This window comes from Halobacterium sp. KA-4 (genome assembly GCF_021028995.1).
GTDB lineage: Archaea > Halobacteriota > Halobacteria > Halobacteriales > Halobacteriaceae > Halobacterium.
The window spans coordinates 217,918-270,380 of sequence record NZ_JAJJZG010000001.1; the positions used below are offsets into that span (position 1 = coordinate 217,918).

Here is a 52,463-nt window from a genome sequence, read left to right on the forward strand (position 1 = left end):
TGCGCGCGCCGTGGAGCACGCCCTCAGTCCCCGTCGAGAGGCTCGCGGAGTTCGGCGCGTACCCTTCCGCTTTGTCCACGCCGAGGCTGGAGCCGCCCGCTTCGACGGCGAGCAGGTCCACGTCCGGCGCGGGCTCCTGGGACCCCTCCGGTGCCCCGGCCAGCCGGGCGCTGCCGACAAACGAGGCGAACGCGCCCATCGTGTTCGACCCGCCGCCCGCGCACGCGACGACGGCTTCAGGGAGTTGGCCGAGCTGGTCCCGAGACTGCTCGCGCATCTCCTCGCTGATGACCGACTGGAAGTCCCGGACCATCGCCGGGAACGGGTGCGGTCCCACCACGGAACCGATGACGTAGTGGGTGTCCTCGACGTTCGTCGCCCAGTCGCGCATCGTCTCGTTGATGGCTTCTTTGAGGGTTCCGGAGCCGACGTCGACGGGGTTGACCTCGGCGTCGTGGATGCGCATCCGGAAGACGTTCGGGCGCTGGCGGTTGACGTCCGTGCGGCCCATGTAAATCTCGCAGGGCATGTCGAGGTACGCACACGCCATCGCGGTCGCGGTGCCGTGCTGGCCCGCGCCGGTCTCGGCGACGATGCGCTCTTTGCCCATGTACTTCGCGAGCAACACCTGCCCGAGTGCGTTGTTGAGTTTGTGCGCGCCGCCGTGCAGGAGGTCCTCGCGCTTGAGGTAGACGTCGAAGCCGTAGCGCTCCGAGAGGTTCTCGGCGTGCGAGAGGGGCGTCGGCCGCCCGCCGAACTCACGGATGCGCTGGCGGAAGTCGTCCACGAAGCCGTCCTCGTTGTCGAGGACGTAGCGCTCGTAGGCGTCCGCGAGTTCCTCGACCGCCGGCATCAGGACCTCGGGGACGTACTGGCCGCCGTACTCCCCGAACTTCCCGGCCCGCGTCTCCGACTGTGCGCCCGTCGTTCGCTTGGATTCCTCGCTCATGCGTTCACTAGCGTCTCTGTGTTCTCGGTTACGTCGCCGTCCATGATGGCGCTTCCGACGAGCAGGCCGTCGGCGCCCGCCTCGCGCATCCGCCGGACGTCCGCGGGCGAACTCACGCCGCTCTCCGCAATCAGCGTCACGTCCTCGGGGGCGTGGGGCGCGACCGTCTCGAACGTCGAGAGGTCGACCTCTAGTTTCGCGAGGTCGCGGTTGTTCACGCCGATAATGTCCGCGCCCGCTGCGACTGCGCGGTCGAGTTCGTCGCGGTCGTGGACCTCCACGAGCACCTGGAAGCCGCGCTCGCGGGCCGCCGCCAGCATCGGTTCGAGGTCGTCGCCGAGGAAGCGCGCGATGAGCAGGACGACGTCGGCTTCGACGGCGTCCAGTTGCGCCTCCCGCAGCAGGAAGTCCTTCCGGAGCACGGGCACGTCGACGGCGTCCCGAATCGCGCGCAGGTTCTCGGGGCTGCCGCCGAAGTGCTCGGGTTCGGTGAGCACGGAGAGGGCGGCCGCGCCGCCGGCGACCATCTGCTCGGCGAGGTCGACGGGGTCGTCGTGGCGCTCGCCCTCCGTGGTGGGGCTGGTCGGTTTCACTTCCGCAATCGTGGGCACGCGCCCGTCCGCCTCGGCGGCCGCGAACGCGTCCGGGAGCGACCGCGGGGACACCGACACCCGCCCGCCGTCCGGTTCGCGCTCGCGGGCCGCGTCCAGGATGGACTGCACCGCCGGCGCGAGCCCGTCACTCTCGTCCATTATTGTGCATTAATGCACTAGTTTGTACATAAGTCTTGCGTCAGTGCGCACGTCGAATCTGCCCGACTCACCGGTGGGCGAACGTACAAGGCCGTGTCGCCCGTGGACGCACACATGGCTGCGGCCGGTATCTACGCACGCGAGTCGTCGTATCTCGACAAAGCCGTCCAACTCGGCGTCGCGGGCGACTGCGTCATCAGCGTCTCCTTCCCCGAGAGCGCGCCCGCGGACGCCGACCCCGAGCACCCGCTGCTCGACCGCGTCGAGGCGTACTTCGAGGGGAGCGAGGACGACTTCGACGACGTCGAGGTCGGCCTGACCGTCCCGACGAAACACCGCGAAGTCCTCGAAGCCGTCCGGAACATCCCGTACGGCGAGCGCGTCACAGTCAAGCGCGTGCTCTCGATGGTTCCCGACACGGACCACGAGGACAACGACGCCCGCGAGACCGCGCGCGCCGCGCTCGCGAGCAATCCCGTCCCGCTGTTCGTCCCCGACCACCGCGTCCGCGACGGCCCGAGCGGCGCGCCGCCCGAGGTCGCGGACCGGCTCCGCGCGCTCGAATCCTGACTACCGCGCGTGCGCCGCGAACTCCGCGGCGTTCACGACGTAGTGCGCGACGAACACCGCGAGCAGGCTGCCGGTGAGGACGTAGGCGGCAGCGAGCGCGAACCCCAGTAGCGTCGTGACGACGACGCCAGTCGCGCCCTGCGCAGTGTGCGCCGTCCCGAACGCGACGCTGGATGCGGCCGCGAGCACCCACGGAGATACACCGAACCCCGTCGCGAACGCGCCGACGAGAATCCCGCGGAACAACAGTTCCTCGAAGCCCGCGACGACGGGCAGTGCGACGCAGAACAGAATCAGCCAGCCACCGCGCGACTCGGGCGTCAGCGTCTCCCGGAGTTCCTCGTCGTAGCCTAGCCTGGCCGAGTCGAGCACGTGCATCGCGGCCTCGTTCCCGAGCGCGAGCACGAGCCCCGCGGCAACGCCGATTGCGACGAGGTCGGCGGAGACGGCGACGCCGAGTGCGTCGAGAGGAATCCGCGTGAGCCACACCGCGACCACGAGCAGCGCGCCGACGACCGCCTGCGAGAGCGTCGTCTGCAGCAGCAACTCGCCGGCCGTGAAGTCCTCGGTTCCCTCGCCGACGACGCCCGCGGACGCTCGCGTGAGCGCGACGAGTCCAGCGGTCACCAGCAGCGCGAACGCCGCGAACGCGAACCAGTACGCCATCACGTCGGCGCACGCGGGACGCGCGTAGAAAAGTGGCGGTCAGCAGTGGTCGCGGAGGCGGTAACGGAGAGCACCAAGAACACCCATCGCGAGCGAACGGAGTGAGCGAGCGGGCCAACGAACCCCCGAAAGGGGGTGAGGCCGGCTTTTTAGCGTAGCTTTTTGCCAGCGAGTGGGGGCGCGTTAGCGCCCGAACGAGTGCAGCAAAAAGGTACTATTGCGGACTCGGCGAGCCGCTCGTCGTACCGGACTCCGTCTGGCCTTCGAGGGCCTTGCCGGTGATGGACTTCAGACGGTCGACCAGCGAGTCCTTCTCGGGTTCGCCGACGAGCGCAACGTCGAGGACTTCGCTGATGTGCGAGACCGGGATGATCTCGATCTGGTCCTTGTACTCGTCCTCGATCATCACGTCCTGTTCGTTCGCCTTCGGGATGATGACGCGCTTGCAGCCCGCCTTCGCGGCGGCCTCGATTTTGTGCGTGACGCCACCGACCGGCAGCACGTCCCCGCGGACGGAGAGGCTGCCGGTCATCGCGAGGTCCTGCGCGATGGGGATGTCCTCCAGCGCGCTGATGACCGCGGTCGCGACGGTGATGGAGGCGGAGTCGCCGTCGACGCCGCCCTCGCCAGCCTGGACGAACTGGATGTGCACGTCCTTCTCGGACATGTTCTCGTCGCTGAACTTCTTGATGATGGCGGAGACGTTCTCGACTGCCTCCTCTGCCATCTCCTTGAGCTGGCCGGTCGCGTAGATGCGACCCTCCTCCTGGCTCTGCGCGGGCGTGATTTCCGCCATCACGGGCAGCATGATGCCGGAGTCGCCGCCCATGACCGCGAGGCCGTTCACGCGGCCGACGGCCTCCTCCTGGGAGGTGCCGAGCTCGTAGTCCTTGCGGCGCTCGATGTAGTTGTCCACGAACTGCTGTTCGATGGACCGCGAGCGCTTCTTCGCCTGGAGCACGTCGTCGCGCGTGGTGAGTTCGTGGTCCTTCGAACTCGCGATGTCGCCGGCGACCCGCACGAGCCCACCGAGGTCACGCAGTTCGAGCGTGAGGTGGTCCTTGCGACCGGCGCGGCGCTTCGCTTCGAGGATAATCTCCCGGACTGCGTCGTCGTCGAAGTGCGGGAGCTGGCCGTCGCGTTCGACCTCCTGAGCGACGAAGCGCGCGAACTTCCGGCGCATCTCCGGGGTGTCCTCGATGGTGTCGTCCATGTACACCTCGTACCCGTACCCGCGAACGCGGGAACGGAGCGCGGGGTGCATGTTCTCCATCGCGTCCATGTTCCCGGACGCGACCATGATGAAGTCACACGGGACGGGTTCGGTCTGGACCATCGCACCGGAGCTGCGTTCGGACTGCCCGGTGATGGAGAACTCGCCCTCCTGAATCGCCGTCATCAGCTTCTGCTGGCTGCGGACGTCGAGCGTGTTGATTTCGTCGATGAACAGCACGCCCTTGTGCGCCTTCTGGATGGCGCCGGCCTCGACGCGCTCGTGGCTCGGCGTCCCCATGCCGCCGGACTGGAACGGGTCGTGGCGGACGTCGCCGAGCAGCGCGCCGGCGTGGGCACCGGTCGCGTCCTCGAACGGCGCGGTCTGGCTGTCGGCGTTGTTGATGAGGAGCTTGGGCACCATCGCGTCGCCGCCGCGGTCGGTGTAGCGGAACGCCAGATAGATGACGCCGGCCGCGAGCACGCCCAGCAGCGGCTGGTGGGCGATGAGGAGCGCGTACCCCACGACGAGCAGGATGATGATCCACATGAGGAACGACCGCATCTGGTTGCGTTTGCGGGCTTCCTCCTGATGGGCTTCGACAATCTGTTCGCCCTTCCCGGCGGGGACGGTCCGAACCTTCGGCTCGTTGGAGTCGTCCGGGTTGTTGTAGACGAGAACGTCCTGTAGACTCTCCTTCGGGAGGAGGTGGCTCATCGCCTTCGCGAGCATCGACTTCCCCGTCCCCGGGGAGCCGATCATCATCACGTGGCGGTGCTGTTTGGCCGCGCGCAGGATGATGTCGCGGGCCTCGGACTGGCCGATGACCTGGTCGACCAGCCGTTCGGGCACCTCGATGGCCGAGGTGTCCGGGATTTCGAGGCCGCCAAGCAGGTCGTCCTCGGCGTTGTCCTCGTTGATAGAGACGTCGCCTTCCACGCCGACCTCGCTGCCGAGGTCCTCGAGGTCGTCGAGGGGTTCGGCAGGCTCGGGCGTCGACTCCTCGCCCTCTTCGGGGGCGTCGGGGGCGTCGACGTCGGGGTCCTCGTGGTGGGGCTCGTCTTCGGTCGATTCGTTGCTCATAGAAGTGGTTTCGACACGTGAAACCAAGGACGGGCGACTGATATACTTTCTCCCTCGAAAGAACGCGTAACCGGCCGTATTCCCCGGTTTCGAGCCTTCAGGCGCCCGAACAGGATTTCGCCGACCGGCACTAGCGGGGCCGAACCGTCGGTTGCGGCGAACTCGCCATTCTTATAGGCGCTGACGGGGTGTTTCGAGGTGAGGAAATGACCCGCGGGTTCTACATCGGTCGCTTCCAGCCGTACCACAACGGCCACCACCGCGTCGTCGAGCAGATTGCCACCGAGGTCGACGAACTCGTCGTCGGCATCGGGAGCGCCGGCGACTCCCACACCACGCGGAACCCGTTCACCGCGGGCGAGCGCATCATGATGATTACGAAGTCCCTCGTGGACTTCGACCTCGTGACGTACGCGGTCCCCATCGAGGACCTCGACCGGAACGCGGTCTGGGTGAGCCACGTCCAGTCGATGAGTCCGAACTTCGACGTGGCGTACTCGAACAACCCGCTCGTCATCCGGCTGTTCGACGAGGCCGGCATCGAAGTCCGGCAGTCCCCGATGTTCGAGCGCGACGTACTCGAAGGCACCGAGATTCGCCGCCGGATGGCGGAGGGCGGCGACTGGCGCGAACTCGTCCCGAAGCCGGTCGCTGACGTCATCGACGAAATCGACGGCATCGACCGCATTCGGAAGGTCAGCGACACGGACGCGGGCGACAGCCCCGCCGAGTAGTTTTCAACGACGGCGCCGTAACCGCGACGTATGATAACGCTGAGTTCCGACTTCGGCTCGCCGTACCCGGCGGCGATGAAGGGTGTCGTCCTCCAGTCGACGGACGCGCGCCTCGTCGACGTCGCACACGACTTTCCGCGGCAGAACGTGCGCGCGACGGCGTTCTGGCTGCGCGAGGTGCTGCCCTACTTCCCGCCGGCAGTCCACCTGGTCGTCGTCGACCCGGGCGTCGGCACGGACCGGGAGGCCGTGGCCGTCCGCGCGGGCCGCCACGCCATCGTCGCGCCGGACAACGGCGTCGCGATTCCCGCGACGCGACGGCTCGACGAGGACGTAGAGGTGTTCGAAATCGCGGTCGAGGACCCCGCGAGTTCGACGTTTCACGGTCGGGACGTGTTCGCACCCGCTGCCGCGGACGTCCACGAGCGCGGCGTCGAGGCGTTCGACGACTACCCCGGATACGAGCGCCTCGACGACTACGAGACAGTCGCGTTCCCCGACCCGGACCTCACGGGCGACGTGCTCCGCGGCGAGGTACTCGTCGTGGACGGCTTCGGGAACGCCATCACGAACCTCCCGGGGCGCGTCGTCACCGACCGAATCAGTGGCTCGGTGCGCGTGAACCGCGACCGCGTGCGCGTCGAGCCCTCCTACGCGCACGTCGAACCCGGCGAGCGCGTCGTGACGGTCGGCAGCCACGGGAACGTCGAACTCGCCGTGAACCGCGGGCGCGGCGACGATGCGTTCGGCGTCGAACCCGGCAGCCCCGTGGAGCTCTCCCTGTAGGGTGGGCACCGTCACACCGAAATACCCGGCCGGCAACCTACGCGTATGCTCGAACTGGAGCACGGGTTCCGGATTGTGGACCTGCACGCGCGGCTCCACGCCGGCCCGGGGCGCCCAGTCCGGGGCCGCACCATCGACGGCGAGGACCTCGAACGCGAGATGCACCAGGCCGGGGTCGTCCGCTCGGTCGTCTTCCCCGGACCACGCAAGGGCGAACAGGGCTACCTCCGCGCGAACAACGCGGTCGCCCGGCAGGCCGTCCAGCGCCCGTTCATCGCGTTCGCGCGCATCGACGGCCCGCGCGACCCCGGCGACGGCGCGACCTCCCGCCTGAAGAACCTCCGGTCGAATCGGTCGGACTGGCAGACCTCCCCCGAGGACGTCGAGCAGTACGCCTACGACGACCGCTTCCACGGCTTCAAACTCGACCCGACCCGCGACGGCCTCCCCGAACCCGACGTCCTCGACGTGCTCGACGACGTCGGCCTCCCGGTGCTCGTCCACGGCGGCGAGGGCTTCCCGCCGAGCGCGCTCGAAGCCACGCTGCTCGACCGCGAGTTTCCCGTCGTGCTCGCGCACTTCGGCGGCCACCCGCTCGACCGCGACTTGATGCACGAAGCCGTCTCGCTGCTCGGCTCCTACGAGGACCTCTACCTGGACACCGCAGCAGTTCGCTACCGCGAACTCCTCGAACACGCCATCGTCGAACACCCCGACCGCGTCGTCTTCGGGAGCGGCGCGCCCGACACCCACCCGAACGTCGCGGTCATGGAGATTCTCACCCTCGACGTCACCGAGGACGCGATGCGGAAGGTGCTCGGGAAGAACCCGGTCCGTGTCGTCCCGGGTCTCGACCGGGAGTGACAGGGCTCGCAAATACTTCGCTGGCCGGCCCGACACTAGATTTATGCCAGTCGTTCGTGTAGGACGATTGAACTATGTCCGACGGCGAGTTGACTGACTTCCTCATCCTGCGCGAACTGGACGAACCGATTACCGAAGCGGAACTCGCGGCGGCCGGCGAGCAGTCCGGAGACGCGCTCGAAGCGCTCCGGGACGAAGGCGTCGGCATCAGGTGGGTCGACTCGGAAGTGATGACGAACGAAGCGGGCGACGTCACGGGCACGTTCTGCCACTACCAGGCCGAAGACGAGGCGGCCGTCCGGGAGCACGGCGAGCGCGCCGGCCTCCCGGTCACGCGGGTCGACCGACGTGGGGACCCACTCGACGGCGAGTAATCAGTAACGGCGGCGAGGACCGCGAACAGGTCGCCGCTCAGCAGTCGTGGCGGACCATCGTGCGGTCCATGCGCGCGGAGACGCCGTTGGGGTTGCGCCGGGGGGTGCGGTCCGCCATCCGCGCGGACATCCCGTCCTGGCTGCCCGTCCAGACGTTCGGGACGACGGCGCTGCCGGCGGCCGCCCACTCCGTGAGTTTCGCGTCGCCGCGGAGCACGTCGCCACCGACCGAGAACGCGTCCCCGACCGCGTACTTCACGATGCGGGCGGCGATGCGCGCACCGAACCCGTAGTTCTTCACGAGCCGGTACGCCAGCGAGCGGTACTTCAACCCCCACGCGGTCTCCTCGGCGTCCTCCGGGAGCCGGTGGCGGATGTCGTCTTTCTCCTCGCGGAGCACGACCGCGTCCGCGCCCCAGACGACCTCGCGGTCCATACCCGCGAGCCGGTGGGCGGCGTCCCGCGCGGCCCCGGTCTGGAGGTACTCGTCGAACCCGTCGAGGGCGTCGATGGCGTCGCGGATGAACGCGACGTTCCCGCCGTCGAAGTACGTGACGTGACGGCCCGCGACGGTCGCGGTTTCGACGGATTCGGTGGTGACGCCGCCCTCGACGCGGTGGTGGACGGGGCCGGTGACCGCGTCGGCGCCGCCGTCGAGCGCGTCCTCGACGGCCTCCACCCAGCCCTCCCGAATCTGGGAGTCCTGGCCGACGAACGCGACGACATCGCCGTCTGCGGCGGCGATACCGGCGTTCCGGGAGGCGTTGAGGTTCCGCTCGGAGACTTCCAGCAAGAGGTCGGCTGCGTCGTGGTCGCGCACCATCCCGGACGTGCCGTCCACGGATGGGCCGTTGACGACCACGACCTCGGCGTCGGGTGCGTGGGCCGCGAGCGCGTCCAGCGACGCAGCGAGCACGTCGCGGCCGTTGAGGGTGGGCACCACTACCGAGAGGTCCATAGCGTACACGAGTCTGCGCGGTGGTAAAAACGTCCCGGGTCGAAACACGCCGAAATCGTCCGCGAGCTCACACGAACCGCCGGTTTCGTCAGACGCTCGTGTGCCAGTAGGAGACCGACGCGAGCGAGCGGCCGACCGGCGTCTCGCCGATGGCCGTGTCCGCGCGCCGAATCGGGCCGGCAATCCAGTCCGGGACTTTGCGGTAGAACCCGTACGGGACGACGAAGTCGTGTTCGTCCCGCACGAGGTCCAGACCGGCTTCGTCGACGAGCCCGCGGACCTCGCTGTCGCCGTACAGCCGCGACCCCATCGGGAGCAGCCAGTTGTACAGCGAGCGCGTGCTGAACCGATTGAACGTGTCGAAGAACACGGTGTCTTTGGAGACGCGAGCCATCTCCGTGAGGAACTTCGCCGGCGTGTCCGCAAGGTGGAAGAATCGCATCGCGAACACGGTGTCGAAGTGGTCGTCCGGGAACGGGAGTCGGCCGGCGTCGCCGCGCATGAAGTCGATGGTGTCGGTGACGTCCGCGCGCTGGGCCTTCTCGCGGCCCTTCTGGAGCATCGGCCCGGAGATGTCCAGCCCCGTGATGTCCGCGCCGCGCTCGGCGAGCATCACGGTGAAGCGGCCGGTACCACACGCGATTTCGAGGACCCGCTGGTCCTCGACCGGCCCCACCGCGTTGAGGACGGCCTGTTTCTCCCGTCGGTCGATGAGCCGGCCGCCACGGGAGAATCGCTTCTCGTCGTACTCCTCCGCGACCTCCGTGGCCTGGTACCACTCCTGTCCCTTCACGCTTCTCGATTGCACTTCGGAGACGGGTGGTTAAAACCGTACTGGAAAACACGCGACGAACACCGGTACCACGACGTGAACGCGCGCCGCCCCGAGAGAACGACCCCAGGTGGCCCCGCTCGCAGCGCCATTATACGATATAAGGTGTATAGTCCCACGGGTAGACAACCTTTACCTCCCTCAGTATGTGAGGGATTTCCATGAGCACGTCCGCCACGGAACACGGGTCACTCATTCAGGACGACGAAGAATTCCGCGAGCGCCTCCGCGAGCTCCCGCCGAGCGCGAAACTCGTCGCGAAGGTCCTCGAAATCGACGCGCCGCTCTCGCAGGGCCAGCTCGCCGAGGAGTCCTTGCTCCCGGACCGCACCGTCCGGTACGCGCTCAACCGCCTCGACGACGCGGGCCTCGTCGGCTCCCGCTACAGCTTCCAGGACGCCCGCAAGCAAGTGTACTTCCTCGACGACTAACCGCCGGCTTTTCCTCGCAGGTCTCGTCTCTGCACCCGTGATAGCGCGCTACGCCGTTCCAGTCGAAGCGCCGGTTCCCGGTGGCGCGACGAACGCCTACGTCCTCGGCGACGACGAGCGCTTGCTCGTCGACCCCGCCGCTCGCACGCCCGACCTCGACGACCCCGCCAACGAAGTCGACCACGTCGCCGTTACGCACACGCACCCCGACCACGTCGACGCCGTCGCCGACTACGCGGCCGAATCCGACGCGACCGTCTGGGCGCACGCGACGTTCGCGGAGCGCTTCGCGGACGCGGCCGGCGTCGAACCCGACCGACTGTTCCGCCCCGGCGGCACCATCGCCGACACCGGCGTCTCCGTGATGGCGATGCCCGGCCACGCCCCCGACCACGTCGCGTTCGTCGCGGACGACGAAGCCGTGACCGGCGACCTCGTGTTCGCGGCCGGCAGCGTCTTCGTCGGCACGCCGGACGGCGACGTGCGCACGTACCTCGCGTCCCTGCGCCGCCTGCTCGCCCGCGACTTCGACACCCTCTACCCCGGCCACGGCGACTCCATCGAGAATCCCGACGAGCGCATCCGCGAGACGTACTTCCACCGCCGCGACCGCGAGCGCCGCGTCCGCGCCGCCGTCGAGTCCGGCGCCGAAACCGTCGACGAGATTCTCGACGTCGCCTACGAGAAAGCGCTCGGCGACGCCCGCAGCCTCGCCACGAAGGTCGTCCGCGCACACCTCCAGAAGCTCGCCCTCGAGGGGCACGTCGAGTGGGACGGCGAACGCGCCCGCTCGCCAGCCGACCAGCAGTAGCCAGCGAACCAGCCGGTAGGGTGGAAATGAGAACTAGCCGACAGGGTGGGAAATCCGAAAGGGGCCGACCGGTCGCGGTCGCTCGCGACGCAAGGACCGCAGGCCGGAGGCCGAGGACCGCAGCGAGTGAGCGGCCGCGAGCGGGAGGGGGCTTTCGAGGTGTCGTAGATGGAGCGAGACGCACAGGAGAAAATAGACCAACCGATACCTAGCCCGCGAATCTTTTCCGCACTCGCTGCCAACCCACGGCCATGGAGGAGCTCGAAGTCGAACTCGAACGCGCACGGGACCTCGACGTGTCCGAGTTGGCGGACGCCATCGAGGCCATCGGCTTCGAGTGCACGCGGTGTGGGGCGTGCTGTAAGAGCGAGGACGACGACCCGCACACGGCGACCGTGTTCCCCGACGAAGTCCGGGAGTTAGAGGACGCAACCGACCGGGATTGGCGCGAGATTGCGCGTCCGATGCCGTACGGGCTCGACGAGGACGGCACGGGCGAGACGTTCGAGTGGGCGCTCCAGACCGCTGCCTGCGGGGACTGCACGTTCTACGAGGAGGACGAGGACGGAACAGGAGCGTGCACAGTCCACGACAGCCGGCCGCTCATCTGCGAGACGTACCCGTTCAGCGTCGCGCTCGGCGGGACGAGCCAGCCGATGGGCGAAGCGGTGGACGAGGCGGGAATGGTGCGCGCTCACGAATGCGAGGGACTCGGGCGGGATATCTCCCGCGAGGACGCCGAATCGCTGGCGGCAGCCCTGAAGGAGCGGGCGGTGCGCGACATCGAGGAGGCTATCGCGGTCCGGGACAACTACGAGCCCACGAACCCCGGACCCGACGAGACGGTCGTGCACGACTCCGAGGGCGCGAAACGCCCGGACGGGACGGCCTACGAGGGTTGAGTCGGTGGTCGTCGCGTGGCGGGGCCGTGGCAACGATTAAGTCACGGGGCCGACACGCACGAATGGAGGCCCGTCATGGAAATCTCTGACCAACTCCTCTGTCTGTTCAGTGCGGAAGTGACTGTCAAGGACGACGAGTACGTCGTCGAAATCCCGCGGAGCGAAGTCGAAGCCGGCTCCGTCGAACCCGGCGACGTCTACCGCGTCGCGCTCATCTCGCAGGCCGAAGCCGAGACCGGGACCGAGACCGAGACGACGAGCGAGCCCGCCGAGTCCGAACCCCAGCCCCCCGTCGAGGAGGGTGAGATTCGGTACGTCGAAATCGAGGACATCGGCAAGCAGGGCGACGGCATCGCGCGCGTCGAACGCGGCTACGTCATCATCGTACCCGACGCCGAAATCGGCGAGCGCGTGAAAGTCGAAGTGACCGAAGTGAAGTCGAACTTCGCGGTCGGCGAAATCATCGAAGACGAGTACTGAGCGCCGCTCTGCTCTGCAAACCCTTTATTGCGTGAACTTCGCGAGGTCCGCGTCCTCGACGCTCGGCGCGGAGTCGTGAGGCCGGTCGACGAGCAGGTCGCCGGCCGTCGACTGCCCGATGCCGGGAATCGCCGTGAGTTCGTCCATCGACGCCTCGTTGACGTCCAACGGGTGCGGGACGCCCGTCACCGAGCGGTAGCCGTGGTCGGTGACCGCGACGTCGATGGTCTGCCCGAGTTCGCGCTCGCCGGGAATCCCCACGAGCAACGAGTACGTCCCCAACTGCCGGCCGAACGTCTTCCCGTCCTGGTGGTACTCTAGGTGGACGTCCTTGAGGAGCGTGCCCGGCGGCACCACGCGGTTCAGCATCGCGTTGTCGATGTTCTCCCGCACGTCCTGCTTGTAACGCTTGAACTGCTGTTTGTGGTCCTCGGCGAGCTGGGCGCCTGTCTCCGCCATGTCGGTGCCCTCGAACGCCATCACTTGCCGGATGTTGATTCGGCGCAACATCAGCCCCTCGTCGAGCACGCTCTGGAGGAAGCGCTTGTTGTGCGCGAACGTCTCCTCGCGCTCGCCCGTCAAGCCGTGCACGAGGTTGATGCCGGGCAGAATCTTCGGCAGCCGGTTCGTCGCCTCGTCACCCCAAGTGGGCGCGTCTTCGGGCGACTCGCCGGGCCGCCAGCCGCCGACCTCGTTGACGACGCGGACCGCCTCCAGACACTCCTCGGCGGACACGAGGAGGTTGTTCTCCTCCTGCACCACGGGGTCGGCGCTCTCCAGGCCGAACGCCGCCGTGTCGCCGGCCGTGTTGTGCTCGGCGATGATGCGGATGGCCTCCCGGGACTTCTCGGGGTAGTCCACGATGGTCACCGGGTTCATGTTGTCGAGGTGCAGCGTCTCCAGGTCGGGCGCGACCTCCCGGATGCCGCCGTAGAGCCGCCGGAGCGCGTCCGGGTTCGGCGCTTCGCCGTCCCCACCGAACGCGAGGATGTCGGCCTGCCGGCCGAGCCGGAAGTGGCGCGCGCCGTGGTCGTAGAGGTTCCCGACCTCCCGCACGACGCTCTGTGCACTCCGGAACCCGGGGTCGCCGTACATCGGCTCCGTACAGAACGAACAGCGGTACGCGCAGCCACGCGACGTCTCCATCTCGCAGATGAGGTAGTCGGGGTAGTTCGGGTGCTGCTCGACGACGAACGCGCCCTTCGCGCCCCAGCGGTCGATTTCCTCGTTGTCGCGGTAGCGGTCCTCGAACCCTTCGAGGCCGTTGTCCACGAGGTCGTAGACGGCGGCCTCGACGTCCGCCATCGCGAGGAAGTCGAAGTCGAGATCCGATCGCTCCATCTCCTGGGCGCCCGCGTTCTCCTCGCCGACGCCGAACCGCACGGGCCCGCCCATGATGCTCGTGCCCTCCGCGACCCACGCCATCTCGCGGACTTCGTCGGGTTCGGCGGGCGTCCCACCGACGTACTTCCCGGGAACGGTCATCCCGCCGACGTAGACGAAGAGGTCGGCGTCGGCGACGTCATTGAACTTCGACTTGTCCTCGCGGAGTTCGTCGATTGTGTGGTACGTAATGCGGTCCTCGGGGACGCCGGCATCCACGAGCGCGCCGGCCGCGTACCGCGGATACGTGGAGATGTACGGCGGCACCCCGAAGTGCGCCGGCTCGTCGACGTAGCCGTCGACGAGCGTCACGTCCAACTCCGCGGGGTCAATCATACACCAGCGTTGGGCTTCGACGCGTAAGAACGTAACTACACGTAGATGCGGCCCTCGACGTTGCTCGTACCGTAGTCGAACTCGCCGACGTTTCGATACGCGGCAGCTGCGGCGGCCAGGCTGTCGAGCGCGTCGCCTTCGGCATCCTCGACGATTCGCTCGCGGACTGTGGGGTGAACGGAGAGAGCGGCACGTTCCGTGAGCCCCGCCAAATTCCGTTCGCGACGGCGTTGCTCGCCTGGGTCGTTACCCTTGTATCCCTCTCGGTAGAGTCCGAGCACGTCCAGCGTCGCAGCGGGGTAGACTTCCGCGACGACCGGCCTACTGCCACGCTCGTCGAAGGGAACAACCGTCGTCGCGTCGTGGATTTCCGCGAGTACGTCCGCCATCCCGTGGTACGCCTGCGCGTTCACGAAGAAGTGGTAGGGGGAGAACGCGCCCCACTCAGCGTCGGTCTCGCGCTTCAGGTAGGTGCCGTCGGTGTGCTCGCGCGCCCACTCGGCACACGCCTCGGCGTACGCGTCGGCGTCCGCACAGTCCGCGACGCCGTCGAGGACGCCCTCCCACGTGCCGGCGTCGAACGCGCCGCGCGCAACCCGCTCCGGGACCGAGAACGGGAAGTCGAATCCGGCGACCGACTCGGACGCTCGGGATTCGACGAACGAGACCAGCGCGTCGAGCGTGGCTTCGCGGTTCGTCGTCGGCGTATTGGAGTAGTGCGATTCGAGGGCCTCTACCGCGGGACGACAGCGAACGAGCGTCGGGTTGTCGTCGGTCACGTCTAGCTCCGAGACCCAGATGTTCTCGCCGGCCTCGCGCGCACCGCTGAAGTCCACGCCGTAGACGGTCTCGAAGCCCATACCTCAACACGCTGCGGGTCAAACAAAACCGTTCTCCCGCTCAGTCGCCGCCCGGTGCTGGTACAGCAGGCAGCCCGCGAGCACGAGCCACGCGCCAATCGTCGGCGGGAGCACGAACGAGAACAGGCCAGTCGCTGCGTCCCGGAGGACGCTGGCAGCACCCGAGGGAAGCATGGTTGTCACCGTGACGACGCTCGCCCACGTGACCGGGACCAATAGCAGGAGCGCGCCGGCGAGGAAGAGTCGCCGCGGCCACCCGTCGTCGAGCACGTAGAGCAGCGGGAGCAGCGGAAATAGGACGAGAATAACGTAGAACGGTTCCAGCGGGAGCAACAGGAGCGTGGCGAGCAGCGTACCTTGGAGTGCGACGAGCCGACTTCGAACGTCCGCGACCACGCGGTTCACGCCGACGTAGACGGGCGCGAGGACGAGCGCGCCGACCGGCAGCAGCCACGACGAGGAGAGCCCGGGCGCGAGCACGGCCAACTGCCGGCGAATCGTGACGAACGGAGCATCCGGGTCGGGGCCGCCGGCGAACGACGCGACCGTGGTCTCGCCCGCGAGCGTCTCGGTGACGTACGTGACCGAGGCGTCCGGGCCGAAGACGAGCAGGCCCACGGCGAGGCCAGCGAGCCCCGTCGCGGTCGCGGCGGCGATGGCGCGCCACGCGCGCCGGCGGAGCAGCCAGACGCCCACGAGAGCGGGGAACAGCTTCACGAGCGCGACCAGCCCGAACGCCGCGCCGGCGGCCGCGTCGCGGTCGCGTTCGAGGAGGACGGCGCCGCCCGCGAGGCCGAGCGCGAGCAGCGGGTTCACCTGGCCCATGACGAGGTTGACGCCGACGGGGCCGACGAGGAAGACGGTGGTCGCGAGAAGCACGCGGTCGAATCGGGCCAGCGCGACGCCCTCGCGTTCGACCGTACGAATCACGAGCACGGCGAGCGCCGCGAGCGCGGCGAGGTTCAGGAGCCACTGGAGCGCGTACGCGAGCATCGGATCGCCGAGCGCGGCGTGCGGGACGAACGCGAGCACGACTGCGGGTGGGTACCGGAAGCCGGCCTGCCCGAGTGGGTTGACGGCGTAGAAGTCGGCGCCACGGAGCGCGGCGCGCGCCGAGTAGTAGTAGACGTCCGTCGCGAGCGCGACCTGCTCGGGGTTGCGCAGCGGGAACAGGACGGTGTTCACGAGGCCCGCGAGCACGCTGGCGAGGAGGACGAGTCGGGGCGCGCGGACCGAAGGCATGACTCACGCACCGACGCCGCAGTACTTTCGTCTTGTGGAGGCGGCTGCCAGCAGTCGTTCTCACCGCGGCCCGCCCCTTTTTGCACTCGCCGCTCCAACGACCGCGTATGCCCGCTACTGAGGAACTGAAGTGCACGAGCGACGACTGCGAGTTGGACATGTTCGAGAACCACTACACGTACGACGTCAGCGAGGACCTCACCATCGAGGACCTGCAGTGTCCGCTGTGTGGTGGTACCGACTGCCTGGAGCGCATCGAATTATGAGGGCACGCGAGTTCGCAGAGAGCGTCGGCGACGCCGTCTTCGAGCGGCTGGGCCGCGCGGCCTCCCAGATGCAGGAGGAGTCGCCGCTGCCGGTGGACGTCCTCGAGAGCGACGACGAGTACCTCGTGGTGTTCGACGCGCCGGGCGCGACCGCCAGCGACGTGCAGGTGAACTACGTTGGCGGCGCGGTCGAGGTCCGCGTCGACCGGTTCCGGGAGTTCCGCGACGGCTTCGAGATGGTGTTCCCGGGTCGCGGCCTGAAACTCGACGGCCGCGCCGAACTCCCCGAGGACGCCGTCGTTGACGCCGACGAGGCGCGTGCGGAACTGCGCGACAACGGTGCGCTGTACGTCTTCCTCCCGAAGGGCGAACCCGAGGGCACCGAAGTGGACGTGACGACGCCGGACGACGCGGACGAAGACGAGGAGTAGCGCGCCTCACTCGACGGTCATTCCTTCGACGACCTCGAACACTTCGTCGCCGTCGAAGCGCGTCGGGTCGAACGCGGGGACGCCCTCGCCGCCCAGGATTTCTGCTGCGACTGCTTCGCCGGTCGCTGGCGCGCGCATGAAGCCGTGGCCCTGCCAGCCGGCCGCGACGTAGAGGCCGTCGGCGAGTTCGCCGAGCAGCGGGTCGCGGTCCGGCGTAGCAGTGCAGAGTCCCGCCCACGCACGGCGAACGTCGGACTCGTAGCCCGGAATGCGGTCGGCGAGTCGCTCGCGCATCGCGTCCACGAACCAGTCGTCGCCGTCGCGGTCGTACGTCCCGGGGTCGGCTTCGACCTCCTCGGTGCCGTCGCCAGCGAGCACGCCCTCGGAGTGTGGGCGCGCGTAGTAGCCCTCCGTGGCGTCGTAGAGCGTCGGAATCTCCCCGGAGAAGTCCGCGGTGAGCGCCTGCACGCGGTACGGCTTCAGCGGAATCGAGACGCCGGCGTCAGCGAGCACGCGGGCGGTGTGCGCGCCGGCGGCAACGAGCACGGCGTCGTAGTCAGTCCCGTTCACGCGCGGCGGGTCGAGCGCGATGCTCGCGGCCGCGTGCTCGCGGAGGTCGACACCTTCCGCGACCGCCAATTGTGCGATAGCGTCGGCGTACGCGGCGGTGTCCGCGACCCCGGCGTTGCGCGAGATGGCGGCCTCGACCACGTCCTCGGTACGGAGCGCGGGGAACTCCGCGGCGAGGTCGTCGGGGTGTACGCGTTCGACGCGGCGGTCGTGGCGCTGCATCCCGTCGACTTGCTCGCGGATGGCGTCGGCTTTCCGGCCGGGTTCGGTGACGAACCAGAGGTACGGCGTCTCCCGAAACTCGAAGTCACCCGTGCCCGAGAGCGCGCGGAAGTGCTCGATGGCGCGCGCGGCGATGCGTGCGTCCACGTCCTCGGCGTAGGCGTCGTAGAGAATACCAGCGGCGCGGCCCGTGCTCTCGCCGGCGACCTCGCCGCGCTCGTAGACGGTGACGGATACGCCGCGCGCTGCGAGGTCGTGGGCGGCGGTCAGGCCGACCGCGCCGGCACCGACGACCGCGACGGAGCGGCCCGCGCCGCGGTCGTCCTCGGCGTCGCTGAACTCGTCCATGCGGTCGGATGCACCGCGACCGGCATAACTGCCGCGAACCGGGGAGGCCGGCGCAGTCCGTCAGTTTCACTTTCACCGTGCACGGGTGGGGTTCAAGCAGGTAGCACCGAATTACGGAAGTATGGCACTGCAGCACCGACGCCGCTCGCAGTCGACCGCCGATAGCCCCGAGCGCCGCATCGAAGTCTCGGAGATGACCGCCGCCGGCGTCGCCGCCTACGCCGACACCCACGAGGAGGCGTTCCTCGAGCGCCGCGGCGGGAAGACGTTCCTCGTCACCGTCGAGTAGCCGGCGCGTCAGTCGTCCGGGTCGACTTCGACCACTTCGGGCTCGCGGTCGGGTGGCGTCCACCCGCACGCGAGGTCGAGGAACTGCACGAGAATGCGGCCGGTCGCCCCCCAGACCGTGTAGCCGTCGACGTGGAAGAAGTGGACGATGGCTTCGCCGTACGAGGGGTGGATGCGCTTCTCGACCTCGTAGTTGTCGGGTTCCGTGAGGTCCGCCAGCGAGAGCACGACGACTTCATCGACCTCGCGTTCGTCGGGGACGAACTCGCGGTCCGGGACGCGCGCGACGAACGGCGTCACGGAGTACCCGGTGACGGTGGCGATGTCGTCGAGTTGCCCCTCGTAGGAGAGTTCTTCGGGCAGCAGGCTGATTTCCTCGTACGCTTCGCGGGCCGCCGTCTCCCGGAGGTCGTCGTCGCTCGGTTCGCGGCCGCCGCCCGGGAAGCTCATCTGCCCGGGGTGCTCACCGAGGTGGTCGGCGCGCTTCGTGAACACCAGCGCCGGGCCGTCGTCGCGCTCGACGACGGGGACGAGCACTGCGGCGTCGCGGTCCTCGTCGGTGACCCGTGCCGGCTGGTGGGCGGCGACCCGCGACAGGTCCATACCGGGGGAAGCACCGCGACACTCTTAACTCACGCGCAGTCCCGCTCACTCGGTCAGCGCCTCGCGGACGTCCGAGAGGTCGACGGGTGCCCACGCTTCCGCGTCGTAGGTCACGTCCACGAGGTAGCGTGCACGCTCATCGTCGGCGTCGGAGACGTCCGATTCGAGGCGCGCGCGCACCGCGTCAGCGAGCGTCTCGCGGTCGAGGTCTCGAGATTCGACGTCCAGAATGTGCGGGAGGTCGACCGCGTTCTCGGGGAGTTCGGGGAACGCGACCGGGCCCGGGACGAGCACGCGGTCGCCGTCCTCGCGGTCGACGGCCACGAGGTAGTACTCGCGGAGCGCGTCCATCACGGCCTCGTCGGCGGCGTCGGCGTCGAAGTCGTCGCCGCGCTTGAACGCCAGTTCTTCGAGCGCGTCGTGGAGTTCGTCTCGGGTGAGCGCGCCGAAGAGGTCCACGACGCCCGCGAGTTCGTCGCCGTTCACGGCTCCCCGTCGGTCGCGGAGTCGCTTGAATCTCCCGCTGCCGCGGCGGCCTCCTCGGCGTCCGCGGCGGCCGCCGCAGCCACGTCGTCGGCGTCGAGGCTGGTGTCGGTCCACGCCGGGAGCCGCGCGTCCGCGCCGGGTTCGCCGATGGCGTCGGCGTACGTCCGCGTCTGCGCGCGTTCCTGTTCGCCGTCGTAGTCGAGGTCGTTGAACGCGGCGTCCGCGCCGTACGCTCGCACGAACCGGTCGGCCGCGTCGAGGTAGCGCTCGGCGAGCGCGTCGTAGTCCACGTCCACGCCCGCGTCCTCGACGGCGCGGAACAGCGCCGCGCCGACGCCCTCGCTCATCTCCGAGAGCCCCGTGGGGCCGGAGACCGCGCGGTGGTCGTGCTCGTAGCGCCCCAAATCTACCTGTGCCGCGCCGTCCGCGCCGGCGAGCCGGAACGCCTCGCCGAGCGTGCCGACTTCCAGCCCCCAACGCCGCTGGACGCGCAGGCCGCGAGCCATATCCGCGGTCATCGCGCACTCGCCGGCGAGCGCGTACCGGAACGCCCCGAGGAAGTCCAGCACCTCGTGGTCGTGGCTGTCAGCGAGCGCGTCCACGAGCGGCTCGTAGAACAGGCGAAACAGCCGGCCGTAGAGCCGGTCGTTCTCGACGCGGGCGTAGTAGCCCTTCGCGAAGTCGAAGCCCTCGGCGAGCGGGAAGAGTAGTTTCCGGACGTCGCGGGTCTCGTACGTGGTCGTGTCGGCGTCGTGGACGACGACGTAGTCGTGGCGCGCGGCGACCCCGAGCGCCAGCCAGACGTCCCGGCCCTTCCCGCGCTCGCCTGCGAGTCCCGCGTCGTCGAGCAAGCCTTCGACGCGAGGGCCGTCACACCAGAGCACGGTGAGTGGCACGTCGAATTCGGCGAGCCAGTCGCGGAACTCGGGGACGCGTTCGGCGGGCGCGCGCAGCGGTACGACGACCTCCGCGGGGTCGACGCGTTCGAGTTCGGAGAACACGCGCTCCGGGGCGAGGCCGGCGTACTCGCGGTCGGTCATCGGGACGACGACGGCCGCCCGGCCCGTCGGCGCGTCCGGGTCGGCGTCGCCGTAGTCGTGGAGCGTCGCCACGCGCTCCTGCGTGTAGTCCATACCCTCGCTCGGCGCGCCGGCGGGAACTAACTTGCGCCAGCGGGCAGCCGGCCGCCGCGGTAGAGCACCACGAGGACGACGAGGAGCGCGGCGAGCGCGACGCCCGCGACCTGGAAGACGCCGTCGTAGGCGAAGCCGGCGCCCACCAGCGACCCGATGACGACGCTCCCCATCGCCTGCACGACCATCATCACTGAACTGTAGCCGGCGTACGCGCTCGCGCGGTCGCTGTCCGGCAGGCTGTCGAGGAGGAACGTGTCGATGGCGGGGAAGAGGCTGTGGACCGCGTACCCGAGCACCACGGAGACGGCGGCGACGCCGACCACGCCGTCGACGAGCGTCATCGCGAGCAGCGACGCGATGAAGCCCCCGAGCACCGCGAGCATCAGCGGGACGTGGCGGAACCGGTCGGCGAGCCGGCCGGTGTACCAGAACGCCGGCACGCCCGCCGCGAACACCACCGTGAGGAGGGTTTCTGCAGTGCTGCTCGGGATGTTCTTGGTCTCGGTGAGGTACTTGATGTAGAAGTTGAAGAAGCCGTTCCAGACGAGGCCCGCGACGCCGACGATGACGACGCCGAGCACGACGATACGGTACTGGCGGCGAATCGCGCCGAGCAGGTCGCGGTCGGCGGCGCCCGCCTCCGGGAGGTCCGTACGGCCCGCGAGCACGTAGATGACGACCGTAACGACGACCGCGGCCGCGGACAGTAGATAGAACGGCGCGCGCCACGAGTAGAACGCGAGGAGGACGCGGCCGACGAGCACGGGCGCGAGCGCGGCCGCCAACTGCGAGGCGGTGCCGTGGACGCCGACGACGCGGCCGACGCGCTCGGGGAACAGTTCGCTGATGAGCGGGTTCGCGGCGACGAAGTACACGCCCGACGCGAGGCCGACAAGGAACGCCCCGACCATCACGAATTCGATGGAGGGCGCGAACGTCATCCCCGCGGAGGACACCGCCAGCAACGCGCCCGTGCCGAGGACGACGTGGTGGCGGTCGACACGCGTCAGCAGCCAGCCGGTCGGCAGCCGCGGGAGCGCGCTCCCCAGCCACGCTAGCGTCGCCACCAGCCCGACGGCGGCGTCGGTCGCGAGGAAGTCCGCTTGCAGGGGCGCGACCAGCGGCGCGAACACGACGCGCCCGAAATTCACGAGGAACACGAGCGCGCACAGCGAGCCGAACAGCCGGACGCGGCGCGCGTCACTGGCGGACGTAGTGGACACGGGCGGACTTGACGGGCCCCGAGGTCAATTCTTGTGGTTCTACTCGAAGACCGCGTCGAAGGCGTCCGCACCCAGCGGCTCGAACGTCCCGGCAGCGATGTTCTCGCGGACGTGCTCGGGGCTGGTCGTGCCGGCGAGCGCGGACGTGACGCCGGGCGCGCTGCGCGCGAAGTTCAGGCCCTGCTGGGCGAGCGTGTCGCCGTCGAGTTTCTCCTCGACGTCGTCGGGCAGCCCCTCCAGGACTTGCCCCTGCGCGAGGCTCGCGGACGTGAACACGTTCAATCCGGCCTCGTGAGCGTACCACAGCACGCTCTGGTCGCCCTCCGGCCCCTCTTGGGATTTGACGGTGAACGCGTCCGCCATGAAGACGTTGAACGGCACCTGAATCGCGCGCAGGTGCGTCGCCGTGTTCCCGACGGTCTTGGCTGCCGACCGCGCCCGCGAGATGATTTCGCCGAGGTCGAGGAAGTGGTCGTGGGTGCGCGGCACGCGGAACGCCTCCCACGTCGCCACGCCGTAGTGCTCGATGTCGCCCGCAGCGACGCGCTCCTCCAGGCGCTCGAACGTCGCCTCCAGTTGGTCGTAGACCGCGCCGGAGAGCCGCGCGTCCAGTTGCGTCTCGGGGTTGTGGACGTAGTAGAGGTCGATTTTGTCCACGCCGAGGTTTCGGAGCGAGCGGTCCAACTGGTCCTCGATGAAGCCGGGCGCGATGGCGTGGCTGCCGTGCGCGAGGTCGTCGGCGTCCAGAATCCCGCTGTCGACGTACTCCTCGGCGACGAACCCGCCCGGATTCTCGGGCCGGGACTCGTCGAACGGCACGAACCCGCCCTTCGTCGCGAGGAACACTTCCTCGCGGTCCACGTCGGCGTCGTCGAGCGCGCGCCCGACGACTCGCTCGCTGCGCTGGTGGCGGTAGTTGATGGCCGTGTCCACGACGTTGCAGCCGCCCTCGACGGCCGCCCGAATCGTCTCGTAGTAGGCGTCGTCGACGTCGTCGGTCGGCTCGCCGAGGTACGTGCCGAGCCCGACGCTGGAGACCGCGCGGTCGCGTACGCTCCGGAAGTACGTCCGCGCCTTGTCCTCGCTGAAGCGCTCCTTGTACTGGAACGTCCCGTCAGCAGTAGCCATACCGGGCCTTCGCCGCCGCGTTACTTGTACTCCCCGCGACGGAACGCGTCGACGGCCGCGCGGTATCCCTCGCGGAACGTCGGAAACGCGAAGTCGTAGCCCAACTCGCGGAGCCGGTCGTTCGAGCAGCGCTTGCTCGTACGCAGGCGGCGCTCCGCCGGCTCGGAGAGGTCGCCCGCCTCCAAGCGCTCCTCGACGGTCTGTTTCTCGGGCTGGTCGACGCCGGCTTCGTCGGCGAGCCAGTCCGCGAATTTCCACTTCGAGACCGGTTCGTCGTCCACCGCCAGCAGCACCTCGGCGTCGGCGGCCGCGTCGTCGGTGAGCGCGAACCGCACGACGCCCGCGGCGTCCTCCTGGTGGACCATGTTCAGGTAGCCCTCCGTGACCGGGCCGTCGAGGTATCGGAGCAAGCGGTAGCGGTCCGGGCCGTAGAGCCCAGCGAAGCGCACGACGGTCGCGTCCATCCCGAACTCGAGCGCGCGCTCACGGGTGACCCGCTCGGCTTCCACGAGCACCTTCGTCTTCTCCGTCGTCGGGTCCAGCGGCGTCTCCTCGTCCACCCAGTCGCCGTCGTGGTCGCCGTAGACGCCCGTACTGGACGTGTAGACGAACTGGTCTGGTGAGTGCTCGCGGTCGCCGAAGTGCTCGATTGCCGTCCGCACGCCCTCGACGTACACCTCGCGGGCGGCGTCCGCCCCACGGCCGCCCGAACTCGCTGCGAACACCGCGGCGTCGACATCCGGTACCGCCGCCAGCGAGTCTGCGTCGGTGACGTCCGCCTGCACGGCGTCGAAGCCGGCGTCCCGAATCGCCGCGAGCCCCGCTTCGGAGCGCCGGACCCCGACGGGGTCGTGACCGGCTGCTGCGAGTTGGCGGCCGAGTTCGAGCCCGACGTACCCGCAGCCCAGAATCGCGACGTCCATCAATACGGGTTCTCGGTGGCGACGTAGCGGTAGATGCGGGCGTACTCGTCGAGGGTCATCGGCTGGCGCCCCTCGATTTTCTGTTGAATCTCCTTCGGGTCGAACTCATCGTCGAGCCCGCTGGCGAGCGACTCCACGTCCATCACGGCGGAGCTCATCTGCAACATGAGGTTATCCCGGACTTCCAGCAGGAGGCCTTCGGCGTCCGGCCAGTCGTCGCTGACGGCGAAGACGCCCGCAGCCTCCTCGACGGTGAGTTCGACCGAGTCGCCGTCGACGAGCGCTGCGAGTCGTTCCGCGTCGACGCCCGACGCGGCTGCGACGGCGTCGACGCCCTCCGCTTCGACGACGCGCGCCAGCGCCGCCTCGTACTCCGCGCGAACGTCCCCGGCGGTCACTGCCTCGGCGTCCTGGATTTCGTCGGCTAGCACGCTTCCCAGTACGTGCTCGGCGTTCAAGGAGGCTACGCTTGCCGCGACGGTCACCACCCCGCGGACTGCTCGTCCGCGTTCCCGTCCACGTCGCCGACGCCGCGCGGCCCCGCCGGCACGACCACGCCAATCGTCGCGTCGACCTCGAACGACACGCGCTCGTTGCGCCCGACGCGCTCCGCGTCGCCGTCACCGTCCACGTCGAACGCCACAGTCGCGTTTTCCCGGACGTACTCCGTTCCCTCACCTGGTCCGACTGGCGACCCGCCGTCGGCGCGAATCGTGAACCGGGCGTACGACCCCCGCACGGACACCGACCACGCGTTCGCCGTCGCGTACCAGAACCCCGGAACGGGCGCCAGCGGCAGCCCCGCAGGTACCGCGCCGACGTCCGCCGCGCCGAGGCGCTTCGCAGCTTTCTCGGCGGCTACCGAGCCAGCCTCGGAGAGCGCGTTCTCCGCGATTGCGCCCCCGATGCGGTGTGCGAGGGTCGCCGTGTCCCGCACGACGCTGCTCTCCACGCGAACCGCCTCGCTATCTGCGACTTCCGCGGAGGCTATGCGGAGCCGCGTCGCCAACTGGTCGCGCTGCTGTGGCGTCGCGTCGGTGATACGAGCGGCCTCCGCTGCGACCACTTCCGCCGCCGCCCGGACAGCCGCCGGCGTCGACTCGGAGCGCACTGCCGTCGCGGGTGGCGTCACAGCCGCAGTCCGGGTCGTCCGTCCCGAAGCGTTCGAGGAACGCACGCATGGGACGCGATGGTCGCGTTCCCCGGATAAACCCTCGCAGCGCGAGTATCACGGGCCTGTCCGCGCGCTCGACGTACACCAGCGTCGTCGGGCCGTCGAGGGTCGGGTCGTCGCTGCACGTCGCGACGCGGACGGGGAGCGTACGCTGGTGTTCGGGGCTGTCCGGGAGTTTCGAGACGAGTCGCGGCGGACTGTCCCGGACGGCGAGCGTCGCATCCTCGGGGAGGTCGAGGCGGAGTGTGCGGCGCGGGGCAGTGTCGACGGTCTCACCGGGGTCGTTCCGGCGGTGGAGGCTGTCGACGGCGTCTGCGACGCGGTCCGCGCTCGCGCTGACGACCGCGCTGTCCCGCGTTCGGGTCGCGTGGTCGACCGCCGGCTGGGCGGCCGCGAGGAGCGCGAGCGCGAACGTGACGGCCAGCACCACGCGGACGGTCACAGCGACTCCCGCACGCGGTCGAGTAGCGAGTCGTCGTCCTCCGAGCGCTCGGCGTCGAGAGTGGGCGTGTTGTCGCTGCTCGATTGGCCGCCGTGCGCAACGTCCCCGGTTTCGTTGGCGTGTGCCCTGTCCCGGGTGGCTTGAGCCGGGCGCGGCTGCTGCTCTTCGAGGCGTTCGACGGCTTCGCGGGCGGCGTCCGCGCGGCGCTGGACGCGCTCGTTGACGGCTTCGAGGTCGCCGACGTAGCCGTGCAGCGACTGCACCGTGGCGTCGAGGGCGTCCAGTCGCTCCGCGAGTTCGGCGAGGTCTGCTTCGATGCCGTCGAGGCGGTCGTGGACGGCCGCCGCGTCGGAGAGGTCGCTGACGGCGGTGTCGGCGTCGGTCACCGCGCGCTCTACCACTCGCAGCCGTTCGGCGAGGTCGTCGTCGGACACGCCAGGGAGTGGTCGCGCTCTCCGGGTTAAGTATCGGGGCGGCGCAACGTTGATTGCTTCCGGCCGAGATGCAGGGAGTATGAAAGCCGCCCTCATCGGCGTCGGCCAGGCCGGCGGAAAGGTCACCGAAGCCCTCCTCGAAGAAGACCGCCGTGCCGGCTACGACGCCGTCCGTGGCGCACTCGCAGTCAACACCGCGAAGGCCGACCTCGAACCGCTCGACATCGACACCATGCTCGTCGGCCAGGAGCGCGTGAAGGGCCACGGCGTCGGCGCGGACAACGAACTCGGCGCGGAAGTGATGCAGAGCGACCTCGGCGAGGTCGTCGGCGAACTCGACGGCGTCGTCGACGCACAGACGGAAGCCATCTTCGTCGTCGCCGGACTCGGCGGCGGCACCGGCTCCGGTGGCGCGCCCGTACTGGCGAAGGAACTCCAGCGCGTCCACGAGATTCCGGTGTACGCGCTCGGCATCCTCCCGGGCCGCGACGAGGGCGGCATCTACCAGGCCAACGCCGGCCGCTCGCTGAAGACGCTCGTGCGGGAGGCCGACTCCACGCTGCTCGTGGACAACGACGCGTGGCGGAAGACCGGCGAGAGCGTCACGGAAGCGTTCGACGCCATCAACGAGCGCATCGCGCGCCGTGTCGGCATCCTGCTCGCCGCGGGCGAGAACGTCGAGGGCGTCGGGGAGAGCGTCGTCGACGCCAGCGAGGTCATCAACACGCTCAAGTCCGGAAACATGTCCGCAGTCGGGTTCGCGAGCGCGGACGCCGCCCCCGACGCCGGCGAGAACGTCAACGTCATCACGTCGACCGCTCGCAAGTCGCTGCTCACGGGGATGAGCGTCCCCGAGACGACCGAAGCGGGCGCGGCGCTAGTCGTCGTCGCGGGCGAAGCCGACCGCGTCTCCCGGAAGGGTGTCGAGAAGGCGCGGGCGTGGGTCGAAGAGGAGACCCGCAGCATGCAGGTCCGGGGCGGGGACTTCCCGCTGGACTCCGACAAAATCGCCGTGCTCGTGCTGTTGTCGGGTATCGCGCGCTCCGACCGCATCGAGCAGTTCATGGAACGCGCCAAGGAAGCCAGCGAGTCCGTCGAGGAAGAGCAGGTCACCGAGGACTTCCAGAACGACGAACTCGACGACCTGCTCTGAGCGCGGTACTCGCGAACGCAGTCTCCTCGTCGCCCGTCACTCCCGGAGGACGACGACCGGCGTGTCGGTCCGGTCGAGGACCGCCCGTGAGACGGGGCCGAGGAACTTCGCGTCGTCGGGGAGTTCCTCGGTTTCGCCCATGACGACGAGGTTGTGTCGCTGCGCGCGCTCCGCGATTGCGCGGCCGGCGTCGTCGTGGACCTCGACGGTGACGTCGACGGCGTCCGCCGCGAACCCCTGTTCGACGAGGGCCGCCTTCACGGACGCCAGCGTCTCCGTCGCGGCGTCGATTTCGCCGCGGTCGCTGGCGGCGTGGAACAGTTCGAGGGTGAACAGCGAGTCTACGTCCAGTCCGGAGAGGAACGTGACGACCTCGTCCCGCCGGCGGGCGTCCCGGAGGGGGACGAGCACGTTGGTCCACATCGTGACGTGACCGCCGACTAGCACCGCGTCGGCGTCGGTCGACTCGGCGATGCGGTCCTGGAGCGCCGCCGCCTCGGCACCGGGCCGGCCGAAGTGGAGTTGCACCGACGTCGACGCGCCGCCGCGGCTGAACTGCGCGGCCATCTCGTAGAGGACGGCCTGGGCGTCGGTCTCGTGGGCGGCGCGAGCGGTCTCCGGGGAGACGCCCTCCGGGAGTTCCCAGTAACCGAACAGGACGACGTCGAACCCGCTCAGGCCGACGATGTTGCCGTCGTCGAGCGGGTAGACGTTCGGGTCCGGGAACACGACCGGTACCAGCAGCGTTTGTGCGGACATCTCGGTGGGTCGGAGTCACCGGACGGGAACCAATAGGCTGTCGGATGTTCCGGGAACGTGCGAGGCTCGCGACGAGAACGAGCGAATCAATACGAGAGCGGTCGCGTCAGCCGCTCACACGAGCGTCTCGCCGTCGAACTCGCGGGCGTCGAAGTCGACGTCGAGGAGGTCCAAAAGCGTCGGCGTGATGTCGAAGAGGTCCGTCCCCTCGGGAACGGAGACGTCGGGGGCGTCGGAGAGCAGCGTGGCGTTCTCGAAGGAGTGCATGCCGTTGCGCGGGCCGACGCTGAACACGTCGTCCGCGCCGGAGAAGCCGGCCTTGAGGTCGAAGCCGTGGTTCGGGATGGCGACGAGGTCGGGCGCGATTTCGTCGTGCGCGCCGTCGAAGGCCTCCTCCTTGGGGACGACGCGGTCGACGACCGGCTCGCCGTCCGGGCCCTCCAGCGCGAGCAGTTCCTCCTTGAGTTCAGCGCGCACGTCCTCGTAGTCGTCCTCCGGGACGCTCCCGCGAGGCTCGCGGTCTTCGAGGTTGATGTAGAAGCGCCCGGGGATGAACGAGTACGCCTTCGTGTCGTCGCTGATGTCTTCAAGGCTGTCGTGGTCCTCGTCCTCGAAGGAGAGCCAGCCCTCGTTCTCCAGCCACTGGTTGAGGTGGACCTCGTAGTCCTCGCTGGTGAACCCGTGGTCGGAGGCGACGACGAGCGAGACGTCGTCGTCGAGTTCGTCGCGGATTTCGCCGATGTACTCGTCGACCTTCTCGTAGAACTCGAGGAACTCGTCGCTGTTCTCGCCGTCCTGCTCGTAGTCCTTGAACAGGAAGTGGTTGACGCGGTCGGTCGTCATGAACACGCCGAAGAAGAGGTCCCAGTCGTCCTCCCGGATGTAGTTCAGGAACGCCTCCTGACGGGCGTCGATGGTCTCGTGGGCGTCCTCGATGAAGTCGGTCTTGTCCTCCTGGTGGCCGAGTTTGGCGTTCGTGTCGATGCGGTAGCCGATGGAGTCGAGGTAGTCACCGACCTCCTCGGGGTGCGACCCCTTCTCGATGCCCGGGGAGAGGAACCCCGAGACCATCCGCTGGACGTTGCGCTGGGGCGGGAACGTGACGGGGACGTTGAGAACGGTGGCGTCCCGGCCGGCGTCAGTCACGCGGTCCCAGACCCGGTCGGCCTGGACGTCCCGGCCCATCGGGACGTACGTGTCGTAGCTGCCGACCTCGCGGTCCTGGAACCCGTAGACGCCGGTCTCGCCGGGGTTGACGCCCGTCGTGAGCGACGGCCAGCACGCGCTGGACTCGGGCGGGACGATGCTGTCGATGGCACCGCCGCCACCCGATTCGATGACGTCGTGGAGGTTCGGGAACGTCTCGGGCTCGTCCCGGATTAGGCTGTACGGGACACCGTCGATGCCGATGAACGCGACCCGCGAACCTTCGTCGCCGCGGAGTCGGTCGAACAGACCCATACACGCCGAGTCGCCGCTGACGTACTAAAGGGTTGGTCTTACGGCGGCACCTGGCCGGTGTCCGCGACACCAGCCACGTTTGCCACCTCAGGCCTGTTCGAACGCCGAGAACAGTGCCTTCCGCGTGCTGGCGTCGATGAGTTCGTCGAGCGTGGACTGCTGGTCGGAGCTCACGCGGCTGAACAGCCCGAGCGGGACGCGCGCGGTCGCGGTGTCGGCGTCGCCGCCGAGCGCGTTCGTCTGGTCGAACGCCGACGAGAGGACGTCCATCGCGCTCGTGCGCACGTCGTCGGCGCGACACGCCGTGACGACGGTGTCCTCGTGGACGCCGAACGCGGCCGCCGAGGAGACGCCGTCGAGCCGGAGGAGGGTGTCGGCGGCTTCTTCGAGCGCGCTCGCCGAGGGGACGCTACCGACGTTCGTGACCGCGAAACTCGCGCGGCGCTCGCGGTTGGCGATGGCGTGCCCGATGACGTCGAACGTCTCGCCGCTCATGCCCGGTGCGCGGAGCGCGTCGATGGTGCCCTGGTCGGCGAACTCCTGGAGGAAGGTGGCGGCGCGGAAGTCCTCGCGGGAGCGCACGCGCCGGAACTCCCGGGTGCCGGCGCGGATGCCGTAGAGGAGCGCCGTGGCGACGTCCTGTTCGGGGGTGCGGCCGGCGCGCTCGACGAACCGAGCGACGATGGTGGACGTAGAGCCGGCTTCGTCGCCGGCAATCACGAGCGAGTGGTCGACGGCAGCGGGCCGGTGGCGGATGACGGCGACGACCGGCGGCCGGCCAGCGAACGACGGGACGGTACCGCCGCCGCCGACGGCGACCGCGCCGTCGTAGTCGTCGACGGAGTCGCCGGCGACATCCAGCGAGACGTTGAACAGGTTACAGAAGGCCTTCGCGTCGTCGCTGGTGACGTCGTCCTCGGCGAGAATGCGCGCGGTGACGCCCCAATCGTTGCAGAGTTCGCGGAGACCGATGGCGGCCGCGAGCGCGTCGACGCTGGGGTTCTCGGGGACGACGAGCGCAACGGATTCGAGTCCGGCGATGGTGTCGCGGAGCTGCGCGAAGTGCTGGTCGTCCGGCTCGGCGCGGCGGCGTCGGAGCGCCGCAGTGACGGCGTACCCGCCGGCACCGCCGACTGCGACGATACCGGCGACGAGCGCGAGCACGGGCGCGGAGACCGTGCCGACCTCGGGGAGCATTACGCCGAGAGTCCACGTGAATCGTTAAGTATGTTGTCCCGCTGGGTCCGTGGGAGCCGGTCAGTGGGTGGCGTCCGTCGCGCTCGTGGTGGCCGCTCGGTCGTCCTCGTCGTCGCTGTCCGCGGACTGGAAGTTCGTCGGAACGACGGTGACGTGGTGAACGCCGAAGTCGGAGTGACTGGCAGCCATTACACTCACTCGTACGGCTCACCCCCAGAAATAATTACCCATGCGCATAACACATCGGCGCAGCGGCGCGTGATTCCTCGTGGTTATGGCCGCCGCTGGTCGGCGTGAAAACGGAGAGAGTCGGGGGTCGCGGCGTTACGCGAAGTTCTCGTCGTAGAGGTCCTGCGCGTGCTCGATGGCGTCCTTGGCCGCCTGCGCGCCCTCAAAGCCGAGCGTCTCGACCTCCTTGCCGGCTTCCAGATTCTTGTACGTCTCGAAGAACTCCTCGATTTCGTCGAGTTGCTGCTGGGGGATGTCCTCGAGGTCGTCGATGTGGTCGTAGCGGGGGTCCTCGTCGGGCACCGCGATGACCTTGTCGTCCTTCTCGCCGTCGTCGTCCATCCGCATCAGCGCGACCGGGCGCGCCTCGATGACGCAGCCGGGGAACGTCTGGTCCTCGACGAGCACGAGCACGTCGAAGGGGTCCTCGTCGTCGTAGTACGACTGCGGGAGGAAGCCGTAGTCCGAGGGGTAGTGGACGTTGCTGTGGAGCACGCGGTCCAGCACCACGCCCGGGATGTCCTTGTCGTACTCGTACTTGTTGCGCTCGCCTTTCAGGCACTCGACGACCGCGTAAATCACGTCGGGTGCGTCCGGTCCGGTCTCGAGGTCTTCCCAGAGGTTCGCCATGGCGCACGGTGTTTGTCGGGCGGAAATAGGCTTTTCCATCCCGGTACGAAGGGGTGTGGTATGGTAAAGCATGTCTCGAACGTACGGTCGTTCAGGGTCGATGGACCCCCCGAAAACGGCTGCCTTTCAACGTTTTCACCGAAGAAAATTGCGCGAATCACTCGTTAGGCCGGAAAATGCCACCTCGCAGAAGTTAAATAGCCAGATGCCTTTCGGTCAGCTATGTCAGAGGCACAACCTGCTGCACGTACGGACGTGCGCGACCTGACTGCGTTCCAGAAGAACATCCTCACCGTACTCGCCGAGGAGGCGCGCTACGGTCTCGCCATCAAGCGCGAACTCGAAGACTACTACGGTCAGGAAGTCAACCACGGCCGACTCTACCCGAACCTCGACGACCTCGTCAACAAGGGGCTCGTCGAGAAGTCGGAACTCGACAAGCGAACGAACCAGTACGAGCTCACCGACGACGGCTTCGACGCCGTCCTCGACGACCTCGAGTGGACGCTCTCGAAGTTCCTCACCGACGAGGACCGCAAGGAGCAGGTTCGCGACATCGTCGCCGAGAACTAACGGTTCTCCAGCGCTACAACTTTTCACACTCGAGGGCCCGTAGCGGCAGCGCCGCCTACTGTTCGGGTGCAGCGTCGGACGCAGACGCCGAGTCGTCGCGCTCGTCGTCGGCTGCGACCTCGAAAATCAGCGCCAGGGACTCCTCGACGCGTTCCTGCTGTTCGTCGGTCGGCCACGCGTTCCGCGGGAAGTACTCCGCAAGGAACTCCTCGCGCTCGCGGTCGTCGGCCGTGTCCATCGAGCGCGCGTAGTAGTTGTTCATGAATTCGGCGAACGCCGCGGCGTTGTCGCCGTGGACGTCGCCGTGGCGCTCGCGCACGCGCTCGACGAGTTGCTCGTTGCGCGCGGCTGCCTCCTCGTAGTCGCCCTGTTCGCCGGGGCCGGACAGCGACACCTCGGCCGCGCGGTCGGTGTCCTCGACGTCGTCCAACTGGACGCGGCCGTCGTCGCCGAGCCACTCGCCGGGGTAACAGACGAGCGTGTCGTCGCGCTCGCGCAGGCGCGGGACGAACCCGTGTTCGGCGAGCAGGCTCTCGCGGCGGTCGCGGTACGCTTCGGCCGCGGCGTCGTCGACCGCGTCGCGGGCGAGGCGAGTGAGGCGTTCCGCTTCGTCGACTACGTCGTCGGGGAGGTCAGTCATCGTCGAGGGCTTCGTTGGCTAGCTCGTCGGCGCGGTCGTTTACCTCTCTCGGAATGTGGGTCAGCGACCACTCCTCGAACCGTTCGAGCAGTTCCCGGGCGCGGACGCGCTTCTCCCGGAGTTCGGGGTCGTTGGTGTCCCACGCGCCCTTGACCTGCTTCTCGACGAGCTGGGAGTCTCCGCGAATCTCGATTTCGTCGAACCCGAAGTCGGCGGCGGCTTCGAGCACGGCGAGCAGCGCCTCGTACTCGGCCTGGTTGTTGGTCGCGCGGCCGATGCGTTCACTACCCTCCGCGACGATGCCGTCACCGGAGACCAACACCCAGCCGACGGCGGCGGGGCCGGGGTTGCCGCGGCTCGCGCCGTCGAAGTACGCGTGGACGCGGCCGCCGCGGTCCGGTTCGACGACGGCGGTGATGTCCGTGGGGTTGCTGCCTTGGACGACGAGTTTGTCGTCGTAGGCGACGGCGTGGGCGTCCCCGAGGTCGGCGTGCCAGCGCTCGTACTCGGAGTTCCCCTCGCTGAACGACGCGCCCGCTGCGTCGAGTCGTTCGCGCGCGTCGTCGACGTCACACTCTACGACGGGCATTAAGGCGAAGTCACCCCGCCTCCCGTATATGGGTTACTATCCCAGAACGCGCGTTCGAGCGGGTCTCGGCGGCGTTAACGTGGGTTTCACGCCGTCTCGCGCCGGTCTTGTGTCGTCTGTGAGAGGTTCCAAACCGCCAACGGATTTAAACGTTTGCGAAACGCTAATATAAAAATGCGATGACACGGTCCACTCGCCAGCGGGAGCGAGAAACGGCGACAGAGCAGGAGGAGTCCGAGGAGGGCGTACGGGAGTGCCCGGAGTGCGGCTCTGACAACCTCGTGAAGAGCTCGGACCGCGCGGAGCTGGTCTGCAACGACTGTGGTCTGGTCGTCGAGGAGGAGCAGATCGACCCCGGTCCGGAATGGCGCGCGTTCAACCACCAGGAACGACAGGAGAAGTCGCGGGTCGGTGCCCCCACCACGCAGACGATGCACGACAAGGGCCTGACCACGACCATCGACTGGAAAGACAAGGACGCCTACGGGCGTTCCATCTCGTCGAAGAAGCGCTCGCAGATGCACCGCCTGCGGAAGTGGCAGGAGCGCATCCGCACGAAGGACGCCGGCGAGCGCAACCTCCAGTTCGCGCTGTCGGAAATCGACCGCATGGCCTCCGCGCTCGGCGTGCCGCGCTCGGTGCGCGAGGTCGCGTCGGTCATCTACCGCCGTGCGCTCAAAGAGGATCTCATCCGCGGCCGCTCCATCGAGGGCGTCGCGACGAGCGCGCTGTACGCGGCCTGTCGGAAGGAGGGCATCCCCCGGAGTCTCGAAGAGATTTCGGAGGTGTCCCGGGTCGAGCGCAAGGAGATCGGTCGCACGTATCGCTACATCTCCCAGGAGCTCGGACTAGAGATGAAGCCCGTCGACCCGAAGAAGTACGTGCCCCGGTTCTGCTCGGAACTCGAACTCTCCGAGGAAGTCCAGGCGAAAGCCAACGAGATTATCGAGACGACTGCCGAGAAGGGACTGCTCTCGGGCAAGTCCCCGACCGGCTACGCGGCGGCCGCAATCTACGCCGCGTCCCTGCTCTGCAACGAGAAGAAGACCCAGCGCGAGGTCGCGGACGTCGCGCAGGTGACGGAAGTCACCATCCGGAACCGCTACCAGGAGCAGATCGAGGCGATGGGCATCCACAGCTAGGCTGTCCCGCCTCCGGTTCCGTTCTCACCCTCTCCAGCAGCGCCGCTGCCGGCAGTCCACCCGCATCGAAGGGGTTTTGCCCTGGCCATTTTAATGGGGGCACATGACTACCCCGTGGGACGACTGGGACCACGTGCTCAAGGTGGACCCGGACAAGTCGCTGGCCGACGGCGACACGTTCGACGACGTCTGCCAGACGGGCACCGACGCCATCGAAATCGGCGGCACGATGGACGTGACGACCGAGAAGATGCGGCGGGTCATCGACGCCTGCCGGAAACACGACGTACCGCTCTACCAGGAACCGTCCAATCCTGCGGTCGTCGTCGAGGACGACGCCCTCGACGGCTACCTCGTGCCGGTCGTGTTGAACGCCGGCGACCCGTTCTGGATTACGGGCGCGCACAAGGAGTGGGTCCGCATCGGCGACCTCGACTGGGAGCGCACCGCTACCGAGGCGTACGTCGTGTTGAACGACGAGGCGAGCGTCGCCGAGTACACGGACGCCGACTGTGACCTCGACGCCGACGAGGTGGCGGCGTACGCGGAGGTCGCCGAGAAGATGCTCGGCCAGGACATCGTCTACGTCGAGTACTCCGGCATGCTCGGCGACCCCGACGTCGTCGGCGCCGCCCGCGACGCGCTCGACGACGCGACGCTGTTCTACGGCGGCGGCATCCGCGACTACGACGCCGCCTACGAGATGGGCGAGCGCGCGGACACCATCGTCGTCGGCGACCTGCTCCACGACGAAGGCGTGGACGCCGTCACGGAGACGGTGCGCGGCGTCAACGACGCCCACGAGTAACGACGCTCGTCCCCCGACACAGCCGGGTTCGGCCACGCCGGAAATGACGGCGTTTAAGGCCGGTCCACGTGAATCGGGTGGTATGAAGGACCGAACGTTCACAGCGGACGCCGAACCCGGCGACCACGCGACGGTCGCAGGCTGGGTGCACGAAGTCCGCGACCTCGGCGGCATCGCGTTCCTCATCCTCCGCGACAAGACCGGCAAGATTCAGGTCAAATTCGAGAAGGACAAGATGGACGACGAGCTCGTGGAGACGGGCATCAACGTCCAGCGCGAGTCCGTCGTCCAGGTTACCGGCGACGTCGAGGAGGAAGAGCGCGCGCCGACGGGCGTCGAGGTCACGCCCGACTCCATCGAAGTGATGGCGGAAGCCGACCCCCAGCTCCCGCTGGACCCCTCCGGGAAGGTCGACGCCGACCTCTCGACGCGGCTCGACAACCGCACGCTGGACGCCCGCAAGCCCGAGACGAAGGCCATCTTCGAGATTCGCGCGGAAGTGCTGCGCGCGGTCCGGGAGTACTTCCGGAGCGTCGGCTCGACGGAGATTAACACGCCGAAAATCGTCGCCACCGGCACGGAGGGCGGCACAGAGCTGTTCCCCGTGACGTACTTCGGCCAGGAGGCGTTCATGAACCAGAGCCCGCAGCTGTTCAAGCAGCTGATGGTGGGCTCCGGGCTCGAACGCGTCTTCGAGGTCGGCCCCATCTTCCGCGCGGAAGAGCACAACACCCCGCGCCACCTCAACGAGGCGACGATGATCGACTTCGAGTCCGCGTTCATCGACCACGAAGAGGCGATGGACGTCTGCGAGGGCACGCTGCAGGCGGCCTACTCCGCGGTCGAGGAGAACTGCCAGGAGGAACTCGAAGCGCTCGGCCTCGCCGAGGAGTTCGAGGCACCCTCCGGCGACTTCCCGCGGCTCACCTACGAGGAAGCCATCGAACGCATCAACGCCACCGGCGAACTCGACGAGCAGCTCGTCTGGGGCGACGACCTCCCCACGGAGGGCGAGAAGGCGCTCGGCGACGACGTCGGCGGGCACTACTTCGTCACCGACTGGCCCAGCGAAATCAAGCCGTTCTACATCCAGGACTACGACGACGACCCCGAACTCTCGAAGGGCTTTGACCTGATGCACCCGCGCATGGAATTGGTGTCGGGCGGCCAGCGTGAGCACCGCTACGACGCGCTCGTCGAGGGCTTCAAGCAGCAGGGTCTGGACCCCGACCAGTTCGAGTACTACACGAAGATGTTCAAGTACGGCATGCCGCCCCACGCGGGGTGGGCGTACGGCGTCGAGCGCCTCGTGATGACGATGCTCGACCTCGACAACATCCGGGAGGCTGTGCTCTTCCCGCGAGACCGCCAACGCCTGAGTCCCTAATCGCCGGCTGCGTCGTCGATTAACTCGAACGCTTTTTCGCGGAGTTCCCCGGTCATGTGCAAGCCGTGGCTGTCGATTTCTCGAATCAACGATTTGGCGTTCTCCGGGTCCATTCCCTCGTGAACCGCGCGAACGACGACGCCGACAGTTCCGGTGACCGTCGCGCCGAGTCCCTCCGCGACCGCACGGACGCGGCGGTCGTCGGAGACGACGGCGACAGAACGGTCCTCGGCGTGGTGGGAGCGCACGCCAGCGACGAGTTCGGCGTCACCGTGAACGCGCTCGTCACCAAGCAGGCGCTGCGCGTCCGCGGTGAACTCGTCGGAGACACTGTCGGTGACCTGCTGGGAGTCGAGGAACGTCGAGACGTTCGTCCTCGCCGGCTCGGTCGTCACCTCGTCGATGACGGTCTCCGGAACCAGAACGTCGCCATCGAAGTTCGCCAAGAGGTCGACGCGGCCGACGCTCCCGAGCGCGATGAGCGTGGTCGCGTCGACGAGCACGACGTCGCTCATACGTCGAGCGCGGCGTCGGCGTCCGATTCGAGGTCATCGGGCGAGAGTTGGGTGGTGAGGTTGTGTTCGCGCGCGATTTCCAGCCACTCGCCGAGGCTGACGTCCGCGATGCGGGCGGCCTCGTTGACGGAGACGTCGCCGGACTGGTAGCGCTCGACGGCGACGCGCACGCGGAGGTCGTGGAGACCCTCCGAGAGCGCCTTCCGGATGGTAGCGCTCTTGTCCTCGCCGAGCAGGTCGGCGACTTCGGCGAGGGCTTCTTCCTCGTCGTCGGGGATACGGGCGCTAATCGAGGGCATGTATACGTCGTACTTAGGCGTAAACACACTTGAACGTTCGCGTGCCGATACTGCAACACTTAATCCGCGCGACCCCCGACTCCGAGAGGATGAGCGACGGCGACGCGGCGACGGCGTTCGCGCCCGGCCACGTGACGGGATTCTTCAGCGTGGAGCGCACCGAGAGCCCCGAACGCACGGGGTCGAGGGGTGCGGGCATCACGCTCTCGGAGGGCGTGACGACGCGCGTCGAACCCAGCGATGAAACGCGGGTGCGCTTGAACGGCCGCGAGATTGCCGTCGAGAGCGTGACGCGCGTGCTGGACGCGCTCGACGCGACGGCGACGGTGTCCGCGGAGACGTCGCTGCCGCTGGGCGCGGGGTTCGGCGTCTCCGGCGCGATGGCGCTCGGCACCGCGCTCGCCGCGAACAGCGCCTTCGACGCGGGACTCTCCGAGAACGACCTCGTGACGGTCGCGCACGCCGCGGAAGTCGAAGCCGGAACTGGACTCGGGGACGTGGTGGCGCAAGCCCGCGGCGGCGTCCCGATTCGCGTGGAACCCGGCGCACCCGCGCACGGCCGCCTCGACGGCGTGCCGGACGCGGGCCGCGTGGAGTACGTCTCCTTCGGCGGGCTCTCGACGAGCAACGTCATCGGCGGCGACACGGCGACGCTGTCAGCGGCGGGCGAAGACGCGCTCGCGTCCCTCCGCGAGCACCCGACGCTCCCGCGGTTCATGGCGCTCTCGCGGGAGTTCTCCCAGGAGGCAGACCTCCTCGACGGGGAGGTCGAAGCGGCCGTCGACGCGGTCGCGGACGCGGGCGGCGAGGCCGCGATGGCGATGCTCGGGCGGACGGTGTTCGCGCTCGGGACGGGGTTGTCCGACGCCGGCTACGACCCCGAGGTGTGTCGCGTGCATCCGGCGGGCGCGACGCTGGACATCTGAGCGGGCGAGCCGGACGAGTCGCAGCATCGACCCGCAAGCGGACGGTTTTTGCGCGACGGGGCGCCAGAGACAGTATGGCCGAGATTCCCGCCGACCACCCGCGCCACGACTCGCTGGTGACCCGCCACCGCATCGAGGCGGGGGTCGAGAAGGGCATCACGTCGAAGCAGGGGCTGGTCGCGCAGGGCCGCGGGGAGGCGTTCGACTACTTGCTCGGCGAGGAGACGATTCCGTCCGCGAACGACGCCGAGCGCGCGGCTGCCGCGTACCTCCTGCTCGCCGAGCATCCGGTGCTGTCGGTGAACGGGAACGTCGCGGCACTCGTGCCCGGGGAGGTCGTCGCGCTCGCGGAGGTCGTCGGCGCCGACGTCGAGGTGAACCTCTTCAACCGCACCGAAGAGCGGATGGAAGCCATCGCCGAACACCTCCGCGAACACGGCGCGAAGGACGTGAAGGGGCTACAGGCGGACGCGCGGATTCCGGGGCTCGAACACGAGCGCGCGAAGGTGGACCGCGACGGCATCTACGACGCCGACGTGGTGCTCGTGCCCCTCGAGGACGGCGACCGCGCGGAGGCGCTGGCGGCGATGGGGAAGACGGAACTCGTCATCGACCTGAACCCGATGTCGCGGTCCGCGCAGAGCGCCGCCGTGCCCATCGTGGACAACATCATCCGCGCGCTGCCGTCGATTACCGAGCACGCCCGCACGCTCCGCGACGCCTCCCGCGAGGAACTGGAAGAAATCGTCGCGGGGTTCGACCGAGAGGCGGCGTTGGAGGCGTCAGAGCGGCGGATTCGGGACGGCGACCTCGACTGAGCGCTCGGTCGGTCCCGATACCTTTTTAATTCTTTAGGTCGGCCTAAAAAAACATGTGCGAGCGACCGACTCTAGACGACGCCGACGGGAGGGGAGCGTGATGGGCGACGACCTCCGAACGATGCGCGAGCGACTCGACGCCCTGGCCAGCGAGGACGGCCGCTTCTACGTCGCCTGCGCGCGCACCGGCGAACGCCCGTTCCCGGTCGGTGGCCTGCGGTTCGCGGACCGCGAAACGGCCGCCGACGCCGTCGAGTTGGCCCGCGCGTACCGCGGAACGCTGGAGCGCTACGACCCGCGGGCGCCACACTACGACCTCGTCGTCCACGAGCAGACCAACCCCGTGCCGCCGGCGGACGCGCCGTCGCTGCCGGACGCCTGCCACGACGTCACCGGCGCGGTGTTCGAGGCACTGAGCGGGGCCGGCCACCGCGACGCCGAGCGCACGATTCTGGACGCGTACTTCGCCGCCGCGGAAGCCACCACCGACCCCGACGACCTCTGCGTCGTCCTGCTGCGGTGCACGGCGCGCACGCTCGACGAGGAACTCACCGCTCAGGAGCAGGCAGACGTCCTCGCGGACGCCGCGCGCCGGGCCGACATCGCCGAGGACGCGGCCAGCGTCGGCGACGCGCTGGCGACGGTCGCGGGCGCGGACCTCGCGGACGCGCTCGCGGAGACGACGCACGGCTGGCGGTTCGACCCGACAGTCCGGGTCGTCGACGCCGCCGTCACGCTCCCCGCAGCCATCGCCGTGCTGGCGGTGCAACCGGACGCAGAACCAGTCTTTGACCGCGCTGGTGAGGGCGTCCGCGCGCGGCTCGACGGCGGACCCACCGGATTGGCAACCGCTCCCTTACAGTAGTTCGCGCGCCATCTCGGCGGCCGCAGGCGCGCTGTCCGCGAGCAAGTAAACGATTGGCTCGACGCCGAAGCCGCCGGTCTGGTAGAGCACGTCCGCCTCCGGGTGGTCCGCGACGACGGGCCGGAGCGCCTCCGAGGTCGCTTCGCCTTCTGGGTCGAACTCGACGGTTTCGTAGCCGAGGTCCTCCAGTTCGTCGACGATGCCCGGGTCGTAGTGGACGTTCAGACACGCGCGAGCGTCGCTGCCCGCGTCGCGCGTGGCGAGCAGGATGGACGCGACGTGGACGCTAACGCCGAACTCGGGGTCGGCGGGAATCTCCGTGCGCCCCATCACGTCCAGAATCCGGCCGGGGACGCCCGCCACGTCCTCGACGCCGTCGGCGTCGGGCGTGCACTCCACGAGGTTCGAGCCGACCGCGGGGATGAGCGTCGCGAACCCGCTGGCGTGTTCGAGGATGCGGACGCCGCGGCGCACCGACGAGAGCACGCGCTCGCGGACGCGCACCTCGCTCTCGGGGTCGTGGACGCGGAAGTCCCCCTCGTACTCCGCGAGTTCGGGCATCGCCTCCTCGTGGAGTTCCGCGACGACGTCGCCGCGCGCGGACAGCCGCCGAATCAGCACCTCTGCTTCGACGAGTGCCTGCACCTGTGACATGTCGCCGCTCGCGAGCCCCTCGCCGACGCGCTCGACCGTCTCGCGGACGCGCTCGTCGTCGGCGACTTCACCGTTGACCGTGACCTCGCCGTGGGCGTACTTCGAGACCGCGGACTGGCTGACACCGAGCAGTTCCGCGACCTCGTGCTGGGTGAGTCCGCGCTCGCGGAGGTCCGCGGCGAGCAGCGAGCGGAACGTCGGGAGGAACTCCTCGACGACGACCTCCTCGAGGAACTTCATTGGTCGCCACCGAATTCGCGGTCGCCGCGGATGCGGCTGGCCTGCGGGCCGTCCTGGTCCTGGTACTTCGAGCCGCGCTCCTCGCCGTACGGCCGCTCGGCGGGGCTAGAGAGTTTCGTGAATACGAGCTGGCTGATGCGCATGTCCGGCGTGAGCGCGACCGGGACCTTCCCGAGGTTCGAGAGCTCGAGCGTGACTTTCCCCTCGAAGCCGGGGTCGATGAAGCCCGCTGTAGCGTGGACGACCACGGCGAGTCGACCGAGCGACGACCGGCCTTCGACTTGCGCGACGAGGTCCGGCGGCACCTCCACGCGCTCTTTCGTGGTGCCGAGCACGAAGTCGCCGGGGTGGAGGATGAACTCGTCGCCGTCCTCCACGACGGTCTCGGTGACGTAGTCCTCGACTTCCTCTTCTCTGTTGGGGTGGATGCAGGGGACGTTCGCGCGCTCGAACTCCAGGAAGCGCCGGCCGAGTCGGACGTCGACGCTCGCGGGCTGGACCTGGAGGTCGATGTCGTCGAGCGGTTCGACGACGAGGTCGCCCTCCTGCAGCCGCGAGAGGATGTCCCGGTCGGAGAGTATCATACTGGGTCGTGAACCCCGGAGCGCCTAAAGGTTTCAGAACAGGCTGAGCAGCCAGCCGCCGTACGCGACGACAGCCGCGACCACGAGCGCGCTGCCTTCGTCGGCGTCGAATTCGACGTACAGCCCCTCGGTGTAGATGTACGTCTGCCAGCCGGCGACGACGAACGTGAACGCGCCGCGGAGGAGGCCGGTCGAGCGGAACGTCGACCGGAACTGCCGGGCGAACGTTTCTGAGGTGTCGAAGGAGGCGGACTGGAGCACGAACGCGAGCACGGCGAACGCGAACACTGTGTTGAGAATCGACGGGACGGTCCCCCAGCCGGCGACCGCGAGCGTCTCGCGGAACGTCCCTTCGTGGCCGATGACGGCGCGCGCGAGCAGGTGGAGGATGCCCGCGACGATGACCCAGCCGACGAAGAACAGGACGACGATGCCGACGATTTCCGCGGAGAGCAGACTCCACACCTCGCTGGCTGCGTCGCCGTGGCCGGCCCGTCGGACGCGACGCACGAACAGTGCGGCGAACCCGTAGAGGGCGGCTGCGAGCACGAGCGCGGCGACGCCGACCGCAGCGACGGCTGGCCGCAGGTCGAAGCCGCGTTCCTCGAAGTACCGGCGCGGTCTGGAGAGCGGAGTGCGCGGGGCCATGTCCCGGCCTGCCGGCGGAATCGGCAAATGTCTGTCGGCGCCACGAGTAGCCAACACTTTGCCCGCGCCGCCCCTACGCCGTTGCATGAAGCAGGTCATCGCCGCCCGAACGGACATCGGGATGGGGAAGGGGAAGCTCGCGGTGCAGGTCGCGCACGCCTCCCTGAAAGCCTACGAGTACGCCGACGATCGGGCCCAACGACAGTGGAAACAGCAGGGCCAGACCAAGGTCGTCGTGAAGGCCAGCAGCGAGCGCGAACTCTACCAGATTGCGGAGGAAGCGAAAGCCAAGGGGCTGCCGTCCGCGGTCATCGAGGACGCCGGCCGCACCCAGTTGGAGCCAGGGACGCCGACGGCGGTCGCGGTCGGTCCGGCTGCCGACGCCGACGTGGACGAAATCACCGGCGACCTCTCGCTGTTCTGATAATGCGGGACGTTCACGAATTGGAACGCGCGGTCGGCATGTGGTACTACGCCAGCGACAGCGACGGCACCGGCGGCCGCCTCCGCGAGTCGCCGTCGGACTTCCGCGTCACCGAAATCGAGGACTTCGACACGCAGCCCGTCGACGCGGACCAGGCGGACTACCCGTGGCTCGTGTTGCGCGTGACGCTGACGTCGTGGGACACCAACGACTTCGCCCGCGAATTCGCGAACCGCCTCGGAATGAGTCGCGAGCGCGTGACGTGGGCGGGGACGAAGGACCGCCACGCCGTCACCACCCAGTTGTTCGCCGTCCGCGACGTCGAGCCCAAGGACGTGCCCGAGATTTCGGACGCGGGCATCGACGTCGTGGGTCGGGCGGGCCGCGGCCTCCAATTCGGCGACCTCGCGGGTAACGAGTTCCGCGTCGTCGTTCGCGACCCCGACAACCCCGAGCAGGCCGACGCCGTCACCGCGGACCTCGCGGCGTTCGGCAGCGGCGAGCCCGGCGTCCCGAACTTCTTCGGCCAGCAGCGCTTCGGCAGCAAGCGCCCCATCACGCACGAGGTCGGGCTCGCCATCCTCCGCGACGACTGGGAGGGCGCGGCGATGGCGTACCTCGGCGCGCCCAGCGAGTACGAGCCCAAAGACAGCCAGCGCGCCCGCCGGTTCGTCGAGGACACCCGTGACTGGGAGGCCGCCTTAGAGGAGTTCCCGAACCGGCTGCGCTACGAGCGCACGATGCTGCACGAATTGGCGGACGGCGGGAGTTTCCGGGACGCCGTCGAGACGTTCCCGTCGAACCTCCAGCGGCTGTTCGTCCACGCCGCCCAATCGTACGCGTTCAACCGCATGCTCTCCGAGCGCATGGAGCGCGGGCTGCCGTTCCACGAGCCCGTCGAGGGCGACGTCGTCTGGTTCGCCGAATCGGACGCGCCCGAGGGCGTCGCCCGCCCGGATTCGAGCCGCCAGCAGCGCGTCACCGCCGACCGCGTGGACGTGATTGCACGCCACTGCGCGCGGGGCCGGGCGTTCGTCACCGCGCCGCTCGTCGGCACCGACATCGAACTCGCCGAGGGTGAACCCGGCGAAATCGAGCGCGCTGTCCTCGGCGAACTCGACCTAGAACCCGGGGACTTCGACCTCCCCGGCGAGTTCGACTCCGCGGGGACGCGGCGCGCAGTCCTGCTCCGCCCCGACCTCGGTGTCGAACGCGACCCCCTAACCTTCGACTTCGCGCTCCCCTCCGGGAGCTACGCGACGGTCGTCCTGCGCGAGTACCTGAAGACGGACCCGACGGACCTCTGACGGGCGACCCCGTATCAGACGGCCGCGTCTGCGCCGCTGTCGGCCGCGAGCACGACGGCAGCGACGACCAGGAGGCCGGCGACGGGGAAGACGTACAGCCAGAGTGCGGCCTGCCAGAAGCCCAGGAGAAACAGGGCGCACGCGCCGCTGGCAGCCACGAACGCCCGTTCCGATACCACCCCGGCAGCACCCGCGATTGCGCTCGCGCCGAGCGCCGCGAACAACGCCAACCGTGCCGAGGTGTAGCCGGGCTGGCCGAGGTACCAGCCTAACACACCGAGGAACGCGGCGACCACGAGGACGGTCAGCCCGCGAACGGCGGCCGTTGTGGAGGGCGTCATCACGCCGAAGCGTACTGCCGGCTCGCGGAAAGTACCACCGCCGGCGCGACAGTACGGCCGCGACCGCGCGAAACACCGGGCTTTTGCGCGCCGGCACCGTTCTCCGGGACATGGACTGTCGGCGGTGTGGCACGCCCCTGCGCAAGCCGGGCGACTACTGCCTGGTCTGTGACACCGCCAACTGCGACGCGGTCGTCGCCGCCTGCGACCGCGACCACGCGACGCTCACGTTCCTCGACGACGAGGAAGTTGTCGGCCAGACCGACATCGCCACCGTCCCCGAGGAGGGCGGCGAGACCGGCGTCGTCGAACTACGGAACTTCGCCGGCCGCATCGCCGACGAAATCCGGCGCAAGCGTCCCGAGGACGTCTTCGTCGCGGGCGACCACGACGTGATTCGCGCGGTGCGCGCGGACCTCCACTACGAGGTCTACCGCGTCCCCCGCGAGAACCCCGTCGAGTCGGTGGTCGAGCGCCGCGGCGACCGCTCGCTCGACGTCGTCGACGAACCCGCCCGCGAGAAAATCGGCGGCCGCCACTCCACGCTCATCGGGAACCGCGACGGCCAGCGCGCGATTCGCACCGTCGCCGACCACCCGAACGTCAAGAAGGTCATCCCGGGCCCCATCGACGCCGGCGGCTCCGGCTCCCGGACGGGCGTCCGCGCGAAGGTCACGCGCGCCGACGACAACGGCAACCTCCGCCTCCTGGTGCGAGACGGCTCCAGCGTTCAGGAGAACCGCGTCGTGACGACCGCGATGAACCGCGACACCGGCGAACGCGTCCGCGCGGACCTCAACGACGCGCTCGCCGAAGAAGAACTACGGGACTGAAGTCGCGCGATAACGTGGTCTCGCGCTACCCAGGCACGCTGCTCACGCATCGCTGCGCTCCGCGTTCGCATTAACGTGCCCACGCGTTGCTCGGGCACGCAGCTCACGGCTCACTTCGTTCGCCGTTCGCGGTAACGTGGTCTCGCTGCGCTCGACCACGCAACGTAGCGTTTATGTGCGCCCCGACGGTAGAAGCGTTCACTATGGCTAAGAAGGGCTCCACGGGGAGCGCCGGCCGATTCGGCGCGCGCTACGGCCGCGTCTCTCGGCGTCGCGTCTCCGAAATCGAGGACGAGATGAACGAGAAACACGCCTGCCCGGACTGCGGTTCCGAAGCCGTCTCCCGACAGGGGACCGGCATCTGGCAGTGCTCGAAGTGCGACTACAAGTACGCCGGCGGCGCGTACAAGCCCGAGACGCCGGGCGGACGCACCGTCAGCCGCTCCATCCGCGCGGCGCTCGGCGAGGGCGAGGGCGAAGCGGACGTCGAAGCCGAGGCCGACGTCGAAGCCGTCGAGGAGTAAGCATGGCGTACAAGTGCTCCCGCTGTAAGCGCGACGTCGAACTCGACGAGTACGGCGGGGTTCGGTGCCCGTACTGTGGGCACCGCGTCCTCCTCAAAGAGCGGAGCCGCGACATCAAGGAAGTCGAAGTCCGATAACGGCCGGTGGACCACTCCACGGAACTGGTTTTCGAGTACGGTTCTTCCGCGGTCGCTCGCACCGTCGAGCGTAGCGTCGCGGTCGAAGCCGGCGACATCGAGGGCGACCGTAGCGAGGCGGCCGTCCGGCGCGAGGACGCGACCGTCACGGTCACCGTCGACGCAGCGGACCTGACCGCGCTGCGCGCCGGGAACAACACGTGGCTGACGCTCGTTGAGGTCACCGAGCGCGTGGCGGACGCTGCCGGCGGCGAGCGGCGCTGAGTCACCCGAAGTCCGGTTCCTGAAGCGCGTCGGCCTCGCGGCACGTAATACGGGGGTTTTTCTGTCGGGCGCGCCTCCCCAGACGTATGCAGGGCAATCTGCCGCCGGAAGCACAGGAGAAGCTCGAGCAGCTACAGGACCTTCAGGAGAAAGCGCAGACGGTCGCGGCCCAGAAGCAGCAGGCCGAGACCCAGCTCACCGAGGCCCAGACCGCCCTCGACGCCCTCGACGACATCGAGGAGGACGCGACGATGTACCGCGAGGTCGGCGAACTCCTCGTGGAGACGGACTACGACGACGCCGCCGACGACCTCGAAGAGAAGGTCGACAACCTCGAAGTCCGCGTCGAGACCCTCTCGAAGCAGGAGGAGCGCGTGCAGGAGCAGTTCGAGGAACTCCAGGAGGAGCTCCAGGAGATGCTCGGCGGTGCCGGCGGCGGCGGTCCGATGGGCGGCCCGAGCGCGTAACTGATGACTGACGAGGAGCCGTCCGACGAGGAAGTCGTCGAGACCGCGGCCGAGGCCGCCGAAGGCCTCGTGTTCTCGCGGCTCGCGACCGGTGACGTCGACGACCTCGACATCACCGTCACGTTCGAGGATGGCGTACTCGACGTGGACGTCTACGTCCACGCGCCGGACGCCGACGCCGACGTCGACCAGGTCGCGGAGGACGCCGCGCTCGCTGCGCGCGCTGCCGTCGACGACCTGTTCGCGGACGAGTAACCGTTCTCGCTCGTTCGTTCTACTGTCCGATGCGTAGCGCCAGCCGTCGCGATTGCGCGACGGTGGCTACGTCAGGAAGAAGATGAGGATACTGATGGCGACGGTGGCGAGCACGGCGAGCGCGACAATCACGCCGCCCATCGCGATGACAGCGTTGGCGTGGCTGGCGAGCGTCTCCGTGCGGTCGTTGCCGAAGACGGTGACCTCGGCGCGCTCGCTGGCCATGCCGGCTTCGACGGGTTCGAGGTCGGCGACGGCCTCGGCAGTGAGGTCCGTGACGAGGTCGACGAGTTCGTCCCAGTCGATGCTCGCGCCGACCTGGTTCGTGGACTCGACGGTGTTGACGATGTGGGTGTCCGTGGTCATGATTTCCGCGTGGTCGACGCCGTCGAGCGCGTCGATGAGTTCCTCGCGGAGCCCGGGTTCCATGTTGTTCCCGTCGACGAGCACGTACGCCGTGCGGTCGCCGCCCGTATCGAGGACGGCGACGCGGACGCCAAGCGGGCCGATGCCGTCCTCGGGCCGCCACGCCGTGCGGTCCCACGCGACGCCGAGTTCGAGGCTGTCCTCGTCGGCGTCCCGGAGGCTGCGCGCGGTCTCGCCGGCGGCCTGAATCATGTCGAACGAGCGCTTGCTCCCGGGGTAGACGTGCCCGAGGTCGTCGCCGCCGAGCCCGTTGTTGCAGTTGTGGGCGTCCGCCAGCAGGACGTCGTCCATGCCCTCGACGCGGGCTTCGGCGGTCGCGGAGAGGCCGACCGCGAACTCGACGTCGTCGGCGAATTCGGGGGAGAACGTGGAGACGAGGAGCGCGTCGTCGCCGAACGCCTGCCCGAGGAGCTTCGCGTCGCCCTCCTGGACGCGCACCGCGGGTGTCGCGCGGTCGCAGTAGTCGATGGACGCGTGGGCGCGCTCGGCGGCGTCGATGAGCGTGTCGACTTCGCGCTCCGTGACGAGGTTGAAGTCGTGGCCGGCGGTGGCGTGGGGCGGGAACGCCAGCCCGGTCGCTGACTCGGCGACGCGCTGTGGGAGGTTCCCGCCGCCGATTTCCCCCATCGGCCCGGGGTGAATCATCGGCAACACGAACCGCGCTTTCTCCTCGCCGTCGTCGGCGTTCCGGAACGCCAGCACCGTTACGGGGACGACCGCTTCCTCGCCAATCTGCTCGAAGAAATCCTCCAGTTCGCGGGTGCCCTCGGCGATGTGACCGATGAATCCGCTGACGAAGTCGAGGACACTGACGCCGAGGCTGCGCTTCCACGGGCGGTCGATGGCGAGGACGAGCCCGTAGGCTGCGACCCCGTACAGCGCGGTCAGCAACACCAGCAGCACGAAGTCCCGGGGCGAGAACGCGTACTGAATCTCCGGCGGTGCCTCGGCGGGGCGGGAGAGGTAGGCGTTCACGAGGCGCCCGCCCGTGGTGAGGTAGTTCATCGTGCCGCTGTAGACGAACAACAGCAGACCCGCAGTCAGCGTCTGGATGCTCGCGGGAATCGCGGCGACCAGCGGTGAGTCCCGGGAGACCGCCAGCACCACGAGGAACCGAATCGCGAACACGAGCCCGAGCGCCGCGACGAGTGCGTCGAAGACGAAGTTCTGCCCGAACCGGCCGGTAATCGTGGCGACGACGCCCGCGGCCACGAGCACGACGACGACCACGACCTCGCAGGCGAACGCCAAAAGCGACGACCGGCTGTACGTGAGTTGGCCGCCGAAGTAGCGGTCGACCGGGGTGGTCGCGAGGCTCGCGACGACCGTCGGCACGCCGATGAAGAACACGCCCTGCCAGGCGTCCTCGAGCACGTACTGGCTGTCGAAGGCCGCGATGCCGGCCAGCGCCGCGATGACCAGCGAGAGCGCGACGCTCGTGTACCACTGGGGCGCGCGGAAGATGTACTTCGAGAGGCCCGCGAGTTCGCCCTGCGTCTCCGTCATGGGCCTACTCGCAGACGTCGACGAAGTTCTCGAAGACCGCTTCGCCCTCCTCGGTGTGCGCGACCTCGGGGTGCCACTGGACGCCGTAGAGGTCGCGGTCGGTGTCCGAGATTGCTTCGACGTCGCAGATGTCGCTGCGGGCGGTTCGCGTGAACCCCTCGGGGACGTCGACGACTTCGTCGGCGTGGCTCGCCCAGACGCGGGTCTCGGGCGCGAGCGACCCGACGAGCGGGTCGTCCTCGTCGAGAATCTCGACGTCGACGTCGGCGTAGCCGCCGTAGTCGCCGGACTCGACGGAGCCACCGAGTTCCGTGGCGATGAGCTGCATGCCGAGACAGATGCCGAAGACCGGAATGTCGAGGTCGAGGTAGTCGGGGCAGTTCCCGACGTCGTCCATGTCGGGGCCGCCGGAGAGCACGAGGCCGTCGGCGTCGATGTCCGCCGGCGGCGTCGTGTTGTCGACGGTCTCGGTCTCCACCCCGTCCATGTCCCGGAGCACCCGGTGCTCCAGGTGGGTGAACTGACCGTGGTTGTCGACGACGAGGATGCGTGTCATTAGGGCGGGCTACACGATTCGCGACTAAAAACCCACTCGTTCGGAGTTACAGCGCCGACGGGTCGAAGCGCCGGTTCTCCCGGTCCCACGCCGAGCGGTCGCGTTCTTCGCGCGTGTCGACGTACGCTTCGAGGCCGTTGCCCGCGGGGTCCGAGAAGTACAGCGCCTTGCTGATGCCGTGGTCGACGGGCGTAGAGGGGACGCCGCGCTCGCAGAGTTCGTCGTAGACGTCACCCAGGTTCTCCTCGGAGTCGACTTCGATTGCGGCGTGGTAGAGGCCGACGCCGCGGCCGGCGTCCGAGGCGTCCGCGCCGACGGCTTGCAGTGCGACGTCGTGGTGGTGGTCGCCCCACGAGAGGAACGCGAACCGTCCCTCAGTCTCCGTGATTTCGAGGTCGAAGACGTCCTCGTAGAACGCGACGGCGCGCTCGAGGTCGCGGACCTTGAGGTGGACGTGGCCGAGGTGGAACGGCGTGTCGTTCATACCAGACGTTTAGCGCGCGGACAGTTAGCCGTCGGGGTCGGAACAGTGCTACTCGTCGTAGCGGTCGGCCGCGGTGTCGAAGGAGAGTTCGGACTGCTCCTCGCTGCGCCGGCCCTCCGCGGTCGCGATGGCCTCGGGGTCGGGGCTGGCGTCGTCGTCGATGCACGCCCACGAGTCGTGGACTTTCGCGTGACACCACCGGCAGAGGAAGATGGTGATTTCGTGGCCGACGTCCTCCTCGTCGTCGTACGCGAGGTGGTGCTCCTCGAGGAGCGGGCGCTCGTCGTCGTGGGCCTGCCGGCGCTCTTCGAGCCCGCAACGCGCGCACTCGCGGTCGCGCTGGCGGCACCGGTAGTGGGGACAGTCATTCCACTCCCAGTCGCCGTCCGCGACCGGACACCGGAAGTCGTCCGCGCGGCGCTCGGCGGCGAACTCGGGGTCGTGTTGGCCGTGCTCGAAAGCGTACCGGCACTTCCCGTCGTCGGTCGCGTAGTCGCAGACGCCGGCGTGGTCGTAGGGGTCGTCGACCCCGACGGCGGTCCCGGTCGGCGTCTTCTTCACGCCCCGGCGTAGCGACCGGACGGGGTAACGCTTTTCGCTGCCCGCCGCCGACTCCGGGTGTGCACCTCCGCCACGAGCGCGACGGCGACGCGCGGACGCTCGCGACCGACGTCGACGTCGCCGACTCGCTGTTCGCGCAGACCCGCGGGCTGATGTTCCGGCGGTCGATTCCCGACGACTACGCGCTCGTCTTCGACTTCGACGGCGCCGCCAGCCGCGATGTCCACATGCTGTTCGTGCCGTTCGACCTCGACGCCGTCTGGGTGGAGGACGAGGAAGTCCAGCGCGTCGAACGCCTCTCGGCGTGGACGGGGCGCGGCGAGGCGCGCTGCGACACGCTCGTCGAACTTCCGGCGGGCGCGGCCGACGACGTGCGCGTCGGCGACCGCGTCTACCTCGCGGACTGACAGGCAACATCTGTCAGACCCCACACCTTCAAACGTGTGTGGCACGCTACGACATACACACCATGTCGGACCACACCGGCACGGAGGATAGAGTAAGTCGCCTCACGGCGGCTGGCCGAGAAATTCTCCGGCACTAGTTTCCCTGCCGCTCTCGACGGCGGCGCACCCGACGTACAGTTCCTCGACACCACGCTGCGCGACGGCGAACAAGCCCCCGGCATCTCGTTGTCCGCCGACCAGAAGGCGACCATCGCGCGCAAACTCGACGACACCGGCGTCTCCGTCGTCGAAGCCGGCAGCGCGTGCACGAGCGCCGGCGAGCGCGAGACGATTCGCCGCGTCACCGGCCTCGACCTGGACGCGACGGTCACGAGCTTCTGTCGCGGCATCCAGCGCGACGTCGACCTCGCGCTCGACTGCGACGTCGACGGCGTGAACCTCGTCGTCCCCGCCAGCGACCGCCACGTCGAAGAGAAGGTCGGCACCAGCCGCGAGAGCGTCCTCGACACGACCCGCGAACTCGTGGAGTACGCGACCGACCACGGCCTCTGGGTCGAAGTCATCGGCGAGGACGGCTCGCGCGCCGACGACGCGTTCCTCGCAGAGCTCGCCGAGACGACGGCTGACGCCGGCGCGGACCGCTTCTGCGTCGCGGACACCGTCGGCCACGCCAGCCCCGAGCGCGTCTACGAACTCGTGGACGCGGTCGCCGACTACGGCCCGGTGAGCGTCCACACCCACGACGACCTCGGGCTCGCCGTCACGGATGCGCTCGCGGGCGTTTCCGCAGGTGCGGACCTCGTCCACGCTACCGTCAACGGCGTCGGCGAGCGTGCCGGCAACGTCGCGCTCGAAGAGGTCGCAGTCGCGCTCTGGCACTGCTACGGCATCGAACCGCTGGACACAGAGCGCCTCTACGACCTCGCGTCCACCGTCGCGGAGGCCACGGGCGTCCCGCTCCCGCCGAACAAGGCCGTCTCCGGCGAGAACGCGTTCGCTCACGAGTCCGGCATCCACACCGACGGCACGCTCAAGGACGACCGCATGTACGAGCCGTATTCCCCGGAGGCGGTCGGCCGCGAGCGCCGCCTCGTCCTCGGGAAGCACGCCGGCCGCGCGGGCGTCCGCGCCGCCCTCGCCGAACACGACGTCGAAGTCTCCGACGACGAACTGGCCGAAGTCGTCGAGCGCGTGAACGAACTCGGTGAGCGCGGCAAGCGCGTCACCGACGCCGACCTGCTCGCCGTCGCCGAGGACGTCCAAGGCGGCGACCGCAACCGCCGCGTCGAAGTGCTCGACCTCACCGCGGCCAGCGGCGGCGGCACCCCCACCGCGTCCGTCCGCTTGCGCGTGGACGACGAGGAGCACAGCGCCGCCGGCACCGGCAGCGGCCCCGTCGACGCCGCCATCGCCGCCGTTCGCCACGCACTCGGCGACGTCACCTTCCACCTCGAAGAGTACCACGTCGACGCCATCACCGGCGGGACTGACGCCGTCGTCACCGTCCACGTCACCGTCTCGCGCGGCGACCGCACGGTCACCGTCGACGCCAGCGACAGCGACATCACCGCCGCCAGCGTCAACGCCGTCGTCGAAGCTCTCGACCGCCTCCTCCCCGAGAAAGAGACCGCGACGGCCGCGGACTGACGGACGCTCCGCTGGTTTTCGCAGCCGGCACGTAGCCGCCTTCGCTCATACGGGGCGGGACTGAAAGGGGCGGCGCGGTCGGCAGTCGAGACGACGCAAGCACTGGACTGAACGAGCGTAGCGAGTGAAGGAAGCGCGCAGCGAGTCGTAGACGCCGAGCGCGCCGGGGCTTTCGAGGACACGTCGAACTCGCCTGAAGCAGAACGGTCGCGTCACGCCTCGCGACAGTACAGTCGCTCGGCGGTGACAGTTTAGAGAAGCGCCGAGGAGGAGATTTGAACTCCTGAGTCCGTGAGGACAGTTGCTCT

At 68.8% G+C, this 52,463-nt stretch carries 67 protein-coding genes and 1 tRNA gene (2 of these 68 only partly in view); 30 read left to right on the forward strand and 38 right to left on the reverse strand.

From position 1 onward, the window contains the following. On the reverse strand, positions 1–949 hold the 5' portion of the coding sequence (trpB, locus tag LPA44_RS01155) for a tryptophan synthase subunit beta (protein WP_230887767.1). The gene continues 359 nt to the left of window position 1, outside the view; the window shows 949 of its 1,308 coding nt (coding positions 1–949); it begins with the start codon at positions 947–949; the stop codon falls past the left edge of the window. Further along, positions 946–1,701 carry an indole-3-glycerol phosphate synthase gene (trpC, locus tag LPA44_RS01160; RefSeq protein WP_230887768.1) on the reverse strand — a complete coding sequence of 252 codons (756 nt, stop codon included), beginning with the start codon at positions 1,699–1,701 and terminating at the stop codon, positions 946–948. Before trpC ends, trpB begins: the two co-directional genes overlap by 4 nt. A gap of 114 nt (positions 1,702–1,815) precedes the next feature. On the opposite strand from trpC, the gene LPA44_RS01165 reads away from it, so the two are divergent. After that, entirely contained in the window at positions 1,816–2,271 is a 456-nt protein-coding gene (locus tag LPA44_RS01165) for an MGMT family protein (RefSeq protein WP_230887769.1), read from the forward strand. Here LPA44_RS01165 and LPA44_RS01170 read toward each other — a convergent pair whose 3' ends face one another. Together LPA44_RS01170 and lonB are read right to left on the reverse strand one after the other, a co-directional pair. Continuing rightward, positions 2,272–2,937 carry a CPBP family intramembrane glutamic endopeptidase gene (locus tag LPA44_RS01170; RefSeq protein ID WP_230887770.1) on the reverse strand — a complete coding sequence of 222 codons (666 nt, stop codon included), beginning with the start codon at positions 2,935–2,937 and terminating at the stop codon, positions 2,272–2,274. A gap of 214 nt (positions 2,938–3,151) precedes the next feature. After that, entirely contained in the window at positions 3,152–5,233 is a 2,082-nt protein-coding gene (gene lonB, locus LPA44_RS01175) for an ATP-dependent protease LonB (RefSeq protein ID WP_230887771.1), read from the reverse strand. Positions 5,234–5,439: 206 nt separating this feature from the next. Here lonB and LPA44_RS01180 point away from each other — a divergent pair, with 206 nt between their 5' ends. The 4 genes from LPA44_RS01180 to LPA44_RS01195 all read left to right on the forward strand — a co-directional run bounded on the left by LPA44_RS01180 (position 5,440) and on the right by LPA44_RS01195 (position 7,991). Then, positions 5,440–5,967 (forward strand): nicotinamide-nucleotide adenylyltransferase, encoded by a 528-nt coding sequence (locus LPA44_RS01180; RefSeq protein WP_230887772.1) that lies wholly within the window; start codon positions 5,440–5,442, stop codon positions 5,965–5,967. A gap of 30 nt (positions 5,968–5,997) precedes the next feature. Further along, on the forward strand, positions 5,998–6,753 hold the full coding sequence (locus tag LPA44_RS01185) for an SAM hydrolase/SAM-dependent halogenase family protein (RefSeq protein ID WP_230887773.1): 756 nt from the start codon (positions 5,998–6,000) through the stop codon (positions 6,751–6,753). A gap of 45 nt (positions 6,754–6,798) precedes the next feature. Next, positions 6,799–7,617, forward strand: coding sequence for an amidohydrolase family protein (locus LPA44_RS01190; RefSeq protein WP_230887774.1), 819 nt, complete (start codon positions 6,799–6,801; stop codon positions 7,615–7,617). A gap of 74 nt (positions 7,618–7,691) precedes the next feature. Then, on the forward strand, positions 7,692–7,991 hold the full coding sequence (locus LPA44_RS01195) for a DUF4242 domain-containing protein (protein ID WP_230887775.1): 300 nt from the start codon (positions 7,692–7,694) through the stop codon (positions 7,989–7,991). Positions 7,992–8,028: 37 nt separating this feature from the next. On the opposite strand, the gene LPA44_RS01200 is transcribed toward LPA44_RS01195, so the two are convergent. Then, positions 8,029–8,949, reverse strand: a complete 921-nt coding sequence (locus LPA44_RS01200) for a glycosyltransferase family 2 protein (RefSeq protein WP_230887776.1) — start codon at positions 8,947–8,949, stop codon at positions 8,029–8,031. Between the two features lie 88 nt (positions 8,950–9,037). Further along, positions 9,038–9,742 carry a class I SAM-dependent methyltransferase gene (locus LPA44_RS01205; protein ID WP_230887777.1) on the reverse strand — a complete coding sequence of 235 codons (705 nt, stop codon included), beginning with the start codon at positions 9,740–9,742 and terminating at the stop codon, positions 9,038–9,040. A gap of 200 nt (positions 9,743–9,942) precedes the next feature. On the opposite strand from LPA44_RS01205, the gene LPA44_RS01210 reads away from it, so the two are divergent. The 4 genes from LPA44_RS01210 (at position 9,943) to LPA44_RS01225 (ending at position 12,405) form a co-directional block, all read left to right on the forward strand. Next, complete coding sequence (locus tag LPA44_RS01210) at positions 9,943–10,212, forward strand: MarR family transcriptional regulator (protein WP_230887778.1); 270 nt, start codon at positions 9,943–9,945, stop codon at positions 10,210–10,212. 37 nt (positions 10,213–10,249) lie between these two features. Next, complete coding sequence (locus LPA44_RS01215) at positions 10,250–11,023, forward strand: MBL fold metallo-hydrolase (RefSeq protein ID WP_230887779.1); 774 nt, start codon at positions 10,250–10,252, stop codon at positions 11,021–11,023. Positions 11,024–11,274: 251 nt separating this feature from the next. Continuing rightward, positions 11,275–11,925 (forward strand): YkgJ family cysteine cluster protein, encoded by a 651-nt coding sequence (locus LPA44_RS01220; RefSeq protein ID WP_230887780.1) that lies wholly within the window; start codon positions 11,275–11,277, stop codon positions 11,923–11,925. Positions 11,926–12,000: 75 nt separating this feature from the next. Next, positions 12,001–12,405, forward strand: a complete 405-nt coding sequence (locus LPA44_RS01225) for a TRAM domain-containing protein (RefSeq protein ID WP_058981227.1) — start codon at positions 12,001–12,003, stop codon at positions 12,403–12,405. 24 nt (positions 12,406–12,429) lie between these two features. Here the strand turns inward: LPA44_RS01225 and LPA44_RS01230 are convergent, their stop codons facing one another. Genes LPA44_RS01230 through LPA44_RS01240 form a run of 3 tightly spaced genes read right to left on the reverse strand, consistent with a single transcriptional unit; the run spans position 12,430 to position 16,226 of the window. Beyond that, on the reverse strand, positions 12,430–14,124 hold the full coding sequence (locus LPA44_RS01230; RefSeq protein WP_230887781.1) for a radical SAM protein: 1,695 nt from the start codon (positions 14,122–14,124) through the stop codon (positions 12,430–12,432). 35 nt (positions 14,125–14,159) lie between these two features. Then, the gene (locus LPA44_RS01235; protein ID WP_230887782.1) at positions 14,160–14,984 is read right to left on the reverse strand and encodes a DUF429 domain-containing protein; all 825 of its coding nucleotides are present in this window, start codon (positions 14,982–14,984) and stop codon (positions 14,160–14,162) included. 18 nt (positions 14,985–15,002) lie between these two features. Further along, a complete protein-coding gene (locus LPA44_RS01240; protein ID WP_230887783.1) occupies positions 15,003–16,226 on the reverse strand; it encodes a glycosyltransferase family 87 protein in 1,224 nt (407 codons plus the stop codon). A 107-nt stretch (positions 16,227–16,333) separates the two neighbouring features. On the opposite strand from LPA44_RS01240, the gene LPA44_RS01245 reads away from it, so the two are divergent. Together LPA44_RS01245 and LPA44_RS01250 are read left to right on the forward strand one after the other, a co-directional pair. Then, positions 16,334–16,492: a DUF7559 family protein gene (locus LPA44_RS01245; protein ID WP_169793380.1), complete on the forward strand. Its 159-nt coding sequence runs from the start codon at positions 16,334–16,336 to the stop codon at positions 16,490–16,492. Further along, on the forward strand, positions 16,489–16,923 hold the full coding sequence (locus LPA44_RS01250) for an Hsp20/alpha crystallin family protein (RefSeq protein ID WP_230887784.1): 435 nt from the start codon (positions 16,489–16,491) through the stop codon (positions 16,921–16,923). The genes LPA44_RS01245 and LPA44_RS01250 overlap by 4 nt, the downstream gene beginning before the upstream one ends. Positions 16,924–16,929: 6 nt before the next feature. Here the strand turns inward: LPA44_RS01250 and LPA44_RS01255 are convergent, their stop codons facing one another. Continuing rightward, complete coding sequence (locus LPA44_RS01255; protein ID WP_230887785.1) at positions 16,930–18,063, reverse strand: NAD(P)/FAD-dependent oxidoreductase; 1,134 nt, start codon at positions 18,061–18,063, stop codon at positions 16,930–16,932. Positions 18,064–18,184: 121 nt separating this feature from the next. On the opposite strand from LPA44_RS01255, the gene LPA44_RS01260 reads away from it, so the two are divergent. After that, positions 18,185–18,352 (forward strand): hypothetical protein, encoded by a 168-nt coding sequence (locus tag LPA44_RS01260; protein ID WP_230887786.1) that lies wholly within the window; start codon positions 18,185–18,187, stop codon positions 18,350–18,352. A gap of 8 nt (positions 18,353–18,360) precedes the next feature. On the opposite strand, the gene LPA44_RS01265 is transcribed toward LPA44_RS01260, so the two are convergent. From LPA44_RS01265 to LPA44_RS01310, 10 genes are read right to left on the reverse strand one after another with little or no spacing between them, the layout of a single operon-like run. Then, on the reverse strand, positions 18,361–18,954 hold the full coding sequence (locus tag LPA44_RS01265; protein WP_230887787.1) for an NUDIX hydrolase: 594 nt from the start codon (positions 18,952–18,954) through the stop codon (positions 18,361–18,363). Between the two features lie 45 nt (positions 18,955–18,999). Then, on the reverse strand, positions 19,000–19,440 hold the full coding sequence (locus tag LPA44_RS01270; RefSeq protein WP_230887788.1) for a DUF7109 family protein: 441 nt from the start codon (positions 19,438–19,440) through the stop codon (positions 19,000–19,002). Further along, positions 19,437–20,573 (reverse strand): glycosyl transferase family 2, encoded by a 1,137-nt coding sequence (locus LPA44_RS01275; protein ID WP_230887789.1) that lies wholly within the window; start codon positions 20,571–20,573, stop codon positions 19,437–19,439. The genes LPA44_RS01270 and LPA44_RS01275 overlap by 4 nt, the downstream gene beginning before the upstream one ends. Positions 20,574–20,599: 26 nt before the next feature. Beyond that, on the reverse strand, positions 20,600–21,799 hold the full coding sequence (locus LPA44_RS01280; protein ID WP_230887790.1) for an MFS transporter: 1,200 nt from the start codon (positions 21,797–21,799) through the stop codon (positions 20,600–20,602). A gap of 39 nt (positions 21,800–21,838) precedes the next feature. After that, positions 21,839–22,927 (reverse strand): aldo/keto reductase, encoded by a 1,089-nt coding sequence (locus LPA44_RS01285; protein ID WP_230887791.1) that lies wholly within the window; start codon positions 22,925–22,927, stop codon positions 21,839–21,841. A gap of 20 nt (positions 22,928–22,947) precedes the next feature. After that, positions 22,948–23,850, reverse strand: coding sequence for an SDR family oxidoreductase (locus LPA44_RS01290; protein WP_230887792.1), 903 nt, complete (start codon positions 23,848–23,850; stop codon positions 22,948–22,950). Next, positions 23,850–24,335 carry a DUF5791 family protein gene (locus tag LPA44_RS01295; RefSeq protein ID WP_230887793.1) on the reverse strand — a complete coding sequence of 162 codons (486 nt, stop codon included), beginning with the start codon at positions 24,333–24,335 and terminating at the stop codon, positions 23,850–23,852. Before LPA44_RS01295 ends, LPA44_RS01290 begins: the two co-directional genes overlap by 1 nt. Continuing rightward, positions 24,332–24,916 carry a DUF7286 family protein gene (locus LPA44_RS01300; protein WP_442903355.1) on the reverse strand — a complete coding sequence of 195 codons (585 nt, stop codon included), beginning with the start codon at positions 24,914–24,916 and terminating at the stop codon, positions 24,332–24,334. Before LPA44_RS01300 ends, LPA44_RS01295 begins: the two co-directional genes overlap by 4 nt. Then, a complete protein-coding gene (locus LPA44_RS01305) occupies positions 24,816–25,466 on the reverse strand; it encodes a DUF7311 family protein (RefSeq protein WP_230887795.1) in 651 nt (216 codons plus the stop codon). The genes LPA44_RS01300 and LPA44_RS01305 overlap by 101 nt, the downstream gene beginning before the upstream one ends. After that, entirely contained in the window at positions 25,463–25,900 is a 438-nt protein-coding gene (locus LPA44_RS01310; RefSeq protein WP_230887796.1) for a DUF7310 family coiled-coil domain-containing protein, read from the reverse strand. Before LPA44_RS01310 ends, LPA44_RS01305 begins: the two co-directional genes overlap by 4 nt. A gap of 79 nt (positions 25,901–25,979) precedes the next feature. Here LPA44_RS01310 and LPA44_RS01315 point away from each other — a divergent pair, with 79 nt between their 5' ends. After that, positions 25,980–27,053 (forward strand): tubulin/FtsZ family protein, encoded by a 1,074-nt coding sequence (locus tag LPA44_RS01315; RefSeq protein ID WP_230887797.1) that lies wholly within the window; start codon positions 25,980–25,982, stop codon positions 27,051–27,053. Between the two features lie 36 nt (positions 27,054–27,089). On the opposite strand, the gene LPA44_RS01320 is transcribed toward LPA44_RS01315, so the two are convergent. The 5 genes from LPA44_RS01320 to LPA44_RS01335 all read right to left on the reverse strand — a co-directional run bounded on the left by LPA44_RS01320 (position 27,090) and on the right by LPA44_RS01335 (position 31,328). Continuing rightward, positions 27,090–27,812: a universal stress protein gene (locus LPA44_RS01320; RefSeq protein WP_230887798.1), complete on the reverse strand. Its 723-nt coding sequence runs from the start codon at positions 27,810–27,812 to the stop codon at positions 27,090–27,092. A gap of 114 nt (positions 27,813–27,926) precedes the next feature. Continuing rightward, on the reverse strand, positions 27,927–29,273 hold the full coding sequence (locus LPA44_RS01325) for an alkaline phosphatase family protein (RefSeq protein WP_230887799.1): 1,347 nt from the start codon (positions 29,271–29,273) through the stop codon (positions 27,927–27,929). Between the two features lie 87 nt (positions 29,274–29,360). Continuing rightward, a complete protein-coding gene (locus LPA44_RS01330; RefSeq protein WP_230887800.1) occupies positions 29,361–30,470 on the reverse strand; it encodes a DHH family phosphoesterase in 1,110 nt (369 codons plus the stop codon). Positions 30,471–30,530: 60 nt separating this feature from the next. Next, positions 30,531–30,659 carry a hypothetical protein gene (locus tag LPA44_RS18015; RefSeq protein ID WP_269069365.1) on the reverse strand — a complete coding sequence of 43 codons (129 nt, stop codon included), beginning with the start codon at positions 30,657–30,659 and terminating at the stop codon, positions 30,531–30,533. 135 nt (positions 30,660–30,794) lie between these two features. After that, complete coding sequence (locus tag LPA44_RS01335; protein ID WP_230887801.1) at positions 30,795–31,328, reverse strand: inorganic diphosphatase; 534 nt, start codon at positions 31,326–31,328, stop codon at positions 30,795–30,797. A gap of 222 nt (positions 31,329–31,550) precedes the next feature. Between LPA44_RS01335 and LPA44_RS01340 the strand changes: the two genes are divergently transcribed. Beyond that, on the forward strand, positions 31,551–31,901 hold the full coding sequence (locus LPA44_RS01340) for a PadR family transcriptional regulator (RefSeq protein ID WP_059055725.1): 351 nt from the start codon (positions 31,551–31,553) through the stop codon (positions 31,899–31,901). 55 nt (positions 31,902–31,956) lie between these two features. Here LPA44_RS01340 and LPA44_RS01345 read toward each other — a convergent pair whose 3' ends face one another. After that, positions 31,957–32,541 (reverse strand): DUF7108 domain-containing protein, encoded by a 585-nt coding sequence (locus LPA44_RS01345; protein WP_230887802.1) that lies wholly within the window; start codon positions 32,539–32,541, stop codon positions 31,957–31,959. After that, positions 32,534–33,130 carry a ribonuclease HI gene (gene rnhA / locus LPA44_RS01350; protein ID WP_230887803.1) on the reverse strand — a complete coding sequence of 199 codons (597 nt, stop codon included), beginning with the start codon at positions 33,128–33,130 and terminating at the stop codon, positions 32,534–32,536. Before rnhA ends, LPA44_RS01345 begins: the two co-directional genes overlap by 8 nt. Before the next feature lie 179 nt (positions 33,131–33,309). Here rnhA and LPA44_RS01355 point away from each other — a divergent pair, with 179 nt between their 5' ends. The 3 genes from LPA44_RS01355 to aspS all read left to right on the forward strand — a co-directional run bounded on the left by LPA44_RS01355 (position 33,310) and on the right by aspS (position 36,467). Beyond that, on the forward strand, positions 33,310–34,272 hold the full coding sequence (locus LPA44_RS01355) for a transcription initiation factor IIB (protein ID WP_058981163.1): 963 nt from the start codon (positions 33,310–33,312) through the stop codon (positions 34,270–34,272). Positions 34,273–34,375: 103 nt separating this feature from the next. Then, the gene (locus LPA44_RS01360) at positions 34,376–35,080 is read left to right on the forward strand and encodes a phosphoglycerol geranylgeranyltransferase (RefSeq protein WP_230887804.1); all 705 of its coding nucleotides are present in this window, start codon (positions 34,376–34,378) and stop codon (positions 35,078–35,080) included. An 82-nt stretch (positions 35,081–35,162) separates the two neighbouring features. Continuing rightward, on the forward strand, positions 35,163–36,467 hold the full coding sequence (aspS, locus tag LPA44_RS01365) for an aspartate--tRNA(Asn) ligase (protein ID WP_230887805.1): 1,305 nt from the start codon (positions 35,163–35,165) through the stop codon (positions 36,465–36,467). Here aspS and LPA44_RS01370 read toward each other — a convergent pair. After that, positions 36,464–36,982, reverse strand: coding sequence for a hypothetical protein (locus LPA44_RS01370; RefSeq protein ID WP_230887806.1), 519 nt, complete (start codon positions 36,980–36,982; stop codon positions 36,464–36,466). The genes aspS and LPA44_RS01370 overlap by 4 nt on opposite strands. Beyond that, positions 36,979–37,281: a UPF0175 family protein gene (locus tag LPA44_RS01375; protein ID WP_230887807.1), complete on the reverse strand. Its 303-nt coding sequence runs from the start codon at positions 37,279–37,281 to the stop codon at positions 36,979–36,981. The genes LPA44_RS01370 and LPA44_RS01375 overlap by 4 nt, the downstream gene beginning before the upstream one ends. Before the next feature lie 89 nt (positions 37,282–37,370). Here LPA44_RS01375 and LPA44_RS01380 point away from each other — a divergent pair, with 89 nt between their 5' ends. The 3 genes from LPA44_RS01380 to LPA44_RS01390 all read left to right on the forward strand — a co-directional run bounded on the left by LPA44_RS01380 (position 37,371) and on the right by LPA44_RS01390 (position 39,890). Next, entirely contained in the window at positions 37,371–38,207 is an 837-nt protein-coding gene (locus LPA44_RS01380) for a pantoate kinase (protein WP_230887808.1), read from the forward strand. A 74-nt stretch (positions 38,208–38,281) separates the two neighbouring features. Continuing rightward, entirely contained in the window at positions 38,282–39,025 is a 744-nt protein-coding gene (locus LPA44_RS01385; protein WP_230887809.1) for a 4-phosphopantoate--beta-alanine ligase, read from the forward strand. A gap of 100 nt (positions 39,026–39,125) precedes the next feature. Continuing rightward, a complete protein-coding gene (locus LPA44_RS01390; RefSeq protein ID WP_230887810.1) occupies positions 39,126–39,890 on the forward strand; it encodes a DUF7551 domain-containing protein in 765 nt (254 codons plus the stop codon). On the opposite strand, the gene LPA44_RS01395 is transcribed toward LPA44_RS01390, so the two are convergent. From LPA44_RS01395 to LPA44_RS01405, 3 genes are read right to left on the reverse strand one after another with little or no spacing between them, the layout of a single operon-like run. Next, the gene (locus LPA44_RS01395) at positions 39,882–40,784 is read right to left on the reverse strand and encodes a thiamine-phosphate synthase family protein (RefSeq protein ID WP_230887811.1); all 903 of its coding nucleotides are present in this window, start codon (positions 40,782–40,784) and stop codon (positions 39,882–39,884) included. The genes LPA44_RS01390 and LPA44_RS01395 overlap by 9 nt on opposite strands. Further along, positions 40,781–41,368 carry a dCTP deaminase gene (dcd, locus tag LPA44_RS01400; protein WP_230887812.1) on the reverse strand — a complete coding sequence of 196 codons (588 nt, stop codon included), beginning with the start codon at positions 41,366–41,368 and terminating at the stop codon, positions 40,781–40,783. The genes LPA44_RS01395 and dcd overlap by 4 nt, the downstream gene beginning before the upstream one ends. A gap of 33 nt (positions 41,369–41,401) precedes the next feature. Beyond that, the gene (locus LPA44_RS01405) at positions 41,402–42,016 is read right to left on the reverse strand and encodes a Yip1 family protein (protein WP_230887813.1); all 615 of its coding nucleotides are present in this window, start codon (positions 42,014–42,016) and stop codon (positions 41,402–41,404) included. Between the two features lie 85 nt (positions 42,017–42,101). Here LPA44_RS01405 and pth2 point away from each other — a divergent pair, with 85 nt between their 5' ends. Next, positions 42,102–42,440, forward strand: coding sequence for a peptidyl-tRNA hydrolase Pth2 (pth2, locus tag LPA44_RS01410; protein WP_230887814.1), 339 nt, complete (start codon positions 42,102–42,104; stop codon positions 42,438–42,440). 2 nt (positions 42,441–42,442) lie between these two features. Then, on the forward strand, positions 42,443–43,747 hold the full coding sequence (truD, locus tag LPA44_RS01415; protein ID WP_230887815.1) for a tRNA pseudouridine(13) synthase TruD: 1,305 nt from the start codon (positions 42,443–42,445) through the stop codon (positions 43,745–43,747). A gap of 14 nt (positions 43,748–43,761) precedes the next feature. On the opposite strand, the gene LPA44_RS01420 is transcribed toward truD, so the two are convergent. Beyond that, positions 43,762–44,088, reverse strand: a complete 327-nt coding sequence (locus tag LPA44_RS01420; RefSeq protein WP_230887816.1) for a hypothetical protein — start codon at positions 44,086–44,088, stop codon at positions 43,762–43,764. Positions 44,089–44,198: 110 nt separating this feature from the next. Here LPA44_RS01420 and LPA44_RS01425 point away from each other — a divergent pair, with 110 nt between their 5' ends. From LPA44_RS01425 to LPA44_RS01450, 6 genes are all read left to right on the forward strand, one after another. Next, positions 44,199–44,921 carry a DUF2103 domain-containing protein gene (locus LPA44_RS01425; protein WP_230887817.1) on the forward strand — a complete coding sequence of 241 codons (723 nt, stop codon included), beginning with the start codon at positions 44,199–44,201 and terminating at the stop codon, positions 44,919–44,921. A 203-nt stretch (positions 44,922–45,124) separates the two neighbouring features. Then, entirely contained in the window at positions 45,125–45,445 is a 321-nt protein-coding gene (locus LPA44_RS01430) for a 50S ribosomal protein L37ae (protein WP_230887818.1), read from the forward strand. 2 nt (positions 45,446–45,447) lie between these two features. Further along, positions 45,448–45,582: a DNA-directed RNA polymerase subunit P gene (locus LPA44_RS01435; RefSeq protein WP_230887819.1), complete on the forward strand. Its 135-nt coding sequence runs from the start codon at positions 45,448–45,450 to the stop codon at positions 45,580–45,582. A gap of 6 nt (positions 45,583–45,588) precedes the next feature. Beyond that, positions 45,589–45,846: a KEOPS complex subunit Pcc1 gene (locus tag LPA44_RS01440; RefSeq protein ID WP_230887820.1), complete on the forward strand. Its 258-nt coding sequence runs from the start codon at positions 45,589–45,591 to the stop codon at positions 45,844–45,846. A gap of 86 nt (positions 45,847–45,932) precedes the next feature. Then, positions 45,933–46,313, forward strand: a complete 381-nt coding sequence (locus tag LPA44_RS01445; protein WP_230887821.1) for a prefoldin subunit beta — start codon at positions 45,933–45,935, stop codon at positions 46,311–46,313. Positions 46,314–46,316: 3 nt separating this feature from the next. Further along, positions 46,317–46,568, forward strand: coding sequence for a DUF3194 domain-containing protein (locus LPA44_RS01450; protein ID WP_230887822.1), 252 nt, complete (start codon positions 46,317–46,319; stop codon positions 46,566–46,568). Between the two features lie 66 nt (positions 46,569–46,634). Here the strand turns inward: LPA44_RS01450 and LPA44_RS01455 are convergent, their stop codons facing one another. The 4 genes from LPA44_RS01455 to LPA44_RS01470 are packed head-to-tail and all read right to left on the reverse strand — an operon-like array spanning position 46,635 to position 50,101. Then, positions 46,635–48,500, reverse strand: a complete 1,866-nt coding sequence (locus LPA44_RS01455) for a DUF2070 family protein (protein WP_230887823.1) — start codon at positions 48,498–48,500, stop codon at positions 46,635–46,637. 4 nt (positions 48,501–48,504) lie between these two features. Beyond that, positions 48,505–49,056 carry a GMP synthase subunit A gene (locus tag LPA44_RS01460; RefSeq protein ID WP_230887824.1) on the reverse strand — a complete coding sequence of 184 codons (552 nt, stop codon included), beginning with the start codon at positions 49,054–49,056 and terminating at the stop codon, positions 48,505–48,507. Between the two features lie 46 nt (positions 49,057–49,102). Continuing rightward, complete coding sequence (locus LPA44_RS01465) at positions 49,103–49,540, reverse strand: VOC family protein (protein WP_230887825.1); 438 nt, start codon at positions 49,538–49,540, stop codon at positions 49,103–49,105. Positions 49,541–49,588: 48 nt separating this feature from the next. Beyond that, positions 49,589–50,101: a DUF7097 family protein gene (locus LPA44_RS01470; protein WP_230887826.1), complete on the reverse strand. Its 513-nt coding sequence runs from the start codon at positions 50,099–50,101 to the stop codon at positions 49,589–49,591. Between the two features lie 59 nt (positions 50,102–50,160). On the opposite strand from LPA44_RS01470, the gene LPA44_RS01475 reads away from it, so the two are divergent. Beyond that, positions 50,161–50,508 carry a DUF192 domain-containing protein gene (locus LPA44_RS01475; RefSeq protein WP_230887827.1) on the forward strand — a complete coding sequence of 116 codons (348 nt, stop codon included), beginning with the start codon at positions 50,161–50,163 and terminating at the stop codon, positions 50,506–50,508. A 111-nt stretch (positions 50,509–50,619) separates the two neighbouring features. Then, a complete protein-coding gene (locus LPA44_RS01480) occupies positions 50,620–52,155 on the forward strand; it encodes a 2-isopropylmalate synthase (protein ID WP_269069464.1) in 1,536 nt (511 codons plus the stop codon). A 260-nt stretch (positions 52,156–52,415) separates the two neighbouring features. Here the strand turns inward: LPA44_RS01480 and LPA44_RS01485 are convergent. After that, positions 52,416–52,463 (reverse strand) — tRNA-Ser (locus tag LPA44_RS01485) (it continues 37 nt past the right edge of the window).

Coding starts and splice junctions, on each gene's coding strand:
- rnhA (WP_230887803.1), bottom strand. CDS start 33,130: ATGCCCGTCGTAGAGTGTGACGTCGACGACGCGCGCGAACGACTCGAC.
- LPA44_RS01165 (WP_230887769.1), top strand. CDS start 1,816: ATGGCTGCGGCCGGTATCTACGCACGCGAGTCGTCGTATCTCGACAAA.
- LPA44_RS01190 (WP_230887774.1), top strand. CDS start 6,799: ATGCTCGAACTGGAGCACGGGTTCCGGATTGTGGACCTGCACGCGCGG.
- LPA44_RS01425 (WP_230887817.1), top strand. CDS start 44,199: ATGGACTGTCGGCGGTGTGGCACGCCCCTGCGCAAGCCGGGCGACTAC.
- LPA44_RS01445 (WP_230887821.1), top strand. CDS start 45,933: ATGCAGGGCAATCTGCCGCCGGAAGCACAGGAGAAGCTCGAGCAGCTA.
- pth2 (WP_230887814.1), top strand. CDS start 42,102: ATGAAGCAGGTCATCGCCGCCCGAACGGACATCGGGATGGGGAAGGGG.
- LPA44_RS01260 (WP_230887786.1), top strand. CDS start 18,185: ATGGCACTGCAGCACCGACGCCGCTCGCAGTCGACCGCCGATAGCCCC.
- LPA44_RS01390 (WP_230887810.1), top strand. CDS start 39,126: ATGGGCGACGACCTCCGAACGATGCGCGAGCGACTCGACGCCCTGGCC.
- LPA44_RS01275 (WP_230887789.1), bottom strand. CDS start 20,573: ATGGACTACACGCAGGAGCGCGTGGCGACGCTCCACGACTACGGCGAC.
- LPA44_RS01230 (WP_230887781.1), bottom strand. CDS start 14,124: ATGATTGACCCCGCGGAGTTGGACGTGACGCTCGTCGACGGCTACGTC.
- LPA44_RS01460 (WP_230887824.1), bottom strand. CDS start 49,056: ATGACACGCATCCTCGTCGTCGACAACCACGGTCAGTTCACCCACCTG.
- LPA44_RS01240 (WP_230887783.1), bottom strand. CDS start 16,226: ATGCCTTCGGTCCGCGCGCCCCGACTCGTCCTCCTCGCCAGCGTGCTC.
- LPA44_RS01395 (WP_230887811.1), bottom strand. CDS start 40,784: ATGAAGTTCCTCGAGGAGGTCGTCGTCGAGGAGTTCCTCCCGACGTTC.
- LPA44_RS01265 (WP_230887787.1), bottom strand. CDS start 18,954: ATGGACCTGTCGCGGGTCGCCGCCCACCAGCCGGCACGGGTCACCGAC.
- lonB (WP_230887771.1), bottom strand. CDS start 5,233: ATGAGCAACGAATCGACCGAAGACGAGCCCCACCACGAGGACCCCGAC.
- LPA44_RS01360 (WP_230887804.1), top strand. CDS start 34,376: ATGACTACCCCGTGGGACGACTGGGACCACGTGCTCAAGGTGGACCCG.
- LPA44_RS01285 (WP_230887791.1), bottom strand. CDS start 22,927: ATGGCTACTGCTGACGGGACGTTCCAGTACAAGGAGCGCTTCAGCGAG.
- LPA44_RS01330 (WP_230887800.1), bottom strand. CDS start 30,470: ATGCTCCCCGAGGTCGGCACGGTCTCCGCGCCCGTGCTCGCGCTCGTC.
- LPA44_RS18015 (WP_269069365.1), bottom strand. CDS start 30,659: ATGGCTGCCAGTCACTCCGACTTCGGCGTTCACCACGTCACCGTCGTT.
- LPA44_RS01380 (WP_230887808.1), top strand. CDS start 37,371: ATGAGCGACGGCGACGCGGCGACGGCGTTCGCGCCCGGCCACGTGACG.
- LPA44_RS01290 (WP_230887792.1), bottom strand. CDS start 23,850: ATGGACGTCGCGATTCTGGGCTGCGGGTACGTCGGGCTCGAACTCGGC.
- LPA44_RS01200 (WP_230887776.1), bottom strand. CDS start 8,949: ATGGACCTCTCGGTAGTGGTGCCCACCCTCAACGGCCGCGACGTGCTC.
- LPA44_RS01225 (WP_058981227.1), top strand. CDS start 12,001: ATGGAAATCTCTGACCAACTCCTCTGTCTGTTCAGTGCGGAAGTGACT.
- LPA44_RS01450 (WP_230887822.1), top strand. CDS start 46,317: ATGACTGACGAGGAGCCGTCCGACGAGGAAGTCGTCGAGACCGCGGCC.
- LPA44_RS01315 (WP_230887797.1), top strand. CDS start 25,980: ATGAAAGCCGCCCTCATCGGCGTCGGCCAGGCCGGCGGAAAGGTCACC.
- LPA44_RS01235 (WP_230887782.1), bottom strand. CDS start 14,984: ATGGGCTTCGAGACCGTCTACGGCGTGGACTTCAGCGGTGCGCGCGAG.
- LPA44_RS01370 (WP_230887806.1), bottom strand. CDS start 36,982: ATGAGCGACGTCGTGCTCGTCGACGCGACCACGCTCATCGCGCTCGGG.
- LPA44_RS01435 (WP_230887819.1), top strand. CDS start 45,448: ATGGCGTACAAGTGCTCCCGCTGTAAGCGCGACGTCGAACTCGACGAG.
- trpC (WP_230887768.1), bottom strand. CDS start 1,701: ATGGACGAGAGTGACGGGCTCGCGCCGGCGGTGCAGTCCATCCTGGAC.
- LPA44_RS01420 (WP_230887816.1), bottom strand. CDS start 44,088: ATGACGCCCTCCACAACGGCCGCCGTTCGCGGGCTGACCGTCCTCGTG.
- LPA44_RS01185 (WP_230887773.1), top strand. CDS start 5,998: ATGATAACGCTGAGTTCCGACTTCGGCTCGCCGTACCCGGCGGCGATG.
- LPA44_RS01345 (WP_230887802.1), bottom strand. CDS start 32,541: ATGACTGACCTCCCCGACGACGTAGTCGACGAAGCGGAACGCCTCACT.
- LPA44_RS01325 (WP_230887799.1), bottom strand. CDS start 29,273: ATGGGTCTGTTCGACCGACTCCGCGGCGACGAAGGTTCGCGGGTCGCG.
- LPA44_RS01430 (WP_230887818.1), top strand. CDS start 45,125: ATGGCTAAGAAGGGCTCCACGGGGAGCGCCGGCCGATTCGGCGCGCGC.
- LPA44_RS01245 (WP_169793380.1), top strand. CDS start 16,334: ATGCCCGCTACTGAGGAACTGAAGTGCACGAGCGACGACTGCGAGTTG.
- aspS (WP_230887805.1), top strand. CDS start 35,163: ATGAAGGACCGAACGTTCACAGCGGACGCCGAACCCGGCGACCACGCG.
- LPA44_RS01170 (WP_230887770.1), bottom strand. CDS start 2,937: ATGGCGTACTGGTTCGCGTTCGCGGCGTTCGCGCTGCTGGTGACCGCT.
- LPA44_RS01180 (WP_230887772.1), top strand. CDS start 5,440: ATGACCCGCGGGTTCTACATCGGTCGCTTCCAGCCGTACCACAACGGC.
- dcd (WP_230887812.1), bottom strand. CDS start 41,368: ATGATACTCTCCGACCGGGACATCCTCTCGCGGCTGCAGGAGGGCGAC.
- truD (WP_230887815.1), top strand. CDS start 42,443: ATGCGGGACGTTCACGAATTGGAACGCGCGGTCGGCATGTGGTACTAC.
- LPA44_RS01210 (WP_230887778.1), top strand. CDS start 9,943: ATGAGCACGTCCGCCACGGAACACGGGTCACTCATTCAGGACGACGAA.
- LPA44_RS01320 (WP_230887798.1), bottom strand. CDS start 27,812: ATGTCCGCACAAACGCTGCTGGTACCGGTCGTGTTCCCGGACCCGAAC.
- LPA44_RS01195 (WP_230887775.1), top strand. CDS start 7,692: ATGTCCGACGGCGAGTTGACTGACTTCCTCATCCTGCGCGAACTGGAC.
- LPA44_RS01250 (WP_230887784.1), top strand. CDS start 16,489: ATGAGGGCACGCGAGTTCGCAGAGAGCGTCGGCGACGCCGTCTTCGAG.
- LPA44_RS01405 (WP_230887813.1), bottom strand. CDS start 42,016: ATGGCCCCGCGCACTCCGCTCTCCAGACCGCGCCGGTACTTCGAGGAA.
- LPA44_RS01335 (WP_230887801.1), bottom strand. CDS start 31,328: ATGGCGAACCTCTGGGAAGACCTCGAGACCGGACCGGACGCACCCGAC.
- LPA44_RS01355 (WP_058981163.1), top strand. CDS start 33,310: ATGACACGGTCCACTCGCCAGCGGGAGCGAGAAACGGCGACAGAGCAG.
- LPA44_RS01340 (WP_059055725.1), top strand. CDS start 31,551: ATGTCAGAGGCACAACCTGCTGCACGTACGGACGTGCGCGACCTGACT.
- LPA44_RS01220 (WP_230887780.1), top strand. CDS start 11,275: ATGGAGGAGCTCGAAGTCGAACTCGAACGCGCACGGGACCTCGACGTG.
- LPA44_RS01375 (WP_230887807.1), bottom strand. CDS start 37,281: ATGCCCTCGATTAGCGCCCGTATCCCCGACGACGAGGAAGAAGCCCTC.
- LPA44_RS01465 (WP_230887825.1), bottom strand. CDS start 49,540: ATGAACGACACGCCGTTCCACCTCGGCCACGTCCACCTCAAGGTCCGC.
- LPA44_RS01385 (WP_230887809.1), top strand. CDS start 38,282: ATGGCCGAGATTCCCGCCGACCACCCGCGCCACGACTCGCTGGTGACC.
- LPA44_RS01255 (WP_230887785.1), bottom strand. CDS start 18,063: ATGGACGAGTTCAGCGACGCCGAGGACGACCGCGGCGCGGGCCGCTCC.
- LPA44_RS01455 (WP_230887823.1), bottom strand. CDS start 48,500: ATGACGGAGACGCAGGGCGAACTCGCGGGCCTCTCGAAGTACATCTTC.